The sequence below is a fragment of the Sphingomonas sediminicola genome (assembly GCF_014489515.1).
GTDB lineage: Bacteria > Pseudomonadota > Alphaproteobacteria > Sphingomonadales > Sphingomonadaceae > Sphingomicrobium > Sphingomicrobium sediminicola.
In genome coordinates this window covers 2,585,001-2,642,671 of record NZ_CP060782.1, presented here as the reverse complement: position 1 = coordinate 2,642,671, position 57,671 = coordinate 2,585,001, and the positions used below count along the sequence as shown (strand labels likewise).

Here is a 57,671-nt window from a genome sequence, read left to right as displayed (position 1 = left end):
TTTCGTTGCGTTTCTTTCTTGAGCACCATGTCATTCCGGAAATCATGGATGGTGAAGATTGGAAGGATGCCTGGCGCGCCTCCGTAACGGACCCGGAACTGGCGATCGATTATGCAATGATGGCATTCGCCCAGCACTATGGTCTGCCATCGCACGGCCTAGACGTGACGACGAGTCTGGACGTCGCGACATGGTTCGCGACTCAGAAGTACAGCAGTGCAGGCGGCATCGCGCAGTACAATGTACTGGAAGCATCGGGGTGGCCGAAGAGGAGGCGTGAGTGGCCCACAGTGTTTGTGTTTCAGAACGTCTCGTGGTCCCTGCAATGCTCTCTTCAGGACTGCCGGGAACTCGAGGCGTTTGGCCTACGCGCGCTTCGACCGGAGCGGCAAAGCGCGCGCTTTTTCCTCGGTGGGCACTCGGAGCATCGAAACCGCCTCGCTGAAACGGCGGTCTGTGTGCTTCGTTTGAAGCCTGCCAGCTACGAGACGACGTGCGACTTCGGGTACCTCTTTCCGTCTCCAGACGAGGATCCGGGATATCGCGCGATGCTGCGGTTTGCAGAGCAAGATTTCTCGGCCGGCGTTGGTCACTACGTGAACCGGTTCCATCCTGATTAGCGCATACGCAGCAATTCAGCGATCCATGCGCGGGACATCACGCCATAGCTCCTACCCTTGGGTTTGCATTTATTGCCTCACTATCAGATGAAACTGGCCCTGGTGTTGCGTAGAGGGGCACGTTCTTTGGACAACGAAGAGAAGTACAGGCAGCTCACGGAGGCTGCTGATTGGGCTGGCATTTGCGCGTTAAACGGCGTTGCGCTCGACGCATTCGGCACGAAGAAGGAGCTCGGTGTCCTAAGGGAACACCTTGAACCCGGCGAGATTGTCTTTGCCCTGACTTCGGGCATCGTGAAGCACAGCGAGACTTCCAATTCGTCGGACTGGGGTTCCAACACGTGGCTGATCGCACTTACCAACGAGCGTTTCCTGTTCTTGGATTGTGCGCTGCTGACGCGATCCGTCGACGTGCAAAGCATCCGGTTGGACCGGGTCCAGGCGGTGTCGAGCTCCCAGGGCTGGGTGCTCGGCAAGGTCATGATCGATCTCGGCAGCCGAATGGCCGTCATCGACAACTGCCAGAAGGCAACGGTCGCTGTCATCGGCGACTTGGCCAACAAGCTGCTGCGTGAGCGTGAGAACGCCAGGTCACCTGCCCCAACTCGGGGAGGAGGCCCAAGCGACGACGATCCAATCGAGAAACTCGAGAGGCTGGCAGCACTCCACGCATCCGGTGCGCTGACGGACGGGGAATTCGCCGCCGCTAAAGGCAAGCTACTCGGGCTCTGACGAGGGGGTTCGAACCCCGCTTGACGTAACGTCGATTGTCATGCGCCTAGCATCCCTTCCCGCGAGCCGAGATAGGGTCATAAGAGCACGGCGTATCGACAGTACGGTCGCAGGAGCCGGGTCACGCGGGGATGTTTTTCGGAGGCATCCCCCGCATCGCGTAGAACGCCAGCAACCGTTTCCGGGTGGCAGTTCCATCGGAGATCCCGAGGAAGCGGACGGCATTGCCGTAGAACACGCCGTCGATTTGTCCGGACGTTAGCCCTGCGTCCGCTAGGAGCGCCGCGACACGCCCAGGGTAGCTAGGTGGCTCCGGATACGCGCGTTCGATCCCGAGCATGACCCAGTCACTGCCGAACACGAGGTGACGCGCCTCAGGGTCATACGCCAAGTACTTCTTCAGTCCCTGGACGGCTCTCCGCCGATAGTCTTCATGGAACAAGTCCGAGAGATAGCTGAGGTCGGCGAACAGCAGGGCATCCGGGTTGGCTTGGACGAAGCGCCCGAATGCCGCTTCCCATGTTTTCTCGAACGGCATCTCGTCGTTCGGACAGGCGGCCGGGCCCTCGCCGCTACTTCGGTCGCGGAAGCGGCCGAAATGGCCGAGCAGGACGCGCAGCGCAGGGTGCCTGCGGATCACTGGGAACCAGTAGTCGGGGTCGGCGCGCCGGCCGTAGCCGCGCCGGCTCCCGTTTGACGCGGCCGCGTGCGCTAGGACGGGTGCATCGAGCTCGAGGCAGAGCGACCACAATTCGTCCAGCGAACGGTCGATCTCGGCCCCCGCTTTTTGCGCGCTGCCGAACACGGTGCGGACGTGTTCCGGGAAGTCCTCCCCCGAGGTGCCGTTCCCGGAAGCCCGGAAGCCCATCGGCGGATAGAGCTTGATTCCAACAAATCCCTGGCGGGTTAGCGCGTCTTTGGCTAAGTTCAGCGGGTCCCAGGAACCGTCAATGACCGGCAATCGGTTCCGGTAAAGTGCACGGCGCAGGGGATCGAAGGCGACGTAGCCGTGCACGGGAGGTAGCGACGGGTCGCTCGCGACTTGCCCCATGGCGTTCGCCTGGTCGACCAGCGACGAGCGAAGCGATTGTCCGAGCCAGTTCGAATAATCGACCAACGCCGGGCACAGCAACGCCGCGTCGTAGCCCCCCGCGGCGTGCGCCTTCGCGAGTGTGCGGGCCAAGGTAGCGCGGCGTGACCGGAAGCTCCTCAGCCATTCGACGATGCTGCCGATGCTGGGCTGTGGAGCCGGGCCCGTCGGGCACGTGGCAAGCGCGCCGCTTGCGCCAAGCTCGCGAAGCGCCTGTTCCGCCTGCAGTTGCTCCTTGCGCAGTTCGCTCTCATTCTGGCGACCGAGAGACGGGGAATCCTGGACGAATGCACCCGCGCCCTCTGCTTCTCCCTTGGCGCTGATGACGCCGCGCGAGACGAGAGCCTCGATCCTCTGGAGCGATTTCAAAAGGATTTTTTTCGGCAAGGAGGAGCCTGGCTCGACGCCGAGCATGCACTGCTGGATGAAGGTTGCCGCTGGGAGGTCGGTCACGTTGAAGACGTGGCAATGTGCGTCGACCATGCGACGTCGAGGGGCCACGAACGCCATGCCGGCGGGCCGGGTCTTGCAGGCCGCCAGCATTGCGCCGGCGAGGGCCGCTAGGGCGCCGATTGAGCCCCGACGAGTCCAGCGGCGCGGACTCGCCGCATCCTCTTCAGTCCCATCTCCTGCACGACCCGTTTGACCGGTGTAGTCATGGACGACCGGAGGAATTACGGAACCCACGAATGCTTCCCCTTCGAACTGGGCCTTGATCACCGTTTCCGCTGATCGACGACCACGGCGATCTCCCCGATCGTCAACTTGCCCGGCCGTTTTAGGCGCGGCACATTTCCTATCGGTCGCAGTAGATCGAACGGGATCACGCGCACGTCCACCCGGCTCGCGTCCGCGACGGCCGCGGTGATGTCGATGCGATGCGACACGCCCGCAGCCTGCTCGTGCGCGTGGCCCGCGGGGCATCGTGTGCCAGCCCGAACAGGGGATGGTCCCGACATAGTTCGGCAGGTCGCGGCTCGGCGTCGCCCCTGCGGGTAGATTGACATACACGTCGTATCCTACCGCCGTGACGCCGGTGAGCTTCAGTCCACGAAGCTCGAGGATCACGCGGTGCCCCTTGCGCTGTGCCCGCGTCGAGAAGAACTGGCTGGCAGTAGGCGCGGCGACCGGCAGCTCGACGTGAAGCGGGACCGTGTCTGAAAGCGCCCGTCCGACGCTGCCCGTGCCGGCTTCCATGGATTGCACTTCGAACTGCCTGCTCGGCGCGGCGAGCCCGGCGCCGATCGCCTGCAAGCTCAGCCGGTGGCATGCCGGGTCGTCCGAATCATACCGGAGATCGAGGTTCGCTCGATCGAGGTAGAAGCGTCTCTTTTCTTTCTTCTGTGATCCGTCGGCATCGAAGAAAATCCATGGCTTCTCCTCGAACCACGGAGCCGGCGGCAGCGTGCCCCACGTACGGTCTGGCAGGCACTCCCACGCCGTCCACATGCGATCGATATTCGTGTGATGCACCCAGAAGATGGGGTCGAAGGCGGCGGTTGGAACGGACGCCATCAGGCCGCTCGTGCTGCCCTGCGCCTCTTCCATTTCTGGATCACCAAAGCCGATTGCACCGCCTATAGCGAAGTGGATCAAGTCGTGCGGGGCCTGCTCGGCGAGACCCCGCGTGCGGGGGTCGCTGTCTGCCACGCCGCCGGCGAATCCCGCCCGTTCAATGGCGCCGAAGAACCGCTTCTCTGCGAGCGCCCGCGCGCCGTCGGCGACCTCGGGAGCAAGCTCGTAGAGGCCGGACATGAAGGCGATCTCGCGACGCAGGTCGTAGAGCGGGTTCTGCGGATTCCCATCGGCATCCGCGTCCTCATCACCAAAGAGAGCGGGAAACCGGCGTTGCGAAGCGTCCGCGTAGTTCCAGTAAGGCAGGGCGAAATCGGCCTCGCCGGATGCCTTCCGCAGGATGCGCTCGAAATAATAAAGATACGCGCGGTGCCAAAGGAGGAAATTCGCGGAGTTCTCCCCGTGATGCGGGCACTTGTTCCAGAACTGGCGTGCCTGTGCCACGTTCGGATCGCGCTGCTCGGCGGCATCCATGGCGTCCTCGCGCACGGCGTGAATGGCTGCCTGGAAGAACCAGCTTTCGGGATCAGATGGCGGCTTCGCCTTCATCGCGGCGACACCGCGCTTCAGGGCCGAGACCATTCGAGCGTCCTGCGAGAAGCTTTCCAGCTTCATCCTGGTCGGCGCGGCCTGTGCCCTGGCGCTGCCGCCGAACGAAGCGGCGACCAGGACTGAGCATCCTGCTGCAATCGCGGAACGGCGATCGAATAGCTGTGAACCCCGTGAGAATGAATTGCCTTGGTGGGCCACTGTCGTTTCCCCCTCTCGCGCCGCTCAACGGTCCGCGACACGTGCGCACCTGGATGGCCGCTTCGGCCGGACGCTATCCGGCCAGTTCCGCGTACAAAGCTGGTTTCTTCTGCTTCACGTCTTCGAGAATGCTATCCAAGCCGACGGCCTTGTTCAGCTTGTCGGACGTGCACTGGTTCGCGGCGTCGGCCTTTTGGAAGCCGAGGTGATGGAGCGCGATCATGTTCCCCTGCATGTCGAAGACCGGCGCTCCGGATGCGCCAGGCTCGGTATCGCACCGGTGAGTGATGTCAGGGCCGGTCGTCCGCGTGAGCGGGTCGGTCCACGCACGGTACGAACGGGACTCGATCATGCAGTTCGAGCTAAGGAGCTTGGCCCGGCATTCCGCGTGGTGGACGACGAAGACCTGGTTGTCTGCCGGCAGCTGGCGGTTGATTCGAACGGGTATCGCGCGCCCGGTTGCAGCGCCTGGCCCAACCGTCGGACGTACCCGGAGGAGCGCGTAATCTAGTCGCTGGTCCGCCTGGAGAACCTGGGTCACAGCGTACTGCCTGCGAGGCGCCGAGCCTTCTTGCCAGCCGAGGTCGATGATGCTGTTTTTCTGGACTTGGTCATTCCAATAGAGTGACTCGGGCAGCGTCGTCGGGCCGCCGCAGTGCCAGTTCGTGATGAAGATGTCGGACGTTAGCATCGCGCCCGAGCAGCACCAGGTCTCCTTTTGAATGACTCCTTGCGCATTAGGGAACTTCAGACCCGTCACCATCATGCCGACCGCTTCCGTGGCACGACGATAAACGGCCGCGGAGTTGTCGAACGGGTTCGTCCAGCTGGGTGAGCCTGCGACTTGGCTCGAGAAGACGTTGGTGCCGTGGCTGTCCTTCGGCAGCGCCATCCCCCAGCAAAGCGGATGGTGACGCCTGGGCCGCCGCCGACCAGCTCCGCTGAAACCTGTGACGCCTCGAGGCGGCCGGTCCATTGTATTGCTGTCCCACCGTTAGCGAGGCGGAAATCCTGTTCGCTCAAGATCGAAAGGACCCGAAGCCGCGGGTCGCGGAGCACCAGCGTCCATCGCTGGCCGGCCGGGCTTGTCGCCTCCAGCTGGAGTCGAACGGCGATCGCAGGGTTAAGCAGGTCTGGCACGATCTTGCTCGCGGTGCGACTTGGTTCACTGGAGCCACTGAGTTGGGCGTTGGGATCGAACCACTCCCCGAAGGAGGTCGTGAGAGCCTCACCACCACGGCAGACGCCAGCAGCGCGCGAGACGCCGTGTTCGCCCGGCAGAACCGCGAAAAGCGCTGCGGGGACCGCGAGCGCCAGGCTAAGTGCCGTCATCCGCATGGCGGGTCGGCCGCAGGCAGGTTAGCGATGATGACATCGACGAGATCGGAGAGGACAAACGACTGTCCATCGCAGGCCTGTAGGCTGATGGGCTGGGCTAGGGTGAGCGGACCCTCCCGACTGATCTCGCCAAGCCTATCGGGGTCGTGGTCGTCGGCGTACATGTCTTTGTACAAAACGAACTGCGGGGGACCCCGTCTCCCGTTATCCGCACGATGCGCGCGACACTCTCGGTAGAAATCGGCAGCGCCGCTCCGCTGCTTCTGCGGAAGCGGACCACGTCACTAGAAAAGGCACGTAGCACGATTGGCTTCCATTCCGTCGGGTCTTGATCCAGGTCTTCGACGGATCGAGTAACGCCAAGTTTGGATCGATGATGCCGGTCGCCACGCGCTTGTAGTCGCTCGTCCCGTTACCCTGGTAAATTGGCCAGGAAGTCGTCTGGATCCGCTTCTTGGCATATTCCACCGAGCCGTAACTATCGGGCCAGCGGCCCATCATCTCGGCGACGACACCGGCGGCGAAGGCGGCCGCTTGTGATGTCCCGTTGAAAGCCCCGACACCTTGCGCACTAACCCAGCCAAGCATCGGGACGCCCCCGGGAGCCGCGACGTGGACGTAATGCCCGTCCGGCGCGGAATAATTCGCCTTTGACCACAGGCGCGGCGACGACCGGCTGCATTTTTCGCAGGCGGTGACAACGAGCACGTTGCGCTGGTCGCCCAAGTTTTGCGGGGACATCGGAACACCGGGCGACAGGGGGATCGGTGCCTCTGATTGTCCCGCAGAAACCACGAGCATCGGCTGGGCCTGCGAAATACGGTGCTCGAGGTCCCGTTCGAACCGACGCGAGAGATCCAGTTGTCCTTCACTCACCATGCTGGGGGGAAGTCGGAAAACCGCGTCGCCACGAGGTATACATGTGGGGTAGAGTACGCGTTATCTGCCACCATTTGGTACGCCAGGTCGGCTTCTTTCCCCGGGATGATCCCGAGGCCAGTCGTGGTGTTGGAATTGACCCGGACGAACTCGAACGGCTTGATCGTTGAGGTTGGGGACACGCCTACGAAGCCGTAACCGTTGTCACGGCTGGCGATAATGCTGGCCAGATGGGTTGCGTGGTCGCGCTCGGTCGGATTGACCCATCTGCAGCGCCATCCGCCGGGGGGAGAGGGACTGCTTGTCCCTCGACCGCGCCAGCGAGATTGGGCGTGGGATCGATCGCGAAATCGATCACGTAAACGCGAGTAGCCTTGCTTCCCGGAGGGCGCTGCGCGACCAAGGCAGCCGCATCTGCGTCGCTGTCGAGATAGTCTAGGCGATAATTAACCGCGGTAGGCCTCTGCGGCTGCGTGCCGCACTCGGTCTGGTATTGGAGCGGATCCCTGTAGGAAAAGGCAGTTGCCGGTGATGCTTCGAAGGGATCGAGTTCACCCGGACGTTGAGCGTTTTCAGCGGATACAGGCGTTTCTCGAGCCTTGCCTGAATGTCCGGGTTCCCGGCGAACAGGACGAGTTCGTAAGCATCGTAAGATACCAGTTCTGTGTTTGGACCGACCTCGGCGGATCCGATCTTGAGCGAGGTCCAACCTTTCTTGATCGTGGCGCTCCTGGCCTGCTCTGCCGCGACCGACCTGGCGAACTTTTGAAAGGTTCTATACTTCCGCAGCCACACGTCAGGTACGACCATCGTATCGCCGATGCTGAGGTGACCGCGTGAAGGCAGGAGCTTAGGGTTGAGGACGTCCAAGGCTTTCATGAGCTCGCTAGTGCACGCCGGGTACCCGAGCTTGAGCACGATACGGCAAGGGTCTTCCTTCTCGGCGACGACATGGCGCGTGGTGGGGATCACGCCCGCGTCCTCGACAAGGCCGAGGACGACTTTTCCAATGTCCGTCGCGACGTCACCGCCCTCGAACGAGACGATGACATTACCCGGTGTGTTCCTGTCCGAGAGTGGCCGCTCGGTTGGCTCCTGGCCTAAAGGCGGAACTGTCGAAGCCGGCTGAGCATCTATCGCTTGGCTGCACAGGAAAACGGCAGTCGCGAAGAGGAATGGACGAGCGCGCATGGTCACGCTCCGTACGCGGTGCGGTGACCGGCGCGGTCGCTGGCTGTGAACACCATCTGCATGGTCCCGCCTGCGCCGCACAGGTAGTGCATGACGGACTTGGGATCGTAGGGCGTAAGTGCTCGCCACTGGTTGTCTTCGAAGTAGCATCCGGCCGGTGCACGGTTGTGCTCGTGCCTGTAGCCGAGCACGTGACCAAGCTCGTGGCGCAGGATCCCGTCCCGACTGATGTCCGTGGTAAAGAAGTCGGGTCCAACCCCGAGATAGCGCTTGAAGGCGGGATCGTTCGCAAAGAATGCAATTGCAAGGTAGTCGTATCCCTCGGGATCGTAACGGACCACGAACGTAGGTCCGCTGCCGTCCTTCGGTCGATAACCGGCAGTGGCCGGGGCCTTGCGGAAATGGACGCCGCACGTTGGACAGACGTTTTCCCAGTCCCGGGCAGCCTTCGTGAATGCCTGCTCGGCGATCCGGCAGTTGTCGGCCGATTCGAATGTCCGGCAGTCGATCGAGTACGTCAGCGTTCGCTTGGGCCGTGCCCAAACTCCCGGGCGACCGTCGGGCCGAACTTGCAGGAGTAGCTCACCCTGCCGTGCCGGCGCCTGCAGTGAGCGGTGTGCGAAGAGCATCGCCTGGACCTCGTCACGCCCCAGCAGCATGTCGCCTTCCCAGACGTAGTACCGTCGCTCAGTCCCTTCGTCGTCGAAGGTCACTTGTGGAAGACCCGCCAGCATCTTGTTTAGCGCCGCTGTGTCGATCGGGTTCTGGTCCGCGGCGGTGAGATCAGCCTTCGAAGCCTTCTGCGGTGGATTCTGCGCGGAACCGTTGCCGGCTGCCGCAAACAGCAGCGCGCCCACCACGGCCGCCGGTAATCCGTGCTTCAAAGCGACTTGAGATACTCGATTAGCGCCCATCTCTCAGGCTCCTTCAGGGATGCGTTGTCGTAATCGTGGCCCTCGTTGCCGTTGCCGGGAACGGCCTCGTCCGGCGTGGAATGGGTGACGAACTTGAAGGGATTGTCCGGCGCCTTGGCGGTCACGTATCCAACCTTTTCCGGGTCGAAGCGACGCGATCCCACGTAGAATTCGCTGGGACGTAGCTTCTCCGGCAGAAGCAGGTCGTACAAGGTCGGCACTGAGCCGTTGTGTAGGTACGGAGCCGTGGCCCAGATCCCCGTAAGTGGCCGTGCCTTGTACCCGAGGATGGGGCTATCCGCGGTCATGCAAATCTGGCGCCGTCGTGCGCGATCCCTTCCGGGCTCCACGAATGCACCGGTGGGCGGGACGGGTCTGGCGGCAGGAGCCGAGTTAAAGATCGCCTTCACGGCTGCCGCCACGAGCTCCCGCTTCTGTCCGGCAAGTTCACCCTTTACGACGGTCTCCAGCACGCGGGACGTGGGCTCGACCTCAGCCAGTGGCGCGCCCGAAATGACGTCGCGCTTGGTCCCCTGAAGGACACCTGTCCGGATCTGGTAGGTATAAGCGTTGCACGCCATCCAGATATCTGTCCCAGGCGGTGTGTTGCCTGCGATGCCCGGTCGGAACAGGCTCATCTTTGCCTCGAAGCGTGTCTTGAGATCGTCAGCGGCTAGCGGCGCGTGACAGCTCGCGCACCTTTGAGAGAAGAGCTTCTGCCCGGCGGCCCACAAACTGCCTGCTCCGGTGTCGATCGGCTTGAGCGGCCAGGGCGGCGGGCGAAGCCTGCCGAGCAGCCGTTCGAGCTCGCTGAGCCGCTGGACCTGCACGCTGGAGCGATAGCCGCCAGCACCGCCTCCCGAACGCAACGCGACATCGCCGAAGACCCCGTCACTTCGCCTGAATTGCGGCCGAGTGCGCCATAATCGAACGAGTGTCCTTCCGGCCCCAGCCTCTGGTTGCTGGCAATGCCGTTCCACTGGACGCGGTCGGACTGCGACGTGTTCCAGATGAAGGGGTAGCTAGTGGGCGCGGTTGACGGGTTCAGGATCTGGTTCTGTGCCCCGACGAAGAGCGCGACCTTGTTGTAGATGTGGCCGAAAGCATCGAGCCGTCCGTTGCCGAATTGGGGCTCTTGGCGCGTCGCCGCGCCACCATGGTTCGCGAGAGCCACGCGATCCTGCCACGCGATTAGCTTTGTGAGGGCCCTCCTCAGGCTGTCGCGGTCGGCCCGGGCAAGGGCAGGATCATCTCGGCGTGGGAGAACGCTCGCCGCGAAACGCTCGAACTTCGCCGCATCATCATTCGTCGAGTGGAGTGCCGCATCGAGCGCTTCGATCATTGACTGGAAGTCAGCGAGAGTAGGTCCGCCATCAACCCGGATACGCTTCCAGGCCGCGCTGCCGTCTCGTGTCTTCTCAGGTAATTGAAGCTCGGCCGTATGACAGGCCGAGCAGTTCATGCCGAGCCACGCCTCGTCGTTCCGCTGGCCCTCGAACCACTGGAGGTCCGAGTAGGTAAAGCCATCGCCCTTCTGGCGGTCAATCGCAAACCCGACGGGCAGTCTGCTGAGTGAGGTTGGCTCCGGTGGCAAGTAACCGAACCGGCCCATATTCGCAGGATCGAAGAACTTTTCCGTTCCGTTGGCTGTCTCTAGCGCCTTCGCCCACGTGTAGGGCAGCAACCGGGACCCCTGGCTTTGTTCGTACCAGAGGTCGCGGTCGGCCTGGGACCAACCCTGTCCGAGGTCTTCATCCGCGGAGGCACGCGACCAGACGCACGCCGTGCTCGTTAGCACGGCCGCAACGAGGGCAATCCGGGAAAACACTTGAAGATGTACGGAGCTTCTCACGGCGCCACCTGTATCCGCCGCGCCGCAAGAATTAGCTCGGGCCCGCCTCGCCAGACTTCAATGAAGCTCATGACGGCGACCTCCGGATCGACGGTCCAAAGCTCGCAATTGGCGTTTGTGCGCGACGACCGGTGCTGAGCAATCGCGTGCTCATGGCCAAACACCCCCGATGATCACCGCCCCATGGTGATCGTGGTTACTCGCGATTCGGCGGAAACATTTATCCCGCTCTTCGGGTAACTTAGCAATCCCTCGCCATTTTCTAACCCGGTTCCTCGTGCACCGTTGAATATAAGTCTTACAGTGAAACTGTTTAGTTGATTGCGAAGATTACTTCCTGCGGCGACTCTATCGTGTCTGCATTCGAGACCAGTTTCACTTGGTGGCATTGAAATGCGTGCCCGTTTGACGGATACGTTATTGATCAGCGTGCCGAACTGCTGACGCCCGGCTGCTCGTACAACCGGGGGAGAGTGTGCAGGGCCATCTAGCTAACTGCGGCAATATCGCGGGAGGGCATGCGCACGGTGCCACCGAGTATCTATGCATGCAGCGTTCTGCGTGTTCCTGTCCCTGGTCTGGACCGGAACTGTCTCCGCGCAAGCTCTTGTTGCCCGAGCGACCGCGTAAGCCGCAACGTCGTCATCCGGTCCGCACCGAGCAGGGCCTCGCCCGCGGTCGGAGCACTGACGCGCGGGGAATCGCTGAAGGTCATTCGCGAAACCGCGCGGTGGCGACAGGTCCGCATGTCGGATGGCAGCACCGGTTACGTTAGCAAGGCCTGGACCATCGTGGTCGGTGGCCCCGCTATCACCGCGCTCGGGAGCCCGACGAAATTACACATGATCGACGTGGGCACGGGCCTCGCGCTCTTCGTCGAGGGCCAGGCTGGACCATGATCTACGACGGCGGCTCGCAGGATGACGCGGCAAAAGGCCCGAATAATCGCCTGCTGGCCTACCTCCACGCCGTCCGGCCCGAACTCAGGACGATCGATCACCTGGTGCTCAGCCATCCGCACGAGGATCACGAAGTCCTGCTGCCGGATGTCTTCGACCAATTCGACGTTCGAAATGTCTGGGACAGCGGCCGGGTGCAGCAGACGGTCGGTTATTGCCGCTTCCTCAAGAAGGCATCGGCTGAACCAGGGCTGATCTACCACGGCGCCGTCGCCGACGCGCCGCATCGCGTCCGTTTCCAGGCGGGCTCGTGCACGGGCGATGTCGTGCTCGCTCGCACCCAGGCAATCACGTCCGGGGCCGTGTCACTCAGCGCAAATAGCCAGTTCGTCGTACTCAATGCCGATTCCTCACCGCATGCGGATCCGAACGGCAACAGCTTGGTAATTAGGCTCGACATCGGCTCGCGGCGCGTCCTGCTGATGGGCGATGCCGAGGGTGGTCAAAGAAGGCCTCTGGGGCGCTTCCGGGTGCGAACTCGATCGAGGGTCGCCTGCTGCGGGACGACCCCGGGCAGTACACGCCGACGTCCTGGTTGTCGGGCATCACGGCAGCCTCACGTCGTCGAGGCTGCTTTTCCTGGAGACGGTGGGGCATCCGTTTACCTGATCTCGTCCGGGCCGCACGAGTACGGCGGTGTCGTGCTGCCGGACCCGGAAATCCGGGACGAACTTGACCGTCGAGGCGACCTATACCTCACCACGGTCAACGACATTCAATGTCTTACTGCGACAGCGAAGATCGGGCGGGACAAGGACGGCAAGCCGGGCGGCTGCACCAACGTCGTTGTCACCATCGGCCGGGCAATTTGCTCGCCGCCCGCTACTCGATGGAGGGTGACTGACAAAGACGGGAGCGGGGAGACACAAATGTCAAAGAGCGTAATGATGCTTCTGGCCGCGTCGACAATGCTCGCTGGTTTGGCGGCGGTCGGTAGTGGCCAGCCGGCCGAGGCCCTTCAAACCGTCACCTGTGCCCGCTTCCCGGCGCAGGCCAGCTCGGCTTTCCGCGCAGGAGTGCCCCCTCTAAAGTGGCGTACCGACCTTCCCACCGCTCTCGTGCCCACCGTGCATCCTTGGGAGCAGGTCGATTTTCGTACCGACTGGCTCAACTACATGGCCGCCGTACTGTCAGAGGTGCAGGCGTCCGGCCTCAAGATACAGGACAATACCGTTACCATGGCGCCCGGCGCCGAGTGGTGGATCGCGCCGTGGATGGATTACGGACCGAACGGCCGCGAGGCTCAGCTGGGCCTGACGAAGGAACGCGGTCCCGACGCCGGCGACCTCTCGCCGCAGTCCCCGACGGGGCCGCAGGTGTGGGCGATTGGGTTCTACAACAGGGAAGGAGCGAAGGCCCTTCACGACATCTTCGCTGACCCGTGCAACCCATCGCGGCCGCAGCTGGGCTGGACGTTCCCAGCTAAGACTGTCTCATTCAAGCTACTCTTCACCGACGCGGCAGTCCCCTACTTGGCGGGTGCCCGAAGGTGCGGGCGTATATCGACGCGGCCGGTTCGTCATCTAGCTCGCACCCTCCTTCCACCCGGACGAAACGCCAATTGCAACTGCTGCAGATGGACATCGCGGTGCGTGACCCACGCGCGCCGTTCGGCTGGCTGTTTGGACCTTCGTGTGGCAGAATAACCAGAGTGGTCTGTATGGCGATCTCACGCCCGTCGGACTGATGTGGGGCAATGACCCCCAAGCCACGGCTCCTGCTCTTGGCGACTTCGCCCAGCTGCCGTCAACTCGCCTGAATTCCGAACTCGCCGGCATCGTGTGGAAAGGCGAGGACCCTTGGCCAGAAAGGCCGTGGCCAGGTTTCCAGGGCCGGCTTAACGGCCCCGCCGACAACCTGCGCTCGTCTTGCCTCTCGTGCCACTCGCTCGCGCAGTGGCCTCGGTCACCGACCCTAAGCATCGTTCCGACCCCGGCGAGCCGGTACACGATGGCGGGCCTAACCGATCCGGCACGCAGAGATGAGCTCCGCACCAAGTGGATGCGTGATGTCCCCGGCGGGCAGCTAATGAATCCGCAAGAGGCAACCCCGGGCCGAACTGGGGTGGAGCGACACCGTTCGACTACTCGCTGCAACTGGAGGCATCGTTTAGTCGCATGTGCTCGGCCTGTCGGGATGGACGGCTCACGGGTCCAACGCCTGCAATCTGCCGAGTGGCGGGGCTGCGGCAGCGGGTTGCTAGCGCCAATTGTCCTCCGATCTCCCCCAACGCTTTCGCCGCTCCCTCGTCGGCAGAGAGCGAGCCGCCTCGACAATGATTCCGCACTGCGAATCCACGAAAGGGGAAGGTTATGTCCTATAAGTTCGGCGTCTGGGCCTGGGGCTTCGTTCTCGTCGTTTGGCTGGTCTCGGTCGCAGCGGCGTTGATCATGCCGGACTCCGCGTGGTCGGAGAGTCTCCGGAAGCACGACAGCGTTGCCGCGGCAGTGACAGCCGTCTTGGGCGTCATTTGGTCGTGGTTTCTTCAACTAGAAAGTCGGCAAAGCTAAAGAAGGACGCGCGCGATCCCCACTGCTGTCGCGGCTCCCAAGCCGAGGGTTTCGGAGGAACTGAAATGCGGCGCTTTGTTAAGCATGGGCTTCTCATTGCGACACTTGCGATCGCAATTGTACTGCTTGGCTCCCTATACCTTCTTCGGTCTGTCCAAGAGGCAGTACCTACGGCGTCAACCCCCGCCTCCTCCAGTATTCCTCGTCCAAATGTGTTCACGGGCAACGATCCCCACGACGTGGTTTCCTGTAAGGTGCTCCGTGGAGAACGCGTGTCGCGGGCCGACTGCAGCCGCGCGAGCGAAATCAGCGCTAGTCTTGAAAGCGGTAGCGGCGCCGTTGATCATCCCGAAAGCATGCTGCGCGGTGAAACGGCAACCGTCAGTTTTGTGGTTTCGAGTGATCCCGAAATTGCGCCTGTTTCTGAGCTGCTTGGTTCGAAGCCGAAAAAAGAGGTGCAGCTTAAGATTGGGCGGAGAATGGCCGCGCGACTTACGGGTGATGGTTTCAAAATCGAACCCGAGGATCTTGTGGCTCGTGACTTGTACGTGGGGCCGGCGGCTCGGTGGGAGTGGCAAGTCACTGCCTTGAACGCTCCTAGTCATCGACTGATGTTGAGCGCCTACGTGATCATCGAGACACCGAACGGGAATAAGGACATGTTGCTCCGAACCCTGCAATTGCCCTTGGCCGTGAGAGTCACGTGGGGTCAACGATTTGACGATTTTATGGACTCTACGGAGCATCGCTTGAAAAGGGCGACGGCCTGGGTCCAGTTGGTCATCGGTCTCATCGCCATGCTCGGAACGCTGGCCACGGCGCTCGGACTCAGGAGACTCTGGCGGTTTCTCAGAACAAGACGGGCGCTCGCGCGGGGAAAGGAAAGCGAAGTCTCTTGAAGTGGTTGGACTTCGTTTCCTTATCAGACCGGGTCAGCGTGCCGTGAACAGGGACGGGTGCGGCTCGGCGCACCCGTTTGCTTCACTTCAAGAACGCGGCCTGTTGACGAACGTTTTGCTTCTCTTTGAAAACCGACCTTGGCGGGAGAGGCCTGTTTTTGTGAACGCGTTCAACTTAAAGTAAACGAGCCGAATCGCCCCGTGCAGCGGGAGCTTGTGCCAATGCGTCATCTTCCTGCTTTCCGATCCCACCTACGGGTGTCGACAAGTTATAGAGCGGGCCGGAGCGGCCTTCTTTTCCTTGGACTGGCCGGGTTGTTGGCCGCGCCAGCGGAAGCTGCGTCGAAGACTTACGAGCTTGGTTATTTCCTACCCAAGACAAGGGCTGGGGCGAAAGTCGCGCAGCGCCTGGTGCGCTGTCCCGGAAGTTCTCGCGAGCCGAAATTCGAGACCACGGTGGTGATAGCAAGCAAGACCGTGGCCGATCCCACGCTTATCCGTGTCGACGCCCGCAAGGGCATGCTTGCGAAGCGAACCACCGAGCTGAAACTTCGTGCCGACGGAACGCTCGAATCGTTCAACGCGACGAACGAGGGCCAGGGAGGTGTCGTCATCTCTGCCCTCGTAAAGGCGGGCGCTACGCTCGCGAGCGGCGGCGTTGTCGGAGCGATGGAATCCCACCCGAGCAGTTTACCGTTCGACTGCACGCAAGAAGCCAAGGAGGCGCTGAAGGAGCAGGAGCGCCTGAGAGAAAATATCCTCGAACTGGAAAGCGCAATTGCTACGCCAGACGCGCCTGTCGCGGCCATTTCGACGGAGCTAGCGGCGCGACGCGCGGAGTTCCAACGGATTTCGGACCTGCTTACGGTAACCTCGAGCGGCCCGCCAATCGATCCAGCAAAGGGCACGCTTGGCGGATTTGCTCACATTCCGAGGCCAGACATCGCGTCGTTCTTCGACCTTTCGACACCGGCCGCGAAGGCCGCCTTCGAAAGCTACCGTGTACGCCAGGTGGGACAGCAGGGTTTCGGCATTTCCTGGCAGGCCGACAAGCCAATGGCTACGGCGCTTCAAACCTCCATGACATTTCCGACCAAGGCGGTTCCCGGTCTCGTATATCGTCGCGCGGTGCCCGCGGCCATTTCAGTCTTTCCCTGCAGCGGTCCTCCAAGCGTCACCGCCGTCTGCGCGAAAGACGAGTCGAGTACGCTTGCGCGAACACTGAGTGCGAATGGAAGCGCGTCCTTTCCGCAACTCTCGGGTCTTTTCACGATTCCCATAGGCAGGGGCGGCCTCTTCGGTAGCGAGGAAGTGGCCGCTGAATTTGATGCCTCTGGTGCGCCGACCCGCCTCAAGTACGGCTCCGATCCGGGCGCAGCTGCGATTGCGGGCGTAGTCGACACAGCACGCACCACCTACGCTTCGCTCGAGAAGGCTTCGGCCGCGGAGCAGCAGGCTCAACTCGAGGAGCTCAAACGTCGCAAGGAAATCCGCGAGCTCGAGTATGAATTGTCGAAGCCTGTCGCCGAGTGAGTCCAAGGGATATGAAGTCGTTGCTGCTAGCAACTAATCGCCGATTGCTGAACATGGACCCGCGCCAGTCCTCCAGGTTTGCAACCGCGTCCAGTTCGCGCGACGATTAGGCCAGGTGAGGGAGTCGAACCGCGTTCACGTAACGCCGGTTCTCACGCTGAGTTGGCGAGCCGGGCACATCCGCGATCCTCATACGGGCCCCGGCGCCCGGGAGCCGCTACGGTTCGGGATCGTCAGGCACGGTTCTCTCGAGGTAATCGAACAACTTCTGAACAACCGCGTCACCCTCTCTTTGGTGCTGTTCATAGGTATCTTCTGGAGACGGCGCGCCGTGCTTGTTGAACATGCAAAGGAGTCGCTCCAGGTCGCGTACGTTGCCCTTGGCAAGAACCGTGTGGAGAGTCTTGCGGAGAGCGGCCTCCAAAGGGCTAACCAGGACTCTCCGGCCGTCGAGGACCATTGGGATCCGCTCATCGCGGATTTTCGCGATAATCTCTGCATCGGAAAGGCGCTTTCTCTTCCGGCCCTTGGGATTGCCGGACTGGCCCTTCTTGAAGCGGTGTTCAGGTGGAGGCCTGCAGTATCCGACCTTGTACTCGCGCTCGTCAGCCACGATCGCGACCCCCGTGCTCGCCGCCCGAGCGATCGTCGGCTAGGATGTCGTTGAAAGTGCGGCCAGAACTCTCGAGGACCGCGTCGCGTCCAGTCCAAGATTGCCACCTGCGCACGGCGAGGTCGACGTAACCCGGATCGAGGTCGATCCCGACGCACTTGCGTGACGTGATCTCCGCGGCGACCAGGGTCGAGCCAGATCCCAGGAAAGGGTCGAGCACGGTGTCGCCTCGACTGGTGCAGTCGAGAATCGCGTCCATGATCAGCTCCTTGGGCTTCGGTGTTGGATGGTCTTCCAGGAGATCGCCTTCGACACCCGTGCGCGCGAACGTAAGCGCGCTCGGGTATCTCCAGACGTTGCTGCGGTGACGACCGTTCTTTCCGAGCTCGACATTGTTACGGAACTTCCGACCCGGTGCCGCGAAGATCAACACCAGCTCGTGCTGTGATCTAAGAAAACTGCCCATGCCGGCGCGGTCCTTGACCCACACCGCCATGTTGATCATCGGGCCGAATACATCTTGCGCAACCGACATGAGGAGGCTCGCCGACCTCCAGTCGATACAAAGCTCGATGACGGCTCCAGGTTCGGCGCTTACTGCCATGACCTCGCACCAGGTCCGGAAAAAGCGCTCAAGTTGCTCGGGATCTAGATCGCCTGAGGCCTGGACGAACTCCCTGTGCGCCCGCGTTGTAACGAAGCCTTGGACCGGGCAACCATAGGGAGGATCGGTGAAGACCATGTTGGCCGATCGACCCTCCAGGAGACGGGCGTAGATCTCTGCATCGGCCGCATCTCCGCAGCCGACGCGGTGGTCGTCGAGCAGCCAGACGTCCCCCCGGTTCGACACGATGCTTGGGATCGGCGGCAGCGTTTGTTCGTCCCGGCTTGAGCCGCGCGTGTGTGCAGCCACGGCGCGGTCGATCTCGGCCGCCTCGAAACCGAGCTCGTCGAACTCGAGGCCAGGTAGCTCCACCTCGAGATCCATGACGAGTGCACCGAGCATCGCCTGGTCGAATTCGCCGAGTTCATAAAGACGGTTGAGGGCGAGTGACATCGCGTGGCGATCGGCAGGGGACAGGTCATCTGCATAGAGGACTGGCAGCTGCTCGATGCCGAGCTTGCGCGCAGCGATCACGACGACGAAGTGCCCAAGGACGCAACCGTCCGACGCGATGAGTAACGGGATCCGGACACCGAACCGCTCGATGATCCGTTGCGCTTTTGTGACCTCCCGGGCCGAATAGCGCCGTGGATCACGCTTGCACTGCCACAGTTTTCCTGTCGCCCACCAGTCGACTTGGGCTTGGTAATTTTGGCGCGCTCCAGCACCATCGCCAACGGCGTGTTGTTTGATAGGTGACATCGATCTTCCCCCGTGATCCCGGCGTGACGGGCGCAGTCTTTCCTGCGCGCTGTCTTCGTGACGGCGATCTCAAAGTCTTAAAAGGTGGCGCCTTGGCGCCTGCTTTCACCGCGCTCCCGTCTCCGGTGAGCTCCGTCCTGTGCACCGTCCCCGGCGCCGCTCTGGTGAAGATCAGTCTATCCCGTCCCCGGTGGAGAACCGATCCGCGTGGCAGTGTCGACTCGGGCGACACGCTTTGTCCAGTCCCCCACCTGCGGCTGATTGTAACTCGATACACATCCGGGTCGCTTTTCCACCGCGCCCTCGCGGAAACCCTGTCGTAACTGCTTTGATCTAGAGGGCACTGCATGACTGCTCACACTCCAATCGTGGTCAGCGGCGAGCCAGACGTCTGGCACGACACTGCTCGCGACGTGAACGCCTGGCGAGGCGAGGCCATCCAGCTGTTCGCCAGGGCTGAGCTCAGCGTCAGCGAAACCCTCCAAATGCTTCGCGCAGGGGGTGAAGGTCGCCTCCGGCGCCTCGTCGGACAGAGGTTCGATGATCTGGCTGCGGCGTTGGAGAAGCTCGGCAAGAAGGGCGCAAAAGCGTCCAACGCGCTCGCCCGCTTCCGAGAGCTAGAGGAGCTCCGACCTTTCCTTTGTCACGGCGTGGCCAAAACGGCGATTGATCGCAGCGGTCACTGGATAGCCGTCTTGAAGCTCGTGGATCTCCGCGGCGGTGTGGCTGATGTACTGACTAGGGTCATCGAGGAACGCGACGCTGAGACCCTGATCCAAGACCTCGGACAACGGACCCGAGAACTGACTTCCGCGCTTCAGTCTGTCCGGTCGAAGCTTGGATCGAGCGCGCCGGTACTTTGAACGAGGCGCCGGGCGGCATGCTTGTAACCCACAGCGCTGCTTTCGCTGTTCGACACAAGCCCATTCCCTGTTGAGCCTGAAAAATTTCCCTGCTTACCGTATCAGGGTATTGCCGTCGCGAGTGGCGAGAACGTCGCGAGAATTCTGCAAGAGTGGCGGGATTTCGAGCCGCTGATTCTTCGTTTTCCCTGCAACTTGTGAGGAATCAGGGAAATGGCCGGTAGAGACCAGTTCGCAGCAGACTGTCCGCTCCGCCACTTCCACCTTTGGCCGGCATCTGCTTGAAGGCCGCGTGGCCGGCGTATGGAATTTCGCGATCGATCGGGGCGGGACTTTCACCGATGTGATCGCGTGGGACGACGACGGACGATTCCGCACCGAGAAGTTGCTGTCCGAGAATCCCGATCAGTATGCCGATGCTGCTATCGAGGGCATCCGCCGCATTCTCGCCGCTGAGGATGGCGCGCTCGGCGAAGTCCGCATGGGCACTACTGTGGCCACCAATGCCCTACTCGAGCGCAAGGGTGACCGCGTCGCGCTGGCGATCACACGCGGGTTCGGGGATGCATTGCGCATCGGATACCAGGCTCGGCCAGAGATCTTCGCCCGGCACATCGTGCTGCCGGAGCAGCCCTACGAAACGGTCGTCGAGATCGTCGAGCGCGTGGGCGCGGACGGGGAAATCATTACTCCGCTCGACGAGGAGGCTGCTTGGGCAGCGCTGAAGCAGGTTCGCGAGAGCGGCATCGATGCGCTCGCGATCGTGCTGATGCACGGGTGGAAGTTCACGCAGCATGAGGGCCGGGTTTCAGAGATCGCGCGGGAGCTCGGCTTCACTCAAATCTCGGTCAGCCATGAAGTCGCGCCGCTGATCAAGCTGATCGGACGCGGGGACACGACCGTAGTCGATGCCTATCTTTCGCCAATCCTCCGGCGTTACGTCGACCGCGTCGCCAGCGGCCTTCCGGCAGACACGAAACTCCAGTTCATGCAGTCGAACGGCGGACTGACCGATGCAAGCGCCTTCCGCGGCAAGGACGCGATCCTGTCGGGGCCGGCGGGCGGAGTGGTCGGCATGGTCGCGGCGTCGGGCGAACAGCGGCTGATCGGCTTCGATATGGCGGTACGTCGACCGACGTTTCGCACTTTGCCGGGCATTACGAGCTGGCGGACGAGAGCGTGGTCGCGGGAGTCCGCATCCGCGCGCCGATGATGCAGATCCACACTGTCGCCGCAGGCGGCGGTTCGATTTGCCGGTTCGACGGCATGCGCTTTCGTGTTGGGCCGGAGTCCGCTGGCGCGAAGCCCGGACCGGCTTGTTATCGCGGCGGCGGGCCGCTGACCGTCACCGACTGCAACCTGTTCCTTGGCCGCATTGTGCCGGAGGAGTTCCCCGCGGTGTTCGGCGCCGCGGGCAATGAGCCGCTTGATCCGACCGCGTCGGAGGCGAGGCTTCGGGACGTCGGCGGCGACGTCGAGAGAGCGCTAGGCCGGTCCATGAGCCTGTCTGAAATCGCGGAAGGATTCCTCCGTATCGCGGTCGACAACATGGCGAATGCGATCCGGAAAATCTCGATCGCGCGCGGCCATGACGTCACCCGCTACACGCTGGTGAGCTTCGGGGGGCGGGCGGGCAGCATGCGTGCCGGGTCGCGGATACGCTCGGGATCGAACGCATCTTCGTGCATCCGCTCGCGAGCCTGCTCTCGGCCTACGGAATCGGCCTCGCCGACGTGAAGGCGATCCGGGAAGCAGGAATGGTCCAACCTCTGGCTGAGGATTTCGAGGAGGCGTTGCGGTCGCTGGAAGCAGAAGCGACTGAGGCTCTTGCCGGCCAAGGAATTCAGTGCAGCCGGATCGAATTGCATCGACGGTCGCGGTTGCGGCTCGCAGGCAGCGATACGACCCTCGAGATCGAGATCGCGCCGAAAGACGAGATGCAAGCCGACTTCACCGAGCTGCACCGCCGGCGCTTCGGCTACGTCGACGAAACGGGAGAAATCATTCTCGATGCGCTGATTGTCGAGGCCGTTGCTCATAACGGCACCGAGGCGATCTTCTCGCAGTCACCGGGAGCAGGCGCTCAGCCGCGTACGGTTGGAGACTGGCAGGTCTATGACCGCAACAGCCTGTCCGGCGACCAGCAGGTCTCAGGCCCTGCCCTCGTCACCGATCGATCGTCGGTCACGGTCATCGAGCCCGGCTGGAGCGCCACGCGCTCGAACGACGGGACGCTGGTGCTTACACGCATGGGTCCTGTCCGGCGCTCTCAAGCGATCGGCACCTCCGCCGACCCGGTGATGCTGGAGATCTTCAACAACCTATTCATGGCGATCGCCGAGGAAATGGGCGTTGCGCTTCAGTCCACGGCGACGTCGGTGAACATCAAGGAGCGGCTCGATTTCTCCTGTGCCATGTTCGACGCGGAAGGCGCGCTGATCGCCAACGCACCTCACATTCCGGTGCACCTCGGATCGATGGGCGAGAGCATTCGGACCATCATCGAGACGCGCGGCAATGCCAAGGATGGGCGCGGAATCCGGCGGGGCGATGCCTACGTACTGAACGACCCATATCGCGGCGGCACGCATTTGCCCGACATCACTGTGATCGTGCCAGTCTTCCACGGCGACGAAGCCGAGCCCTCTGCCTTCGTCGCGGCGCGCGGGCACCATGCCGACATCGGCGGGATCGCACCGGGATCGATGCCGCCGGACAGCCGCACGATCGACGAGGAAGGCGTGCTGATCGACAACGTCCTGCTTGTCGACGAGGGGCGTTTCCTTGGAACCGAAATCCGCGCGCTGCTCGGCTCCGGCAAATCGCCAGCCCGCAACATCGACCGCAACATCTCCGACCTGAAGGCTCAGCTTGCGGCCTGCATTCGCGGCGCGGAAGTGCTCGCGGCGACCGCTCGCGATTACGGTCCGGAAGTTATCGCGGCTTACATGCGGCACGTACTAGCCAATGCCGAGGAGTCGGTGCGGCGGCTGCTCGACCGGCTCGAAAACGGCGCGTTCGAGTATGAGATGGACAATGGCGCCCGCGTCGCGGTGAAGATCACCATCGACAAGCCGACGCGCTCCGCGACGTTCGATTTCACCGGCACGAGCAATCAGCTTCCCGACAATTTCAACGCGCCTTATTCGATCGTCCGCGCGGCATCGCTCTACGTCGTTCGTACCCTTGTCGACGATCCGATCCCAATGAACGACGGCTGCCTGCGTCCGATCAAGCTCGTCGTGCCGGAAGGATGTATGCTGGCACCGCGATACCCGGCCGCGGTCGTCGCGGGGAACGTCGAGACCAGCCAGGTGGTGACGGACACGCTCTTCGCCGCCACCGGCAAGCTCGCGCCGAGCCAGGGCACGATGAACAATTTCACCTTCGGCAACGCGCGCCACCAATATTATGAGACGATTGCCGGCGGGTCGGGCGCCGGCCCGGATCACGATGGGACGAGCGCGGTTCAGACCCATATGACCAACAGCCGGCTAACCGACCCGGAAGTGCTCGAGACCCGCCTTCCGGTGCGGCTGGAGCGGTTCGCGATCCGACATGGGTCAGGTGGAAGAGGCAAGCACACCGGCGGCGATGGCGTGATCCGCGATGTCCGCTTCCTCGAACCGATGCGCGCGAACATGCTCGCCAATCGAAGGCGCGTCGCACCGAAGGGACTTGCGGGCGGGAGCGATGCCCTTGCCGGACGCAACTGGGTCGAGCGCGTGAACGGAAGCATCGAAGAATTGACGGCTACGGATGCAGCCGAGATGCAGGCTGGCGACCGCTTCGTCATCGAGACACCGGGCGGCGGCGGTTATGGAGCGAGCGAATGAACTACTGGCCGTTGCTAGGAATCCTGCTGGTCGTCCTCGGCTTTGCGCTTCGGATGAACCCAATGCTGGTGGTGACCGGCTCGGCGATCATCACCGGCCTGCTTGGCGGAATGGACCTTGTGAAGGTCATCACGACTTTCGGGAAGGCGTTCAACGACAACCGGATTATCGCGATCGTGTGGATCGTGCTTCCGGTGATCGGCCTCCTCGAACGGTATGGACTGCAGCAGCAGGCGGCGCGGGTGATCCGGAGCATAAAGGCGGCGACGGTCGGAAGATTGCTGCTGCTCTACATGCTCGTCCGCCAGGCGACGGCCGCAATGGGACTGACGACGGTTGCCGGGCAAGCTCAAACGGTGCGCCCGCTCGTCGCGCCAATGGCGCTGGCCGCGGCCGAACAACAGCTCGGCGAAGTGGACGAGCCGACTGCCGAGAAAGTGAAAGCCTATTCCGCCGCGACGGACAATGTCGGCCTGTTCTTCGGCGAGGATATCTTCATCGCCATCGGCTCGATCGTCCTGATCCAGCAGACGCTGGCGACGTATGGTTACAATTTGTCGCCCCTACATCTGGCTCTGTGGGCGATCCCCAGCGCCGTCGCCGCCTTCCTGATCCACGGCACACGTCTCATGCTGCTCGATCGCAAGCTGAAGCTGGGCGGCAAGTGATCACGCTGCAATGGCTATATGCGCTCGCGGGAGCGATGTTCGCGGCCTTCGCGCTGCTGAGCGTGTTCGACCGTTCGAATCCGAAGCGGTTGGGCAATGCCGCCTTTTGGGGTCTTATGGCGCTGAGCCTGCTCACTGGCGACTTCATCGGCGACTTCGGAAATGGCCTGCTTGTGTTGGGCCTTGCCGGACTTGCCGGGTTCGGGTTCCTCGGTCGCAGCCATCCGGCCACCACCAGCGATGAAGAACGCGCCGCCTTTTCGGTGCAACTCGGCAACAAGCTGTTCCTGCCGGCGCTGATCATTCCAGCGGCCGCGCTGATCGGGACGTTGGTCTACAACTACACACCGGTCGGAAGCCTCGGCTGGATCGAGGCCAAACGCGAGACCTACGTCTTCCTCTGCCTTGGAGCCCTGCTGGCGCTCGGGACTATCTACCTCTGGCTGCGTCCACCGGCGGTCGCGCCACTTCAGGAAGGCCGCCGACTGATCGATGCGATCGGCTGGGCCGCCGTCCTGCCTCAAATGCTTGCGGCGCTCGGCGTGCTCTTCGCAGCCGCGGGAGTTGGAACGATCATCGGCGACATCACCGGCATGGTTATTCCGAAGGGCAACATCTTCGCCACGGTGCTCGTCTTCGCGTTCGGGATGGTCCTGTTCACGATGGTCATGGGCAATGCCTTCGCGGCCTTCCCGGTCATGGCCGCAGCGATCGGGGTCCCGCTGCTGATTCAGGCGTATGGAGGCGATCCCGCGGTGGTTGGAGCCGTGGGAATGCTCGCGGGCTTCTGCGGGACGTTGATGACCCCGATGGCAGCGAACTTCAATCTCGTCCCTGCGGCGCTTCTTGAACTGAAGGATCAGTACGGCGTCGTGAAGGCGCAGATCGCAACGGCATTGCCGCTGCTCGCAGTGAACATCCTGATCCTGTATTTCGCCGCCTTCCGATGAGTCGTTTCAGCCTCGATGCGGACACGGCGGCGCGCTTCGCCAGGATTGCGCTCGGCCACGTGCGGCAGGAATATCCGCACAAGCTCGACCATGTGCTTGGGGCAGACGAGGACGCCCTACCGCCCCACGTCCTGCATCCGATCTTCTTCGGAAGCTTCGATTGGCACAGCTGCGTCCACGGCTGGTGGACGCTCCTGACCCTTCGGCGCCTGTTCCCGGACACAGACGAAGCGCGGGCTATCGAGAGGCTCGCCGACCAGAGCTTCACTGCGGAAAAGGTCGAGACCGAGCGCGCATATCTCGACCGGCCGCTCAGCCGCGGGTTCGAGCGGCCTTATGGATGGGCCTGGCTTCTGCAGCTTCACCTTGAGGCGTCGCGGCATCGCGATGCAAACTGGGCTTACGAGCTGGAACCGCTAGCTCGCGCGTTCGCGGACAGGCTCCGGGATCATCTGGGCGTGCTCACCTACCCAATCCGGGTCGGCACACATTTCAACACGGCGTTTGCGTTGGTCCTCTCGCTCGATTGGGCGGAGCGGTTCGACGAGCCGCTGGCGGAGGCAATCCGTGAGCGGGCGAAGCATTGGTTCGGCAACGACTGCGACTGCCAGGCTTGGGAGCCGGGCGGGGACGAGTTCCTGTCGCCGGCGCTGATCGAGGCATTGTGCATGGCTCGCGCGCTGACGGAGCCGGAATTCCATGGCTGGTTTGGGGGTTTCCTGCCGAAGCTCGACACAGGCGAGCCGGCGACCTTGTTCATGCCCGCCGTGGTCAGCGATCGCAGCGACGGGAAGATCGCGCACTTGGACGGATTGAATCTCAGCCGGGCATGGTGCTGGCGGAGCCTGGCTCCGCTTCTGCCGGAAGATTCACAGCAGGCCTACGACACGGCCGAAGCGCATCTCGAAGCCGCGATGCCGCATGTCGCGGGCGATTATATGGGCGAGCATTGGCTGGCATCGTTCGCCTTGCTGGCCCTGCTGGCTAATGACACTTGAAGCGGTCGAACGGCTCGTGACAGGCGTTGCAGCGCCACTGCGCCTTGCAGGGAGTTGATCCGAAGCGGCTGACCTCGACCGTATCGCTCGATCCGCATTGCGGGCATTCTGCCGTCGTTGCCTCGCTAGGAGGTGCGATCCCATAATCGTGCAGCCGCTGGCGGCCTCGCTCGGTGATCCACTCCGTCGTCCACGGCGGGAAGAGCACGCGTTCCGTGTGAAGATGTTCGAAGCCGGCCGCATCCAGCGCCTCGCGGACGGCCCGCTCGATCGCGATCGTGGCCGGGCAGCCCGTGTAGGTCGGCGTGATCAGGACTCGGGAGGATTGTCGGCCAGGCCGCGAATGATGCCGAGATCGGTGACCGAGACGACCGGGATCTCCGGATCCATCACCTCATCGAGCACGGCCATGACCGCCGCCTCGTCCAGCATCGCCACATCGATCACGCCGATGAATCTACACCCGTTCGAGTGCGAGAGCGATTCCCTGTCCGACGCCAATGCACATGGTCGCGAGGCCCAGCTTTCCGCCGTTCCTTTGTAGTTCCTCGGTCGCGGTGAGCGCGAGGCGCGCGCCGGACATTCCGAGCGGATGGCCGAGGGCGATGGCGCCGCCATTCGGATTTACGCGTGAGTCGTCATCGGCAATGCCGAGCTTGCGAAGAACGGCCAGGCCTTGAGCCGCGAACGCTTCGTTGAGTTCGATCACGTCGAAATCGGCGAGCTTGAGGCCGAGCCGCTTGGTCAGCTTTTCGCTCGCAGGTGCAGGGCCGATACCCATGATCCGCGGCGGTACGCCCGCGACTGCGGCGCCCAGAACGCGGGCACGAGGCGACAGGCCGTTGCGTTTCGCCGCTTCTTCGGAGGCGATGATGAGCGCGGCAGCCCCGTCGTTCACGCCTGAAGCGTTGCCGGCGGTCACCGTGCCCCCGGGGCGAACGATGGGGTTCAGCTTGCCGAGAGCTTCGAGGGTCGTCGCACGCGGATGCTCGTCCCGATCAACGATTACCGGGTCGCCTTTGCGCTGCGGGATCGGCACGCCGACGATTTCGGCAGCGAGGCGGCCGTTCGCCTGGGCGGCGGCGGCCTTCTCCTGGCTTCGAAGCGCGAACGCGTCCTGGTCCTCGCGGCTGATCTGGAAGTCCTGCGCGACATTCTCGCCGGTGCTCGGCATTGTGTCGTCGCCATAGGCCGATTTCATCTTCGGATTGACGAAGCGCCAGCCGATGGTGGTGTCGTACATTTCGGCTTTGCGGTCGAAGGCGCTGGTCGCCTTGGCCATCACGAAAGGCGCCCGGCTCATGCTTTCCGAGCCGCCGGCGATGATCAGGTCGGACTCCCCGCTCCGGATCGCCCGCGCCGCCATGGCGACCGCGTCGAGGCCCGAGCCGCATAAGCGGTTGAGCGTGACGCCGCCCGAGCTGTCGGGGAGACCCGCCAGCAGACCGGCCATGCGCGCGAGGTTGCGATTGTCTTCGCCCGCCTGGTTGGCGCAACCGTAGATCACATCGTCAAGCTCACCCCAATCGACCCTGGGGTTGCGCTCGATCAGCGCCCTGATCGGGATTGCTGCGAGGTCGTCAGCTCGAACCGACGAGAGCGCACCCGCATAACGCCCGATCGGCGTGCGGATCGCGTCGCAAATGAAAGCGTCGATCATCCCGCTCAGATCACCCCGCGGCGCATCTGGTCGAGCTCGATGCTCTCGAACAGAGCCTTGAAGTTGCCCTCGCCGAAGCCCTCGTTGCCCTTGCGCTGGATGATCTCGAAGAAGATCGGGCCGATCACGTTCTGGGTGAAGATCTGCAGAAGCAGGCCCTGGCCCTCGGTTGGCGCACCGTCCATCAGGATTCGGCGCTTCTCGAGCTCCGGAATGCTCTCGTTGTGGCCTTTGATCCGCTCGGGAAGCATCTCGTAATAGGTGTCGGGCGTGTCCTGGAAGGGAATACCGCGGCCGCGGATGATATCGACCGCCTGGTAGATGTCGGTCGTTCCCAGCGCGATGTGCTGGATGCCCTCGCCCTTATACTCCCGGAGGAATTCCTCGATCTGGCTCTTGTCGTCCTGGCTCTCGTTGAGTGGAATGCGGATCTTGCCGCAAGGGCTGGTCATCGCCTTGGAGAACAGGCCGGTTACCTTCCCTTCGATGTCGAAGTAGCGGATCTCGCGGAAGTTGAAGAGCCGCTCATAGAAGTCGGCCCAGGTTGCCATGTTGCCGCGGTTCACGTTGTGCGTGAGGTGGTCGATGTACGTCAGCTTGGAGTCCGCGTCGGCCATCCGCTGCTGCCAGTCGGGATGGAAGTCGAAGTCGACCTCGTAGATCGATCTGCCGCCGTAGCGGTCGACGAAGAACAGGCGCGAGCCGCCGATGCCCTCGATCGCCGGAATGTCGAGTTCGCCGTCGCCCTTCTTCACCTCGACGTCGGTCGCGCCAAGCTTGAGCGCGCGCTCGTGCGCGGCCTTGGCGTCCTTGACCCGGAAGGCCATTGCGCAGGCGCTGGGACCGTGGGCCTTTGCATATTCCTCGGCGTAGCTGCCGGGCTCGGCGTTGATGACGAAGTTGCAGTCGCCCTGCTTGTGAAGCGTCACGTTCTTCGTCTTGTGACGAGCGACCTCAGGAAAGCCCATCTTCGCGAACAGCGAACGCAGAAGCTCGATGTCTGGCGCGGTATATTCGACGAACTCGAAGCCGTCGGTCCCCATCGGGTTTTCGAGGCCCAGCGGACCCTTCTCGGCGACCTGTGTTGCCATTGGAATCTCCTTCGCGGCCCAACTGCTCCCGCAGCCGTTCCATTGCAAGGTTGGAGCGTCGAGGCGTAGGTTCCGGCCCATGAGCGACGAAGCGCCGGATGGCTGGAGCATCGAGGAAGGCGGCAAGGCGCTGATCCGGACCCTGAAGTTCAAGGATTTCAGCGAGGCGTTCGCCTTCCTGACCCGGGTCGCGATGCATGCCGAGAAGGTCAATCACCACCCCGAATTCACCAACGTGTGGAACCGGGTCGACTTGCGCCTGACCAGCCATGACGCAGGCGGCGTCACGGAGCGGGACATCAGGCTGGCACGGGCAATTAACAGGTTGGGAGGGGAGAATGAGAATGCGCGCAGTGGCGCTTGGCTTGTTCGCGCTGTCAGCATCCTCTGCGATCGCCGGGTTCACCCGCCGGAGGTGGAGCAGCAGCTATCCTTCATCCTCGGCGACTGGACGATCAAGGGACTGGAAGCGAACTACCGCGACCATTGCACCTGGTTCGATTCGAACAGCTTCATCGTCTGCGACACCAGCGACAACCGCCGCGGCAACCATCACAGCATCGCGATACTCGGCTGGTCGGCGGAAGAAGGCCACTACACCTACCAGCAATATGACGATTCCGGCCGCGGCCGCACCGAGCCGTGCTACGCCAACGACCAGAAGGGCCTGACCTGCCTTGGGCAAAGGCAGACCAAAGACGGCCTTGTGCAAACCCGCAGCTACATCTGGCCGACAGTGACGGGCCTGGGGATCCGGCAAGAGAAATCGATCAACGCCGATTCTTGGACCGACGTCGGGCAAGTGGCTTACATCAAGCGCTAGGCGTGGTCGTCAGCAGGGAATCGCCGCCGAGCGAACGGTAAAGGTCGACGAGGTTTGTCGCAGCTTCCAGCCGGCTGAGGACGAGCGTCCGCTGGGCGGAATAATAGGATCGCTGGGCGTCCAAGCTTCCGAGAAAGCTGTCGATGCCATTCCGATAGCGAGCCTCGGTCAGGAGGTAGGTGTCGGCCGCAGCCTCGCGCTGAGCCTGGCGAGCGCGGAGTTGCTCGCCGATCGTGCCCCGGCGCGCCAGTGCGTCCGCAACCTCCCGGAAGGCCTGCTGGATCGTGCGCTGGTAAGTTACGACGGCGGCAGCCTTCTGCGCCTCAGTTAAACGGACGTTCGCTCGTCCGGCTCCGGCCTGGAAGATGGTGTAGGTCGCGTCCGCTCCCGCGCTCCATGCAAAAGAGCCGGTGCTGAATAGCCCGGTCAGCGCGCTGCTCGCGAAGCCAAGCAGACCGGTTAGCGAGATGCGCGGAAATAGTGCGGCGCGAGCAGCGCCGATCTGAGCGTTGGCGGCGCGCAGCTGGAATTCGGCCTCCACGACATCGGGACGGCGGAGAAGGATTTGCGAGTCCAGACCGGCCGGCAGTTCAGCGACGGTCGGCGCAGCCTGGTCGATTGAGGCAGGAAGCAGCGTCGGATCCACCTCTGCACCGACAAGAAGCCGCAAGAGGTTCACGTCCCGCGCGAGCGCCGTGCGCTGATCGGCAGCGTCCGCCTTTGCGTTTTCGAGGACCTGCTCGGCCTGGCGCAAATCTGTCCGTGGAGCGATGCCGCCTTCAAGCCGAGCCTTGGTCAGCTTGACGCTTTTTTCTGCGCTGGTGACCGTATCCCGGGCAATGCTGAGCAGGCTGCTGTCGGCGGCGTAGGTAAGCCACGCGTCGGCAATGTCCGACACGAGGGCGAGGCGCGTCGCGCGCGCGGCGGCTTCTGTTGCGAGATAACGATTGCGCTGGACGTCGGTCAGGGAACGAAGCCTGCCGAACAGATCGACTTCGAAGCTGGGGATGCTGAGTCCGGCCTGGTAGCGCGCAGACGTATCGGAGCCGCTGTCGGCCCCCGTCGCAATGATTCCGGCATCGACCTGCGGAAACTGTTGTGCCCGTTGGATCCGGACCTGCTCGCGGGCAGCGGCGATGTTCGCGGCGGCAACCGCGAGATCGCGATTGTTCACGAGCGCCTGCTCGATCAATGCCTGGAGACGCGGATCGCGGAAGATATCGCGATACGTGACCGCAGGCAGAGTCGCCTCCGACTGGTGCAGATAGGCGTCGCCGGTCGGCCAGGCTGCAGGGACGGCCGAGTCCGGCCGGACGTAGGCCGGCTGCATCGACGCGCAGCCGGTCGCCAGCAGGACAATGGAGGCAGCGCTTTTCCTCAAGCGGTCGCAGCCCGGCGCCGGCGAAAGCGCTCCCTGGCCGCTGCAAAGCCGTCGCGGACTCCGCGGCGGACGAGAACGAAGAATAAAGGAATGTAGAAAATGGCGAGGATCGTCGCCGTCAGCATCCCGCCGATGACCGACGTGCCGATGGCGATGCGGCTGTTGGCTCCGGCGCCGGTCGACAACGCCAGCGGAAGGACGCCGAAGATGAAGGAGAAGCTGGTCATCAGGATCGGGCGCAGGCGGATGCGGGCGGCTTCGAGCGCGGCGTCGATGACCCGCATGCCCTTCTTCTCACCCTGCTCGGCAAATTCGATCATCAGGATCGCATTCTTCGCCGCCAGCCCCATCGTGGTGAGCAGGCCGATCTGGAGATAGACGTCATTCTCCAGCCCGCGCAGCGTGACCGCGAAGATCGCTCCGACCAGCCCCAAGGGAATGACGAGCAGGACGGCGACCGGGATCGACCAGCTTTCGTACAGTGCGGCGAGGCAGAGGAACACGACCAGCAGCGAGATGGCGTAGAGCAGAGGCGCCTGTCCGGACGACAGACGCTCCTGGTAGGACTGGCCGGCCCAGGCGACGCTCGTTCCCGGAATCTGGGACGCGAGCCGCTCCATCTCGTCCATTGCCTCGCCGGAACTGACTCCGGGAGCCGGCTGGCCCTGGAACTCGGCGGCCGGGACGCCCTGGAAGCGCGTCAGGCTGCTTGGAGCCGTGTCCCAGCCCGCGTCCGCGAAGGATGAAAAAGGCGCCATCTCTCCACTAGACGAGCGGATGTACCATTGGCCCAGGCTGGACGGGTCGGCGCGATAGGGCGCGTCGCCCTGGACGTAGACGCGCTTCACCCGACCCTTGTCGATGAAGTCGTTGACGTAGCGCCCGCCCCAGGCGGTCGACAGCGTGTTGTTGATGTCGTTCTGGTTTAACCCGAGCGCCGTCAGCTTCTGCTGATTCACGTCGATCTTGTAGGTCGCGACGTCCGGCAAATCGCTGAGGCGAACTGACGCCAGCTTGGGATTGGCATTGGCTTCCTGGAGCAGCCGGTCGCGGGAGGCGAGGAACTGCTCGCGGGTCATGCCCGAGCGGTTCTGGAGTTCCATCGTAAAGCCGCTCGACTGGCCGAGGCCACGGATCGCTCCTGGAACCAGCGCGAAGACCTGTGCGTCGCGGAAATTGCGGAAGGCGCTCGATGCACGCTCGACTATCGCGTCGGCCGTTTTCTCCTTGCCGGGCCGGTCGTCCCATGGAACGAAGTTCAGGAAGCCCTGGCCAGTGTTCTGGCCAACGGCACCGCTGCCTCCGCCGCCGCCCACCACCGTGAAGAGGGTTTGGACGTTCTCTCCTTCATGGTCAGAAAAATATTGCTCGATCTGTCGCTGGACCTCGAGCGTTCGCCTCTGCGTCGCTCCGGGGGAAGGCGAACCTGGATGCTCGCCGCGCCCTGGTCCTCGGTCGGTAGGAAGCCCGTCGGCAGGCGATAGAACATGAGGATAAGCGCAGCGACAACCAGCGCATAAATGCCGAGGAACAACCACTTGCGGTCGATGACCTTTACGATCGTCTCGCGGTAGCGGACGACAAGCCGCTCGAAGCCGGTGTTGAACTTGCCGCGAGCGAAATGAATGAAGCTGCCAATTGCCGGCGCCTTGCGGTCGATCCAGCTTGGGCCCTCCGGGGCCTCCGAGCGCTGACGAAGCAGGGTCGACGTCAGTGCCGGGCTGAAGATCAAGGCGACCAGCACCGACAGGACCATCGCGGAGATGATCGTCACCGAAAATTGCTGGTAGATCACACCGGTCGAGCCGCCGAAGAAGGCCATCGGCAGGAACACCGCCGACAGCACCATCGCAATCGCCACTAGCGCGACCTGGATTTCCCTCATGGATTCGATGGTCGCCTCGCGCGGCGTCATCTCCGGATTTTCATGGAGAAGGCGCTCGACGTTCTCGACGACGACGATCGCGTCGTCCACCAGCAGACCCACCGCCAGCGTCAGGCCGAAGAGGGTCAAAGTGTTGATGGTAAAGCCGAACAAATAGAATACGGCGAACGTCCCGAGCAGGACGACCGGAATGGCGATCGCGGGGACCAGCAACGCGCGCCAGTTCTGCAGGAAGACGAAGATGACGAGGATAACGAGGATGATGGCCTCGATCAGAGTCTTCACGACTTCGTTGACGGACAGCTTGATGAAGTCGGTCGTGTCGTTCGCGTAGGCGAGTTTCAGCCCTTCGGGAAAATTGGATGAGAGCTGCTGGACGCGTGCCTTCACAAGCTCGGCGGTCTTCAGCGCATCGGCACCGGGCGCCAGTGAGATGGCAATGCCCGCGCCGGGGTGGCGATTGACCCGGACGATCGCCGCATAATTCTCCGCACCAAGCTCCACCCGCGCGACGTCACCGAGCCGGACGCTCGCCCCGGTCGGATCGGTCTTGAGGACGATTTCCTCGAACTGCTCGGGCGTCTGCAGCTTCGACTGGGCCGTGACAGTCGCGTTGAGCATCTGACCCTCCGGCGAGGGAAGGCCGCCGACCTCGCCCGCCGCGACTTCCGTGTTCTGCGCCTGGATGGCGGAGACGACATCGCTCGGCATGAGCGAGAATGCCGCGAGTCTTTGCGGGTTGAGCCAGATGCGCATCGCGTGCGGCGCGCCGAAGACGTTCACGTCGCCGACTCCGGGGACGCGCGACAGCGGGTCTTGGACGTTGGACGCGAGGTAATCCGAGACGTCCATGTTCGTGCGCTTGTCGGTCTCGTCATAGAGCGAGACGATCAGCAGGAAGTCTGGGTTCGACTTGGTGACCCGGACGCCCTGCTGCTGGACCTGCGCGGGCAAGCGCGAAATCGCCTGCTGCACCTGGTTCTGGGTCTGAACCTGGGCGGTGTCGGGATCCGTGCCCTTCTCGAACACGACCGAAATGTTGACCTGTCCGCGGGAGCTGGACGTCGAGGTGAAGTAGAGCAGCCCGTCGATACCGGTTAGCTGCTGCTCGATGATCTGGGTGACGCTATTCTCGATCGTTTCCGCAGACGCACCCGGATAGCTTGCGCGGATGTTGACCTGCGGCGGGGCGATGTCCGGATATTGCTCGAGCGGCAGGCCACGGATCGCCGCGATCCCGGCGAGCATCACGACAATTGCGAGAACCCAAGCGAAGATCGGCCTATCGATGAAGATTCGTGACAAGGGCTAACCGCCTCGCCGGCTTTGACCGCCACCTTGTCCCGGCTTGCTCGGTTCAATCTTCTGGGGGCGCTTGCCGGAACAGGCTTGATCGGAGCGCCGGATCGAAGGTTGTTCGTTCCCTGCGTGATGACCTTGTCACCGGACTCCAGGCCGGAGGTTACTACCCACGCATCGCCATACGTGCGATCCGCGAGGACCTTGCGCCTCTCCGCCTTGTTCCCTTCACCGACGACGAAGACGAAAGCTTCGCCGCCGATGTCGCGCTGGAGTGCCTGCTGCGGGACAAGGAACACCGCCGTGTCGACAGCCTGCGTGAAGAGCGCCTGCACGAACATGCCGGGCAGAAGCACCCCCTGAGGGTTGGGGAAGCGGGCGCGGAGCGTCACCGTCCCAGTGCTTTCGTTGACAAGATTCTCCGAGAACTGGGCCGTGCCCGTGTAGCCGTAGTCGCTGCCGTCCTCGAGCTTGAGCCTGACCTGTGTGGTGCCGGGCGCGACACCGCCGGCCGCTAGCGAGCGCCTCAATGTTGTCAGGTCGGCGCTCGACTGTTGGATATCGACATAGATCGGGTCGAGCCTCTGGATGACGGCCAGCGGTTCGGCCTGGTTTGCGGTCACGAGTGCGCCGACCGTCGAGAGAGAGCGGCCGATCCGGCCGCTGATGGGGGCGGGGATGCTGGTGTAGCGGAGATTGATCCGCGCCGTGTCCAGCTGCGCGCTATTCTGCGCGACAGCCGCGCGGGCCTGCCGGGCCTGAGCGGCGGCGTCGGTATAATCCTGCTTGGAGATGGCCTCCATCTCGGCAAGCGGCTTGTAACGGTTCGCCCTGACCTGCGCAGCGTCGAGCGTCGCCCGCGCAGCGGCGACGTTAGCCTGCGCCTGGTTGACCGCGGCACGGTAAAGGCTGGGATCAATCTGGTAGAGCGGCTGGCCCTGCCGGACGTACGAACCCTCGGTGAAGTACCGGCGACGAATGACGCCGTTAACCTGCGGTCTGACTTCCGAAGATTCGAAGGCGACCGTCCGTCCGCCGAGCAGGCTCTGCACCGGCACCGAAGTGCGCTGCATCACGACGAAACCTACCTGCGTCGGTCCGCGCTGGCCCTGGCGATCCTGCGCATCCGACTGGTTGCAGCCGGACAGAACCGAGAGGGCGACCGCCAGAGCGAGGAGGGGGCACTCTTGCGAATCACAATCACCCACAGCCGTCTAGGGTCGTATGTTATTGCCCTCAATCGCGTTCGTCGAAGCGGGAAGGTCGTTGGTGGAGGAAGGCTGGCCTTTGCGGAATGTCGTTTCGGCGCCGATCGAAGCGGGAACCGCACTCAGCAATTGCCCGTTCATCCTATAACTGAGATATGTGAAAACTATGAACCTCCGCACGATCAGCGTCGCCTATTATTATCCCGACGAGGTTGGGATCGGCTGACGCGCGCCTAGTTCAGACGACCAACCTCGACCCGCTCGGCATCCGCCCGGCGGGTTTTTTATTGCCCTTCGAGAGGAAACCGAATGCTTCAGGAGACGATCAGAAAGGACCGACCAGCGAGGAACTGGCAGGACTATGTCGTCCCGCAATGCTGGGAAGCGTTTACACAGGATGATCACGTTGTGTGGGACTTGCTGTTCGCCCGCCAGGTCGATCTGCTCGGATCGCGGGTCGTCTCGCAGTTTCTGGAGGGAATCGACCTGCTCCGGCTTTCGCACCCCGGCGTCCCAGATGTCGAAGGCCTCAACGCAATTCTCGAGCCGCGCACCGGTTGGCGCGTAGTGGCAGTGCCGGGACTGGTGCCGGACGATATCTTCTTCGCGATGCTGGCCGAACGGATATTCCCGGTCGGCAACTTCATTCGAACGCGCGAGCAGCTGGACTATCTCGAAGCGCCGGATTGCTTCCACGACATGTTCGGGCACATCCCGATGCTCGCGCATCACGATTTCGCGGAGATGGTGGAGCATGTCGGCCGGCTCGGGATGGCGGCTTGCGCCGCGGGCGAAGGAAAACGCGCTGCGCGCCTTTACTGGCACACGGTCGAGTTCGGATTGGCGCGTGAGCATGGAGAGCTGAAGATCCTCGGCGCGGGTCTCGCCTCGAGCTTCGGCGAGGCGCATTTCAGCTTGGAAAGCGATGGAGTCGAACGCGTCCCCTTCTCAATCGAGCGCGCCGTCAGAACCGCTTACAAGCACGATGCCTTCCAGCCGCGTTATCTCGTGTCCGGCTCGCTCGAACGGACCATATGCGATGTGCTTTCGCTGAATGCGCGGCGCCTTCTGTCGCTGCCGTTAGAGGGCTAGTCCAAGCGGCCCGCGCCTGGCCTGCTTGCCGTCGCCCCGGATTGGGATCTGCAGCAACGCGACCAGGCCCGGTGAATTGTCGAACAATGCCAGCTCTCCCTGGTGAAGGTGGGCGATTGCCTGCACCAGCGACAGTCCGAGACCGGCGCCCTCCTCGCTCCGGCTTGGATCCAGCCGGCCAAACCGGCGGCGAGCTTCGTCCCGGCGTTCGACGGGTATTCCCGGGCCGCGATCTGTCACCCCCAGCTTCAGGGTCGAATCCTCATCGTGGACGAGAACCGCGATCTCGCCGCCCGACGAAGCATATTTGATCGCATTCTCGATGAGGTTGCTGAGCGCCTGAGCGAGCAGCTGGCGATGGCCAAAGACCGGAACGACGACCGAGCTGCGGTCGAGCCGCATGGCGGCACCGGCCTCCTCGGCGACGGGCTCGTACATTTCGACCAGTTCGTCGGCGAGCTGCGCGGGGTCGAACCAGCTGAACTGGTTCTGGCTGGTGAATGCCTCGGATCGCGCGATCTCAAGTGCGGTCGTCAGGATCCGCATAAGCGAATCCGACTGGCGAATGATCGCGCCGAGCATCTGATCGCGTTCCTCAGGAGTGTCGGCAGCGAGAGCCGCATCCGCGGCCGCCCGCAGCCTTCCGACCGGCGATCTCAGGTCATGCGCGAGGCTGTCTGTGAGCATCCGCAGTTCGCTCATCAACGTCGAGATTCGATCGAGCATGTGATTGATCTGGCGCGAGAGCCGTTCAAAGGAATCGTTGCCGCCCGACAATGGCACCCTGCCCGACATGTCTCCGCCCCCGACCCTGTCGGCTACACGGACGATGTCATGGACGCGCTGATCAACATATTGGCCAAGGATCGCGCCGCAGAGCAGGCCAAGCAGGACCGAGACCGCGAGAGCGACCACCAACGATCGCTCGAGCGTCTCGCGAAGGCTAATTCCCGCGGAGACCGTACGGCCGGTAAGGAGCCATTGGCCGCCGGCGATGGGCCGAAGGTTCACGGATGCCTCCAGCATTGAAGACTCGCCCTTCATCCGGAGCACCGCTGAGCGCGTCTTCCCGAAGGAGGACGGGGCCGGCGACAGGATGGCGTCGACATTGCCTTCGAGCGGCTTTCCCGACCGATCGAGAACGGCCACCGCCACCTGCGGGTCGCCTGCTTCGGTCGCTTCCAATACCTCCCGTTTCAGCGCGGCCGTTCCGCCCGCCCTATAGACCTGCCCGAGCGCTGCCGCCTGCTCCGCGACCTGGTGCTGAAGCGTCAGCACGATCTCGTCCCGGGTCTGGAAGTGGATGAAGCCGATGATGAGCAGGTTCGACGCAAAGGCGAGCAACCCCGCGAGCAGGGCGATTCGGAGCTTCGTCGACATTTCCGCCGGAATCCTAGGCTTCGAGCATGTAGCCGGCGCCACGCACTGTGTGCAGCAACGGCCGATCGAAGCCCTCCTCAAGCTTTCGCCGAAGTCTGCTGACGTGAACGTCGATCACATTGGTCGCCGGATCGAAATGATAGTCCCAGACCTGCTCGAGCAGCATCGTGCGGGTGACGACCCGCCCTTCGTTCCGGGCGAAATATTCAAGAAGCAGATATTCGCGAGGCTTGAGGTCGAGCTTCTTGCCGCCGCGCTTCACGGTGCGAGAGAGGGGGTCAATGACGAGGTCGCCGACGGTGAAGCGAGGATCAGTCGCGACCCTCGCCTCGCTCCTGCGCAACAACGCATTGGCCCGGGCGAGCAGCTCGGCGAAAGAGAAAGGCTTTACGAGATAATCGTCGGAACCACACTCGAGGCCTTCGATACGGTCTCCGACCGATGCCAGCGCCGACAGGATGAGCACGGGAGTCTCGATTTTCGCGGCTCTAAGCGCCCGAAGCACTGAAAGCCCGTCGATTCCGGGCAACATGCGATCGAGGATGATCAAATCGAAGCTGCCGTCGATCGCGCGGTAGAGGCCGTCCTGGCCGTTCGTGACCTGCTCGACCGAATGGCCTTCCTGCGAGAGGCCGCGGCTCAAATAGCCCGCGGTTTCTGCATCGTCTTCAATGATGAGGATCTTGCGGCCCATTTGGCACTCCGCCAGCTGCATACGACGCCGCTTACCGGCCCGGCAAGGCGGGGTGCCGCCCGGCGCGAGGGGCATGGGGAAGCGCCGGGCGGCTCGGGAAAATTGCGGTGTCGGTTACTTGGCCTTGGTCTTGGACTGATCGTCCTTGACGTTCGTCTTCGATTTTACGTGGGATTTGTGGACCTTGGCTTTCTCGGTCGGAGCTTTAGTGGTCGTTGCGGCGGCAGCCGGCCCGCGAGAAGGCCGAGTGCCACGAACGATGCAATGAGATGCTTGGTCATAATGCGTGTCTCCTATGCCGGCCGGTGCTCCGGCGGAACCAGCAGATAAGAGAGCTCGCGTTTCGCCGCTGTGGCCCGATCATTAAATCTCGTTCATCCGTGGCGCGGCAGCTGCGCTGGAATGCGCGCGGATGACTGGTATAGCCTCGCAGGCATGGCCGACGACGACACCCTACCCGAGTATCGCACCGGGTCCGACTCCCGGACTTTGCGCGACGCGCTGGGGTGCTTCGCGACCGGCGTGACGGTCGTCACCTGCTTCGATTCCGATGGAAGCCCGATGGGCATTACGGCGAACAGCTTCACATCCGTTTCGCTCGACCCGCCGCTCCTCCTCGTCTGCATCCACAAGCATTCGGCATGCGCCTCGGCGCTTCTTGCGTCGGAGCATTTCGCTGTGAACGTACTGCAAACGTGGCAGCAGCCGGCCTCGATCCGCTTTTCGACGCGGCAGGAGGACCGATTCGGCGCCAACGACTGGTCACGCGGTGAGTTCGGAGCGCCAGTGCTGCAGGAATCGCTCAGTGTGTTCGAATGCGAGCGCAACGCGGTTCATGAGGGCGGCGACCATCACATATTGATAGGCCGGGTCGTGAAGGCGAGCTTCAATCCCGAGCTCGACCCTCTGCTCTATTTCCGCGGCAAGTACCGGCGGCTGCACTTCGACTAGTCGACGATCAGCTCTTCCGGGTGCTTCACGAACCGCCTGACGATCAGGACGATGATCCCGCCGACAATCAGCCCCGCGACAGCGGATCCCAGGGCATAGAGCAGCCATTCGACGACCGGGCCCATCAATCCGACGGCTTCCCCGGCATGGGCCGACCAATCGTGGAGTGCGTGCGGGATGAAATCGAGGATGTGGAGCTCCTCCAGGCCGTGGAGAAGGATTCCGCCTCCGACCCAGAGCATCGCCGCGGTGCCGATGCCCGATAGAGCGCTGAGCATCTTGGGGACGAAATGGACCAGAGCGTCGCCGATCTTCCGCGAAACGGGGCTGCTGCGTTCCGCCAAGTGAAGGCCGATATCGTCGAGCTTCACGATCAGCGCCACGACCCCATAAACGCCCGCAGTGATCGCCAGCGCGACTGCGACCAAAGCGAACGCAGTCGTTGCTAACGTCAGATGGTCGAGGCTGGCCAGCGCGATCGCCATGATTTCCGCCGAAAGGATGAAGTCGGTGCGGATCGCCCCTTGACCTGAAGCGCTTCGAGATCCGCTGGATCGGCCATGGCGTCGACCAGCTGTTCCTCATGATGGTGGTCATGAAGAAGGATCTCCGCGATTTTTTCGGTCGCCTCGAACGCGAGATAGGAGCCGCCGATCATCAGAAGCGGCACAATCAGGAAGGGCGCGAAGGCGGTCAGCAGCAGCGCGGCGGGAAGCAGGATCAACAGCTTGTTCTTCAAGGACCCGACGGCGATCTTGCCGATGATCGGCAATTCGCGTTCCGGCGACAGGCCGACCACATAGCGCGGCGTTACCGCCGTATCGTCGATGACGACACCCGCGGCCTTGGTGCTGGCCTTGCCGGCCGCGCCGGCGACATCGTCCAGCGACGAAGCGGCCAGTTTGGCGATGGTGGCGACATCGTCGAGAAGCGCGATCAGACCTGATGGCATATCCGGCGCTTAGGCGAACTTGCGGTTGGCGCGCAATTCGCGCAGTGCCGCGGCCATGCTGGGACTGGATTTCATCAGGGCCGAACGCGCGGCGGTCGAGAAGGCAATCGAAGCGAAAGCCGTCGACCTGAACGTTGACGAACTCCTTTCGCTCGACGCCGAGGTGCGGCGGCTTAAGACCGAGATCGAGGCGCTACGCGCCCAGCGCAACACGATCAGCGCCCGCTTCAAAGACGTTGCGCCCGACGAGCGCGCCGAGCTTGGCCGTCAGGCAAAAGAAGCCGGCGCCCGCGCGGGCGAACTGGAATCCGAGTTGGGAGAGAAGGACGGCGCGCTGAAGTCTCTTCTGATGCGCGTTCCGAATATCCCGTGGGACGGCGCTCCGATTGGGCCCGACGAGACATTCAACACTGTCGTCCGGCAGGAAGGCGTAGTTCCGAAGTTCGACTTCGAGCCGCTGGATCACGTGGCCCTAATCGAACAGAACGACTGGGCCGATTTGTCGCGTATCGTCCAGGTGTCGGGATCGCGACAATATTGCCTCAAAGGCCGGCTGGCTCTGCTCGAAACCAAGCTCATGGGTTGGGCGCTTGAGCGGATCACGGAAGGAGGCTTCACGCCGATTACCGTGCCGTCGATGGCGCGCGAGCAGGCCTTCCTCAATCAGGGCCAGTTCCCGGGTCACAAGGAAGAGACTTACGAGATGCCCGCCGATGAGCAGTGGTTGGCGGGAACTGCGGAAGTGGCTCTGACGTCGCTCCATTCGGGCGAGATCATCGAAGGCGACAAGCTGCCGATCCTCTACGCCGGCTATTCGCCCTGCTTCCGCCGCGAAGCGGGTAGCGCGGGCAAGGACGTTCGCGGACTGCTGCGCGTCCATCAATTCGTGAAGGTCGAGCAATATGTCGTCTGCGATGCCGACGACGCCGTCTCCGCGGGCTGGCACGCGCGCCTTCTGGAGCTCGCGGAAGGCATGCTTCAGGCGCTCGAAATTCCCTATCAGGTCATCGAAACCTCGACCGGCGACATGGGCCTCGGCAAGTTCCGGATGAACGACATCGAGAGCTGGGTGCCGAGTCTCGGCAAGTATCGCGAGACGCACAGCTGCTCCACGCTTCACGACTGGCAGGCCCGCCGCGCGAACATCCGTTACCGCGGAAGCGACGGAAAGGTCCGGTTCGCGCACACGCTGAACAATACCGCGCTCGCGTCGCCCCGGATCCTCGTTCCACTGCTGGAAAATCACCAGACAGCGGACGGCCGGGTTAAGCTCCCGAAGGCCATGCAGGAACTGATCGGGGCGAGTACCTCTGAGGTGAGATGGACCGGCGACGATCGGCCGCCGAGAGGCTCCAAGCGGCTCGTCGAGCTGGGATGGAACGTTGCGCAGCTGTGGCAGGGCTTCGGCCCGCGCGGCCCGATTGGTCCGGTCGAAGGTCCTCACGTCCTGGTAATCCCCGGGTTCCTCGCAACGGACCGGACAACCTTGCCGCTGCGAAAGGCCTTCGCCCGCGCCGGATGGCGCGTTCATCCGTGGGCGCTCGGGCTAAACACCGGAGTCAAGGAAGACACGCTTCACAAGCTGGAAGCGTGCGTCGATTCCATCGGGAGAAAGAAACCGATCCTTCTCGTCGGTTGGAGCCTCGGCGGCCTGTTCGCGCGAGAGCTCGCCCGTCACGCGCCGCACAAGGTCCGCGCGGTGGTGACTTTGGGATCGCCATTCTCGGGCGACCTTCATCAGAATAACGTCTGGAAGCTCTACGAGTGGGTCTCGGGACACAAGGTGGAGGATTCACCGATTCCGCGAAACACCGCGAAACCGCCCGTCCCCCACCTCGCGCTCTGGTCACGCAGAGACGGGATCGTTGCACCCCGTTCTGCCTATGGCCTGGAGGGCGAGCGCGACGAGGCGGTGGAGCTGGATTGCAGCCACATGGCCTTCGCCGTGTCGCGCCGCGCGGGTGACAAGGTGGTGCGCGAAATCGACAGGTTTCTGAAAAGTCACGAATAATTCGCACGGAATTATTGTTCCGGTAACGCAAAGACCCCATCTTGGCGTCATGAGGTGGGAACGAACTCCCGCGCCGCTCGGCCCCTCAACGGGGAACGGGCTCACTCATCCCGACGATTTGGCCCCCCTGCATGGCATCGCGTGCGCGAAGTCGCGTGGCATCTTCCGCGCATGCTCGCAGGCCTTGGACCCCTCGGTCCGCGTGGCCCCGAAGACGGTCCACCCGCCTTGGTCATCCCCGGCTTCCTAGCCACTGACCGGACGACGATGGACCTTCGCCGCGCCCTCGCACGCGTCGGCTGGCGGTCGCACCCTTGGCTGCTCGGTCTCAACCTGGGCGCCAAAGCGGATACGCTCGACCTTCTCGGGAACCGGCTTTCCGAATTGGAGGACGATCGTAGGGTTCTGCTGGTCGGCTGGAGCCTCGGCGGGATGTTCGCCCGCCAGCTGGCCCATCGCTTTCCAGGCAAGGTCCGCGCGGTGGTGACGCTCGGCTCGCCCTTTTCCGGCGATCTCAAGACCAACACGAACGTCTGCGAATATTATGAACGGATTGCCGGGCACGACGTCTATGAACCACCCTTCCCGCACATCATGGACAAGCCACCGGTGCCGACATTGGCCCTGTGGTCGCGGCGGGACGGAATCGTCGCTCCGAGCGCAGCCCGAGGGCGCGATCACGAACGCGACAAGGCAGTCGAGATCGACACCTACCACACGGGCTTTGCGGTCCATCGGCCGGTGCTGAGTCAGGTGGTCAACGAGATCCGCATCTTCCTGTCGGAAGCCGAAGGCCGTCCGCCTGCCCTCCAGCCGATCATGGTTGCTGGCTCGCTCTCCAGGCGCTGAAAGTCCCTTCGTGAGTCGCAGGATTGACTCCTCACCCTGACTCGCGAGAAAAGAACAAAAGCAGAACATAAACGTTGCGAGTCGTGTGGTTGGAGGCCTTTCCCTGGTCGCCGGCGGCGGAAGCCGTGCGGCCGAAATTCACCAGCTCCCCAGCGGGCTGGGTGAGCGCTGGCACGTGCCCGCGCCGCTCAGCCCCACCTTGTCGGAGCTGTTCGCGGCGAGCCCGCGCGATGCCGGCTGGGCAGGGTTCCTGCTGGCGCAGGCCGATCGAGCCAAGCCGCTGCTGTGGGTGCAGGACCGCATGGCGATCATCGAAAGCGGCCGTATCTACCCGCCGGGTTTGGGTAGCGTCGAGCTCATCCACGTCGAGGCGCGGGACGCGAAGCTCGCGCTCTGGGCGATGGAGGAGGGCTAAGATGCTCCGGCCTGTCCGGAGTGATCGGCGAGCTGTGGGGCGATCCCGCGGCGCTCGACTTCACCGCGACGCGGCGGCTCGCGGTGGCGGCGGAACGTTCTCGCGTGCCGTGCTGGCTGGTGCGGCTGGCGGGAACCGCGAACCTCAGCGGCGCGCGAATGCGTTGGAGGATCGCAAGCATGCCCAGCATCGCCAATTCCTTCGATCCGCGCGCGCCCGGTTCGCCCGCCTGGGAGACGGAGTTGTTTCGCGCGCGCGGCTATCCGCCCGGCCGCTGGGGCGTCGCGCATGAGACGGGTACTTTCCATCTGGCTGCCGCATCTGGCCGTGGAACGCTGGGCGAGGTCGAGCGACTTCGGGCCTGACGATCCGGTCGTGCTGACGGTCGAGGGCACGCACGGGCCGATCATTCATGCCGTAACCCAGGCCGCTGCCGAGCGCGGTGTGCGGGCGGGTTCCCGCCTGACCGATGCACGGGCGATCGATCCCGCACTGATCGCGGTTCCGGCCGATCCGGCTGGCGACGAGGCGTTGGTTGAGCGGCTGGCGCGCTGGGCGGGGCGATGGTCGCCTCTGGTCGAAGTCGATGGCGCGAACGCGCTGCGGCTGGATGTCACCGGCGTCGCCCATCTGTTCGGCGGCGAACGCAAGCTGGTGGCGGAAGTGCAGACGCGGTTCGCCGTAGCCGGGCTTACGACCCGCGTCGCGATGGCGCCGACTGCCGCTGCCGCCTGGGCGCTAGCACATTACGGCGATGCGGGAGCGGTGATCTGCGGGAAGGACACGGGCGCGAAGCTCGCCGATCTGCCGGTCGCGGCATTGCGATTGCCCCCGGAAGCGACGCGGACTCTGGAGCGGCTGGGGCTGAAGACCGTCAGCATGTTGGCTGGAATTGAGCGCCGCTCGCTTGCCCGCCGTTTCCGCGATGCGGACAATCCGGTCGACGCGCTCGACCGCGCGCTTGGCCGCAAGCCGGAGCCGCTGACCGCCATACCCACTGCCCGCCCTCCGCGCGCCTTGCTCAAGCTGGAAGAGCCGGCGACGCACCCGGAAGCTCCGATGCAAGCTCTCGAGCGGCTGATCCCCGATCTCGTCCAGCAGCTTGAGCGACGGCATCTCGGCGCGCGTCGGCTGGCGCTGATCGGCTTTCGGGTCGACGGCAGCACTGCAGTGGCTTCGGCCGCGACGAGCATTCCGAACCGAGAGCCGACGCATCTGAAGCGACTGATCGCCGACAAGGCGGCGGCGCTCGATCCCGGATTCGGCTTTGACGCCTTCGTGCTCGAAACGAGCTGGGCGGAGAATTTATCATCGTCGCAGGATAGCCTGATCGAGGAACCGTCAGGGACGCGAGAAGTGGCACGGCTTGTCGACCGGCTCAGCGTGAAGCTTGGACCTGAAAAGGTTCGGCGTCCCCAGCCCCATGAAAGCCATTTGCCCGAACGCGCAAGCGGATGGCGGCCGGCGCTTGAGAAAACTGAGCCGGTCGGCACAGCACCGACGCCGCCAAGGCCGCAACGAATGCTCGACCGGCCGGAAGCGATCGCGGTGGTCTATGCGACGCCCGAAGGCGTGCCGCGCCGCTTCGTCTGGCGCCGCGCGGTCCACGACATCGCCCGCGTCGAAGGGCCGGAGCGGATCGCGCCCGAATGGTGGCGAGAACGGTCGACGGCGCGTCTGCGCGATTACTACCGCGTCGAGGACCAGGCCGGCCGCCGTTACTGGATTTATCGCGAAGGACTGATCGGCGACGGCCGCGGCAGTCTGCCCGAGTGGTACATGCACGGACTGTTTGGCTGATGCCCGAGTATACCGGCTTTTCGCGGTTGAAGCTGGTGCGGACCGGCGACATGCCTCCGCCTCCAATCGCGCCGTCCGCCTACGTCGAACTAGGCGTTAGCTCCCCTTTCTCCTTCCTGCGCGGCGCATCGGATGCGATCGAGCTGGTCGGAGCCGCCTTGTCGCTGGGCTTCGACGCCATCGGCATTGCCGACCGCAACACGCTGGCGGGTGTCGTACGGATGCACAGCGCGTGTGACGCGGTCGGCCTTACGCCGCTGATCGGCTGCCGGCTCGACCTGTCCGACGCACCGAGCCTGCTCGCCTATCCGATCGACCGCGATGGGTACGGACGGCTGTCGTCCTTGCTTTCACTGGGCAAGATGCGGGCTGACAAGGGTGAATGCGACATCAGCCTTGTCGATGTCGCGGAGCATGCTGAGGGCATCGCCTTCATTGCCTGGCCGCAGGACGATCTCGCTGATTTCGAACAAGAATTGCCGCGCCTCCGTGAAGCTTTGACGTCACTGCGTCACGTTGCGGCGACCTGGCTCTATCGCGGCGACGACAGTGCGCGGATCGAGCGGCTCGACCGCATCGCGCGGCGTCACGGCTGTTCCATCCTCGCCACCAACGACGTTCTTTATCATGCGCCGGACAAGCGCCCGCTGCAGGACGTGATGAGCTGCATTCGCGAGAAAGTGACGCTGACCACCGCGGGTTACCTGCTCAATCCGAATGCCGAGCGGCACCTGAAATCCCAGGCGGAAATGGCGCGGCTGTTCGCCCGTTGGCCGCACGCGATCTCAGCAACGCGTGAGTTCGCGGATGCCCTCCACTTCAGCCTGAACGAGCTTCGCTACGAATATCCGCGCGAGACGGTGCCTGACGGGCGAACACCGCAGCAGCATCTCGAGCATTTGACCTGGGAAGGCGCGCGCCGGTTCTGGGGCGACAAGGTCCCCTACAAGGTGCTGACCCAGCTCAATTACGAGCTGAAGCTGATCGAGAAGCTCGACTTCGCGCGCTACTTCCTGACCGTCCACGACATCGTCGCTTTCGCACGCAACCTCGATCCCCCGATCCTGTGCCAGGGGCGCGGATCGGCCGCGAACAGCGCTGTCTGCTACTGCCTGGGAATCACCGCGGTCGACCCGGCGACCAGCGACCTCTTGTTCGAACGCTTCATTTCCGAGGAGCGCCGCGAGCCCCCCGACATCGACGTCGATTTCGAGCATGAGCGGCGCGAGGAAGTGATCCAGCACATCTACGAAAAGTACGGCCGCGACCGTGCCGGGATCGCCGCGACCGTCATCCATTACCGCCCTCGCTCGGCGATCCGCGAGGTCGGCAAGGTGATGGGGCTGAGCGAAGACGTCTGCGCCGCCATCGCCTCCAACTATTGGGGCAGCATGGAGGCCGAGGTCGCCGAGGAACGCGCGAAGGACGCCGGACTCGACATGAACGATCCGCATCTCAAGCGCGTGATGAAGCTGGCCGAGCAACTCATCGGCATGCCGCGCCACCTGTCGCAGCATGTCGGCGGTTTCATCCTGACCGAGCGGCCGCTGACCGAGACGGTGCCGATCGGCAATGGTGCGATGGAGGACCGCACCTTCATCGAATGGGACAAGGACGACATCGAGGAGCTCGGCATCCTCAAGATCGACGTGCTCGCATTGGGCATGCTGACCTGCATCCGCAAATGCTTCGACCTGATCGACCTGCACGGTGGCGAGCGCTGGGAGCTGGCGACCGTCCCGCAGGAGGTGCCCGAGGTTTACGACATGCTGTGCAAGGGGGACTCGCTCGGCGTGTTCCAGGTTGAGAGCCGGGCGCAGATGAACATGCTGCCGCGCCTCAAGCCGCGGAAATTCTACGACCTGGTGATCGAGGTCGCGATCGTCCGGCCGGGACCGATCCAGGGCGACATGGTCCACCCGTATCTGAAGCGGCGGGCTGGCAAGGAGCCGGTGACTTTCCCCTGCCCCGATCCCACGCATGGCGAGCCGGACGAACTGGAGAAGATCCTAGGGCGGACGCTCGGCGTGCCGATTTTCCAGGAGCAGGCGATGAAGATCGCGCTCGATGCGGCGAAATTCAGTTCGGAGGAGGCGAACCAGCTGCGCAAGGCCATGGCGACCTTCCGCTCACGCGGGAACATCGAAGTGCTTCAGGACAAGATGGTCGGGCGGATGGTCGAGCGTGGCTACGACCCCGATTTCGCCCAACGCTGCTTCGACCAGATCAAGGGCTTCGGCGAATATGGCTTCCCCGAAAGCCACGCGGCGAGCTTCGCGCACCTCGTCTACGTGTCGAGCTGGCTGAAATGGAAATATCCGGCGGCGTTCGCCTGCGGCCTGCTCAACTCACAGCCGATGGGTTTCTACGCGCCGGCACAGATCGTACGGGATGCGAAGGAGCATGGCGTCGAGGTGCGCGCGGTCGACGTGAACTACAGCGATTGGGATTGCACGCTTGAGGATGGCGCCTTGCGGCTGGGTTTCCGCCAGGTCGAAGGATTGCACCGCGACACGGTCGAGCGGTTGGAAAGCGCGCGCGGGAAGCGGCCCTACGAGAGCGTCGAGGACTTGCGGACCCGTGGCAGAATGCCGGTCCATGCGATCCAACGGCTGGCCTCGGCCGATGCATTCCGTTCCATCGCCCTCGATCGCCGTGCGGCTCTATGGGATGCGCGGGCGCTCAAGCAGGCGCCGGACCTGCCCTTGTTCATCGCGGCGGAAGCGCGTGACGAAGGAGCGGAACTGACACGGGCGAAACTGCCGACCATGCCGCTCAGCGAGCATGTCGTGAACGACTATCAGACCATCCGCCTCAGCCTGAAGGCGCATCCGATGGGCCTCCTTCGCGAACATTATGCAGCACAGAAGTTCATCACCGCCGACAAACTTCCCGGCGTCCGAGACGGCAAGCACGTGTCGGTGGCGGGGCTGGTGCTGATCCGCCAGCGGCCAGGCAGCGCGAAGGGCGTTTGCTTCATCACGCTGGAAGACGAGACGGGCATCGCCAATCTCGTCGTCTGGCCCGACGTGTTCGACAAGCAGCGCAAGATCGTCATGGGCGCGCGGCTGATGTGCGTTCACGGCATCATCCAAAAGGATCTCGACGACGGGGTAATCCATCTGGTCGCTCGAAAGCTGGAAGACCACACGCACATGCTGCGCCATTTGAGCGACGAGCTGATTCCTTCGACCCTCAATCAGGGTGATGGCGGCGGAAGCTGGAGACCTCCAGCAGCCGCGCATCCGCGCGATGTGGATGTCATCCCAAAGAGCCGCGATTTCCACTGACGGGGCGTTCAAACTCGCTGTCGGACGGGGTTAAGCCGTTCATCCGGCAGCAATTCCAGCGCACCATTCTTGCCGCAAACAATGCGTAATTGGACGCCATGAAACGGATCTTGCTCAGTATTGCAGCGGTTGCCGTGACGCTCGGAGCGTCCGGTCCCGCGAACGCGCAGGCCCTCGAAGGGAAATGGGCGAACGCGAAACGAAGCGTGATCGTCCACGTCGCGAGGTGCGGCGATGCCTATTGCGGAACCGTTAGTTGGGCATCGGCGAAGAATCGCCAGAAGGGCGCCGAACCTGGCACGCGCGTGCTCAGCGAACTCCGCCCCACAGGCGGCGGCATCTACAAGGGAAAGGCGTTCGAGCCGAAGCGCAACATCCACGGCTCCGCGACCGTGCGGCAAGTCGGGCCCGACACGATGGTCGTGAAGGGCTGCGCGGTGATCGGCCTGTTCTGCTCCGAGCAGCGCTGGACACGCGTCAGCTAAGGAACAGGCCGTCCTCGCCGGTGACCCCGCCGCCGAGCACCGCTACTTGAAGCTCCGCCATTTCGTCGGCCCAATATCGGTCTGACGTAAAGCGCGGCGTGATTTCACGCACCTTCGCGTGAATCTTCTGCAGCCTTGGGCTGGTCTTGAGCGGCAAATGGAAATCCACGGCCTGCGCAGATGTCATCAGTTCGATAGCAATCACGCCCGCGGCGTTGCGCGCGATCTGCGCCGCCTTGCGTCCGGCAATCGGAGCCATGGACACATGATCTTCCTGGCCAGCCGAAGTCGGGATGGTGTCGATGCTTGCCGGATGAGCCAGCGATTTGTTCTCGCTGACGAGAGCAGCGGCGGTCACCTGCGTGATCATCATGCCCGAATTCACGCCGCTGTCCTCGGTGAGGAAGGGCGGGAGGCCGCTCATCTTGGGATCGATCAAAACCGCGCTGCGGCGTTCGGAGATCGAGCCAATCTCGCACAATGCCAGCGAGATGATGTCGGCCGCGAAGGCGACCGGCTGCGCATGGAAATTGCCGCCTGAGATGGCGATGTTTTCGTCCGGGAACAGGATCGGATTGTCGGTTACCGCGCCGGCTTCGATCGTCAGCGTCCGCGCGGCATTTTCAAACAAATCGAGCGCGGCGCCCATCACCTGTGGCTGACAGCGGAAGCTGTACGGATCCTGCACCTTGCCGCAGCGCGTATGGCTCGCTCCGATCTCGCTACCGTCGAGCAGGTCGCGGATGGCGGCGGCGACCCGAATCTGTCCGGGCTGGCCGCGCAACTCGGAAATGCGCGAATCGAACGGCTTCACGCTGCCCTTCAGGGCATCGACCGAAAGCGCACCGGCTGCGATTGCCGAGGCGAACACGCGCTCGCCTGTGAACAGCGCATCGAGCGCGATCGCCGTCGACGCCTGCGTGCCGTTGATGAGCGCTAGACCTTCCTTCGGTCCGAGCTGAAGGGCTGCATGCCGAGCTTCTTGAGCGCCGCTTCCGACGCAAGGACTTCTCCGCGGACATCGATCTTGCCCTTGCCCATCAGCGCGGAGATCAGGTGTGCGAGCGGCGCAAGATCGCCCGATGCGCCGACGCTTCCCTGCGACGGAATGACCGGCATCGCATCATGCTCGAGAAGCGCCTCGAGCGCCTCGATCACCAGAGGACGAACGCCGGAATGACCGCGACCTAGCCCGAGCAACTTCAACACGATCATCAACCGGGTGACATGTCGCGGCAGCGGATCCCCGAGACCGACGCTGTGCGACAGGATGAGGTTGGTCTGGAGCTCCGCAAGCCGATCGTCAGGAATGCGCGTGCTGGCGAGCAGGCCGAAGCCCGTGTTGACGCCGTAGACCGTCTCGCCCCGGCAACGATGCGATCCACCGAAGCGGCTGCTTCAGAGACACGCTGCATCGATGAGTCGTCGAGGCGCGCGCTTGCCCCTGCCCAGATGCGACGGAGCGTCGCGAGGTCGATCCTCGTCGGGTCGAGCTTCATGCGCCCACCATGGGCAGGTCGAGGCCCTGCTCATGCGCGCAGTCGATCGCGATGCGATAGCCCGCGTCGGCATGACGCATCACGCCTGTACCCGGATCGTTCCACAGCACGCGCTCCAGCCGCCGCGCGGCATCGTCCGTGCCGTCGGCGACGATCACCATGCCGCTGTGCTGCGAATAGCCCATGCCCACGCCGCCGCCGTGATGCAGCGAGACCCAGGTCGCGCCGCCTGCGGTGTTGAGCAAGGCGTTCAGCAGCGGCCAGTCTGAGACGACGTCGCTACCATCCATCATGCTTTCCGTCTCGCGGTTGGGCGAGGCGACCGAGCCGCTGTCGAGATGGTCGCGGCCGATGACGATGGGCGCGCTGACTTCACCATTCCTGACCATCTCATTGAAGGCGAGACCGAGCTTGTGGCGCTGGCCGAGGCCGACCCAGCAGATGCGCGCCGGAAGACCCTGAAACGCGATCCGATCGCGCGCCATATCGAGCCAACGATGGAGGTGCGGATCGTCCGGGATCAGCTCCTTCACGCGCTGATCGGTGCGGTAAATGTCCTCCGGATCGCCGGATAAAGCGACCCAGCGGAACGGGCCAATGCCCTTGCAAAAGAGCGGTCGGACATAGGCCGGAACGAAGCCGGGGAAATCGAATGCATGGGTGACGCCCATGTTCTTCGCTTCCTGGCGAATGTTATTCCCGTAATCGAACGTCGGAACGCCCATTTCCTTGTAAGCGAGCATCGCTTCGACATGTACGGCAATGGACGCCCGCGCGGCGTCGGCGACCGCGATAGGGTCGCGCTCGCGCATTTCCTGCCACTTGGCGACCGACCAGCCCGCTGGGCAGTAACCGTTGGCCGGGTCATGCGCGCTCGTTTGGTCAGTGAGCGCGTCCGGGCGGATATCACGCTTCAGCATTTCCGGAATAATCTCAGCAGCATTGCCGAGCAAGCCGACGCTGGTTGGCTCGGTCGCCTTGGCGATGATGTCGAGTGCTTCGTCGATGGTCGTTGCGCGACGGTCGAGATAGCGCGTCTCAAGCCGTTTCTCGATGCGGCTTTCCTGGCATTCGATGGCGATGCAGTGCGCGCCCGCCATGACTGCCGCGAGTGGCTGCGCACCGCCCATTCCACCAAGGCCGGCGGTGAGGATCCACTTGCCCTTGAGGTCGCCGCCGTAATGCTGACGGCCCATTTCCGCGAAGGTCTCGTAGGTACCTTGGACGATGCCCTGCGTGCCGATGTAGATCCACGAGCCCGCGGTCATCTGGCCGTACATCATGAGCCCGGCGCGATCGAGCTCGTTGAAGCATTCCCAAGTCGCCCACTTGGGCACGATGTTGGAATTGGCGATGAGGACGCGCGGCGCATCCTTGTGCGTCGGGAAGACGCCGACCGGCTTGCCCGACTGCACGAGCAGGGTCTGATTCTCCTCCAGCCGCTCGAGCGTCTCGACGATCTTGTCGAAGCATTGCCAGTTGCGTGCAGCGCGACCGATCCCGCCGTAGACGACCAGGCTCTGCGGATCCTCGGCGACCTCGTCGTCGAGGTTGTTCATCAGCATCCGGATGGCGGCTTCGGTGGTCCAGCTCTTCGCCACGATCTCGCTTCCGCGGCGCGCGCGGATGTGACGGCTGTTGTCGCGTCGATCGGTCAGTTCTCGACTCCCCCGTAAACTCGTCTTTCAGGCCCCGGCAGGCCGACCCAGTAGCCCAGCTCGGCGAGGCTTTCGAGCCGCCAAACGCAAAGGTCCGCAGCCTTTCCGGCAGCGATGCTTCCGACTTCATGTGCAAGACCCAACGCTCTCGCCGCATTGATCGTCATTCCGGCCAGCGCCTCTTCGGGCGTCAGGCCGAAGAGAGTGCAGGCCATGTTCATCGCCAGCGTCGGCGAGAGCATCGGGGACGTTCCCGGGTTGCAATCGGTGGCGATCGCGACGGGCACCTTGTGCTTGCGCAGAAGCTCCACCGGCGGCTTCTTCTTTTCCTGGAGCGAATAGAATGCACCGGGGAGGAGCACCGCGACCGTGCCCGCTTTCGCCATTGCCTTCGCTCCGGCGTCGTCGAGATGCTCGAGATGGTCGGCAGACAATGCTTTATGCTTCGCTGCCAAGGCGGCGCCGTTCTGGTTCGACAATTGCTCCGCATGAAGCCGGACCGGGAGGCCATTCGCCTGTGCGGCGGTGAAAATGCGCTCCACCTCCTGCGTGGTGAAGGCGATCTTCTCGCAGAAAGCATCGACGCTGGTCGCCAGCTTCTCGCGGGCCGCGCGCGGAATCAGTTCGTCGGCAATCATCGTCACATAGTCTTCGCGGCGATCACTGTACTCCGGCGGAAGGGCATGAAGCGCGAGCAAAGTCGGGACGATCCGTACGGCCTCACTCGCGGCTAGAGCCGCCGCGCACCGCAGCATCCGAAGCTCACCTTCGACGTCGAGCGCATAGCCCGACTTGATCTCGACGGTGGTCACGCCGCCCTTCAACAAAGCGTCGAGACGTAGCGCGGCGGAGGCCAGCAACTGATCGTCGGAAGCGGCGCGTGTCGCCTTTACCGTCGAGGCAATTCCGCCGCCGGCCTTGGCGATTTCTTCATAGGTCGCGCCCGCACGGCGCATCGCATGCTCGTCCGCGCGAGTGCCGCCGAAGATCAGATGCGTGTGACAATCGACGAGCCCAGGAGTGACCCATGCGCCTCCGAGCGCGACGACCTCTTTCGCGCGAAAGCCGGCGAGCTCGGTCCGCTTCCCGACGCGCAGGATTCGCCCGTCCTGGATCGCGACCGCCGCATTCTCAATCAATCCGAGCGGGTTACCGGGCATGGGCTCCATGGTGGCGATACGGCAGTCGACGAGGAGGCGGTCCCACATGGGGCTGCCCTTAGGCGACTGCTCTTGCTACGGCAAAGGAATGAGTGGCTGGCCGAACCTTTCCGAGCTTCTGGTCGCGAACAATGCCCACGCGCCGGTCGGCCTAGTCGGGGCGCCCTTGGGCGTCGGATCGGTAACACCCGGGCGCTGCGACCTTGCGCCTGAAACTCTCCGAAGAACGCTTCGGCGCATCGGACGATACGACATTGAGAGCGGGCGCGAGATCGCCACGCATATTGCCGATTACGGCAATGCTGAGATTGCGGGACTCTCGATCGAGCAGGCAACGGGCCCAATTCGCAATGCAATCGGCTCCAGCGCGTCAGTGCATGCGCTCACATTGCTCGTAGGAGGCAACAATGCGGTGACGCGGCCCGGAGTTTTGGGGCTTGGACTTCCGCTGGAAAAGATCGGCCTGATCACGCTCGATGCGCATTTCGATATGCGCGAAACTGCCGAGGGTCTCAGCAATGGCAACCCCGTTCGCGCGCTGATCGAGGACGGGCTGCCAGGAGCGAACATCGCCCAGGTCGGTCTCGCGAGTTTCGCCAACAGCAAGAAGATGCACGACGATGCGGTCGCTGCAGGCAATCTCGTCATCACGATGGGCGAGGTCGCACTCAACGGAATCGAGCGAGCAATTGAACGGGCCTTGAACCATGTCGAAAATTGCGAGGCGATAGTCGTTGACTGCGACATCGACGTGATCGAGCGCGCGCAATTCCCCGGAGCGCCCGGCGGCCGACCCGGCGGGATGGCGGCGACAGACTTCTTCAAGGCTGTTCGCCATTTGGCGTCCGTGCCGCGCGTGCGAGTCATCGATCTTACGGAGTGGGATCCGCCGCTCGATGCGACCGACCTCAGCGCACTGACCGCGGCTCGCTGGGTCGCAGAGTGCCTCGCGGGCTACGAGCTGCGCTGAAGCTCCGCCGCTTTCCGGCGGCCGAGGTCAGACAGTGTCCGGAAGGTAACCGAGAAGCGAAGCCTATCGCCGGGCACGATCCGATGCTCCCAGTCGTAACGAGCCTCGCCGGATAGGAGATAAGCAGAGCGGGGCTCGACCGGCAGGTTGAATCGCCGGAAGCCCGTCTCAGCTCGCTGCCGAAAGCGAAGAACGGCGGGCGTGTTCAGGGAGATTCCGACTACCCGATCGAACACGCTTCGATCCTTATGCCAGCCGATGCCGGCACCTGCGTCATATCGCGCGACAAGTGCATGGGCGATCTCACTTCCCGCCAATAATGCCGCCTTGTCGCGGAGCGGCTCTAGCCAGGTGGGAATGGGTTCCGCGGGCTGGAAGCTTGCGTCGTCGAAGTCGTAGCGCCACCCGTAGCTTTGCGTCTTGCGGTTCCCGGTCCAGCCCTGAAACCGGAACGGAGCGAGATCCATAGCTTCAAGCTGGACGAGCAACTCCCGCTCCTCGTCGCGGCTGATGAATTCCTCGCGATAATCCATGCCGGCGATCAGCGGTTCTGCAAACAAATCGGTCTGCATCACAGCCCAAACAACTCTGCAATTTCCGATGGCTTCAGTTCCGGCGCGAGTTGCTCGAATGTGCACTGTTTCGGCGCCTTGTCCGGACGCCGGCGAAGCAGCGCGGTACCGTGCCGGAAGCGCCGGCCGGTGACCTGGTCGTAGCGGACCTCAACGACTAGCTTCGGCTTGAGCGGCTTCCACTGGCCCGTGCGCTCGGTGTTCCAGCGGCTCGGCCCGCCGGGAGCGTTGCCTGTGAATCCGGGCGGCTCGATTAGAGCTTCGAGTTCCTTCGTCAGAGCGGCCCGCTCTTTTGCTGCAATGGCGGAGGTGAAGCCCACATGGTGAAGCAGGCCTCTCTTATCATAAAGGCCAAGGAGCAGCGAGCCGACCTCGCGCTTCTTCTCCCCGTAACGGAATCCGCCAACCACGCAGTCTGCCGTTCGCAATTGCTTCACCTTGACCATCGCGCGCTCACCAAAGCGATACGGCTGGTCGAGGTGCTTAGCGATCACGCCATCCAGTGCACCGCCGCTGCGCTTGAGCCAGCCAAGCGCAACATTGCGATCGGCTGTCGCAGGTGAGAGCAGAAGGCCATCGACGGCATTTTGCTTGAAGAACTTCTCGAGAGCCTCTCGCCGGGTGGAAAGCGGCTGCTCATCGAAGCTTTTCACACCGACCTGCAGCACGTCGAACAGCATGAAGAGCGCCGGCGTCTCCTTCGCCAATTTGCGAACGCGGCTCTCAGCGGGATGCAGGCGCATCTGAAGCACCTCGAAGTCCAGGCGGTCCTCTGACGGGATGACAAGCTCGCCATCGAGAACGAATTTCTTTTCCTTCACCTGCGCGAGGATCTCGATCACCTCGGGGAAATATCGGCCTAGCGGCTTGCCAGAACGCGAAATCATTTCGACCCTGTCGCCGTCGCGCCGGGCGATGCAGCGGAAACCGTCCCACTTGGGCTCGTATTGCCAGCCAGCTCCTTCCGGCAGTTCGGCGGCGAGCAAGGCTTCCATCGGAGTTGGCACGGAATCTCGGAGCATGACGTGTGAACGATTCACATAGCCCGCCGCTCCAAGGCCGTTAGCTTGTGCAGTGCAGCAAATACGCGGGGTGGCATGGCCGGCGAGCTCACGATCGACAGCGGGGATACGGCGTGGATGCTGATCTCGACCGCGCTGGTGATGATGATGCTGCTGCCTGGGCTGGCACTCTTCTACGGCGGGCTGGTTCGCGCGAAGAACCTGTTGTCGGTAATGAGCCAGGCGCTCGGCATCGCCGCCGTCGCAATCCTCATGTGGATCGGGTGGGGCTATTCGCTGGCGTTCGCCGGAGGAAACGCACTGATCGGGGACCTGTCGAAGGCGGGCCTCTCCGGCATTGACGGCGCGAGCGCCTGGGCGGTCCCGACGGCTGGGAAGGGCATTCCAGAGCTGGTGTTCGTTGCGTTCCAGATGACCTTCGCTGCGATCACAGCCGCGCTTATCATCGGTGCTTTGGCCGAACGCGTGCGCTTCTCGGCGATTATGCTCTTCACGCTTCTGTGGCTCACGATCGTCTACGCGCCGCTTGCGCATATGATCTGGGCGCCCGATGGATTCCTGTTCGCGTTCGGGGCGATCGACTTCGCCGGAGGTACGGTCGTTCATGTGAACTCGGGGGTGGCTGGGCTCGTCGGCGTCTACTTTGCAGGATCGCGGATCGGGCATTTGAAAGAGGCAATGCCGCCCCACTCTCTCGCGTTGACGATGGTGGGCGTCGGGTTGCTCTGGGTCGGATGGTTCGGATTCAATGCGGGGTCGGCACTTGAGGCGAATGGATTGGCGGCGGTCGCAATGGTGAACACCTTTGTGGCCCCGGCCGCGGGAGCGCTGGCATGGATGGGCGCGGAGCGCGTCGTGTCGGGAAAACCAAGCATGCTCGGCGGGGCTTCCGGCGCTGTCGCCGGATTGGTCGCGGTCACGCCTGCAGCGGGGATCAGTGGGCCGATTGGCGCGATCCTGATTGGCGCGATCACCAGCGTCGCCTGTTATGGCTTCGTCGGATCACTCAAGAACCGGCTTCGGTTAGATGATAGCCTGGATGTTTTCGGCATCCACGGCATTGGCGGAATCGTCGGCTCGATCGGCACGGCATTCGTGGCGCTTCCTGCCCTGGGTGGCCATGGTGCGCAGGAATACTCCCTCGCCTGGCAGCTGCTGCGGCAGGTCGCCGCCGTCGGAACCGCAATTGTCTGGTCTGCCGTAGGATCGGCCTTGTGTTTCGCGGTTGTGCGAAGGCTATCGAAGCTCCGCCACGATCGCGACAGCGAGCGCGAGGGCCTCGACATCAGCGATCACGGCGAGCGCGCCTACAATTATTGAGGCGCGTTAGATCCCCTGGCCGCCCGACACTTCGATCCGTTGGCCGGTGACCCAGCCGGTCTCTCCGA

The 57,671-nt window shown here is 63.3% G+C and carries 41 protein-coding genes and 6 pseudogenes (2 of these 47 cut by a window edge); 23 read left to right on the top strand and 24 right to left on the bottom strand.

The window, feature by feature from the left end; all coding sequences use genetic code 11:
- Positions 1-620, top strand: the 3' portion of a protein-coding gene (locus H9L14_RS14145; protein ID WP_187708602.1) for an FRG domain-containing protein. Its footprint begins 1,255 nt before the window's first position; the window shows 620 of its 1,875 coding nt (coding positions 1,256-1,875); the start codon falls outside the window, past its left edge; it ends in the stop codon at positions 618-620.
- Between the two features lie 126 nt (positions 621-746).
- Complete coding sequence (locus H9L14_RS14140) at positions 747-1,352, top strand: PH domain-containing protein (protein WP_187708601.1); 606 nt, start codon at positions 747-749, stop codon at positions 1,350-1,352.
- Positions 1,353-1,473: 121 nt separating this feature from the next.
- On the opposite strand, the gene H9L14_RS14135 is transcribed toward H9L14_RS14140, so the two are convergent.
- The 6 genes and pseudogenes from H9L14_RS14135 to H9L14_RS16295 form a co-directional block, all read right to left on the bottom strand.
- Positions 1,474-4,767, bottom strand: coding sequence for a tyrosinase family protein (locus tag H9L14_RS14135; RefSeq protein ID WP_187708600.1), 3,294 nt, complete (start codon positions 4,765-4,767; stop codon positions 1,474-1,476).
- A 73-nt stretch (positions 4,768-4,840) separates the two neighbouring features.
- On the bottom strand, positions 4,841-5,659 hold the full coding sequence (locus H9L14_RS14130) for a trypsin-like serine peptidase (protein ID WP_187708599.1): 819 nt from the start codon (positions 5,657-5,659) through the stop codon (positions 4,841-4,843).
- Between the two features lie 650 nt (positions 5,660-6,309).
- Positions 6,310-6,906 carry a S8 family serine peptidase gene (locus H9L14_RS14125; protein ID WP_246444654.1) on the bottom strand — a complete coding sequence of 199 codons (597 nt, stop codon included), beginning with the start codon at positions 6,904-6,906 and terminating at the stop codon, positions 6,310-6,312.
- Between the two features lie 513 nt (positions 6,907-7,419).
- A complete protein-coding gene (locus H9L14_RS14120) occupies positions 7,420-8,175 on the bottom strand; it encodes a hypothetical protein (RefSeq protein WP_187708597.1) in 756 nt (251 codons plus the stop codon).
- Between the two features lie 2 nt (positions 8,176-8,177).
- Entirely contained in the window at positions 8,178-9,089 is a 912-nt protein-coding gene (locus H9L14_RS14115; protein ID WP_187708596.1) for a zinc metalloprotease, read from the bottom strand.
- Positions 9,056-10,887: pseudogene (locus H9L14_RS16295) on the bottom strand (di-heme-cytochrome C peroxidase). The gene H9L14_RS14115 and the pseudogene H9L14_RS16295 overlap by 34 nt, the downstream one beginning before the upstream one ends.
- Before the next feature lie 572 nt (positions 10,888-11,459).
- On the opposite strand from H9L14_RS16295, the gene H9L14_RS16815 reads away from it, so the two are divergent.
- From H9L14_RS16815 to H9L14_RS14085, 4 genes are all read left to right on the top strand, one after another.
- The gene (locus H9L14_RS16815; protein WP_281389389.1) at positions 11,460-11,840 is read left to right on the top strand and encodes an SH3 domain-containing protein; all 381 of its coding nucleotides are present in this window, start codon (positions 11,460-11,462) and stop codon (positions 11,838-11,840) included.
- Positions 11,837-13,546, top strand: coding sequence for an MBL fold metallo-hydrolase (locus H9L14_RS14095; RefSeq protein WP_187708592.1), 1,710 nt, complete (start codon positions 11,837-11,839; stop codon positions 13,544-13,546). Before H9L14_RS16815 ends, H9L14_RS14095 begins: the two co-directional genes overlap by 4 nt.
- Before the next feature lie 1,136 nt (positions 13,547-14,682).
- Positions 14,683-15,309, top strand: a complete 627-nt coding sequence (locus H9L14_RS14090) for a hypothetical protein (RefSeq protein ID WP_187708591.1) — start codon at positions 14,683-14,685, stop codon at positions 15,307-15,309.
- Between the two features lie 318 nt (positions 15,310-15,627).
- The gene (locus H9L14_RS14085) at positions 15,628-16,842 is read left to right on the top strand and encodes a hypothetical protein (RefSeq protein ID WP_222949852.1); all 1,215 of its coding nucleotides are present in this window, start codon (positions 15,628-15,630) and stop codon (positions 16,840-16,842) included.
- A gap of 217 nt (positions 16,843-17,059) precedes the next feature.
- Here H9L14_RS14085 and H9L14_RS14080 read toward each other — a convergent pair whose 3' ends face one another.
- Together H9L14_RS14080 and H9L14_RS14075 are read right to left on the bottom strand one after the other, a co-directional pair.
- Positions 17,060-17,455, bottom strand: coding sequence for a DUF5681 domain-containing protein (locus tag H9L14_RS14080; RefSeq protein ID WP_187708589.1), 396 nt, complete (start codon positions 17,453-17,455; stop codon positions 17,060-17,062).
- Positions 17,448-18,593, bottom strand: a complete 1,146-nt coding sequence (locus tag H9L14_RS14075) for a DNA modification methylase (RefSeq protein WP_187708588.1) — start codon at positions 18,591-18,593, stop codon at positions 17,448-17,450. The genes H9L14_RS14080 and H9L14_RS14075 overlap by 8 nt, the downstream gene beginning before the upstream one ends.
- Before the next feature lie 575 nt (positions 18,594-19,168).
- Between H9L14_RS14075 and H9L14_RS14070 the strand changes: the two genes are divergently transcribed.
- From H9L14_RS14070 to H9L14_RS14050, 5 genes and pseudogenes are all read left to right on the top strand, one after another.
- Positions 19,169-19,684: a hypothetical protein gene (locus tag H9L14_RS14070; protein ID WP_187708587.1), complete on the top strand. Its 516-nt coding sequence runs from the start codon at positions 19,169-19,171 to the stop codon at positions 19,682-19,684.
- Positions 19,685-19,961: 277 nt separating this feature from the next.
- Positions 19,962-23,520 (top strand): annotated as a pseudogene (locus H9L14_RS14065) (hydantoinase B/oxoprolinase family protein).
- The gene (locus H9L14_RS14060; protein ID WP_187708586.1) at positions 23,517-24,188 is read left to right on the top strand and encodes a DUF969 domain-containing protein; all 672 of its coding nucleotides are present in this window, start codon (positions 23,517-23,519) and stop codon (positions 24,186-24,188) included. Before H9L14_RS14065 ends, H9L14_RS14060 begins: the two are co-directional and overlap by 4 nt.
- Positions 24,185-25,138: a DUF979 domain-containing protein gene (locus H9L14_RS14055; protein WP_187708585.1), complete on the top strand. Its 954-nt coding sequence runs from the start codon at positions 24,185-24,187 to the stop codon at positions 25,136-25,138. The genes H9L14_RS14060 and H9L14_RS14055 overlap by 4 nt, the downstream gene beginning before the upstream one ends.
- Positions 25,135-26,136: a DUF2891 domain-containing protein gene (locus tag H9L14_RS14050; protein ID WP_187708584.1), complete on the top strand. Its 1,002-nt coding sequence runs from the start codon at positions 25,135-25,137 to the stop codon at positions 26,134-26,136. Before H9L14_RS14055 ends, H9L14_RS14050 begins: the two co-directional genes overlap by 4 nt.
- Here H9L14_RS14050 and H9L14_RS16285 read toward each other — a convergent pair.
- Genes H9L14_RS16285 through hppD form a run of 4 tightly spaced genes read right to left on the bottom strand, consistent with a single transcriptional unit; the run spans position 26,123 to position 28,887 of the window.
- Positions 26,123-26,407 (bottom strand): PaaD-like zinc ribbon domain-containing protein, encoded by a 285-nt coding sequence (locus tag H9L14_RS16285; protein ID WP_246444652.1) that lies wholly within the window; start codon positions 26,405-26,407, stop codon positions 26,123-26,125. The two genes, H9L14_RS14050 and H9L14_RS16285, sit on opposite strands and share 14 nt — an antisense overlap.
- A 38-nt stretch (positions 26,408-26,445) precedes the next feature.
- The gene (locus H9L14_RS16280; protein ID WP_246444228.1) at positions 26,446-26,583 is read right to left on the bottom strand and encodes an iron-sulfur cluster assembly protein; all 138 of its coding nucleotides are present in this window, start codon (positions 26,581-26,583) and stop codon (positions 26,446-26,448) included.
- 10 nt (positions 26,584-26,593) lie between these two features.
- Positions 26,594-27,796 (bottom strand): 3-oxoadipyl-CoA thiolase, encoded by a 1,203-nt coding sequence (pcaF, locus tag H9L14_RS14040; RefSeq protein WP_187708583.1) that lies wholly within the window; start codon positions 27,794-27,796, stop codon positions 26,594-26,596.
- Positions 27,797-27,801: 5 nt separating this feature from the next.
- Entirely contained in the window at positions 27,802-28,887 is a 1,086-nt protein-coding gene (gene hppD, locus H9L14_RS14035; protein WP_187708582.1) for a 4-hydroxyphenylpyruvate dioxygenase, read from the bottom strand.
- Between the two features lie 79 nt (positions 28,888-28,966).
- Here hppD and H9L14_RS16275 point away from each other — a divergent pair.
- A pseudogene (locus H9L14_RS16275) lies at positions 28,967-29,215 on the top strand (4a-hydroxytetrahydrobiopterin dehydratase); the annotation flags it as partial.
- Positions 29,216-29,699: 484 nt separating this feature from the next.
- Here the strand turns inward: H9L14_RS16275 and H9L14_RS14025 are convergent.
- The 3 genes and pseudogenes from H9L14_RS14025 to H9L14_RS14015 form a co-directional block, all read right to left on the bottom strand.
- Positions 29,700-31,040 carry an efflux transporter outer membrane subunit gene (locus tag H9L14_RS14025; protein ID WP_246444227.1) on the bottom strand — a complete coding sequence of 447 codons (1,341 nt, stop codon included), beginning with the start codon at positions 31,038-31,040 and terminating at the stop codon, positions 29,700-29,702.
- Between the two features lie 47 nt (positions 31,041-31,087).
- Positions 31,088-34,224, bottom strand: a pseudogene (locus tag H9L14_RS14020) (efflux RND transporter permease subunit).
- A complete protein-coding gene (locus tag H9L14_RS14015) occupies positions 34,224-35,483 on the bottom strand; it encodes an efflux RND transporter periplasmic adaptor subunit (protein ID WP_187708579.1) in 1,260 nt (419 codons plus the stop codon). The pseudogene H9L14_RS14020 and the gene H9L14_RS14015 overlap by 1 nt, the downstream one beginning before the upstream one ends.
- Positions 35,484-35,792: 309 nt before the next feature.
- Here H9L14_RS14015 and H9L14_RS14010 point away from each other — a divergent pair, with 309 nt between their 5' ends.
- Positions 35,793-36,575 (top strand): phenylalanine 4-monooxygenase, encoded by a 783-nt coding sequence (locus H9L14_RS14010; RefSeq protein ID WP_187708578.1) that lies wholly within the window; start codon positions 35,793-35,795, stop codon positions 36,573-36,575.
- Here the strand turns inward: H9L14_RS14010 and H9L14_RS14005 are convergent.
- Together H9L14_RS14005 and H9L14_RS14000 are read right to left on the bottom strand one after the other, a co-directional pair.
- The gene (locus H9L14_RS14005) at positions 36,564-37,955 is read right to left on the bottom strand and encodes a HAMP domain-containing sensor histidine kinase (protein WP_187708577.1); all 1,392 of its coding nucleotides are present in this window, start codon (positions 37,953-37,955) and stop codon (positions 36,564-36,566) included. The genes H9L14_RS14010 and H9L14_RS14005 overlap by 12 nt on opposite strands.
- A 13-nt stretch (positions 37,956-37,968) precedes the next feature.
- Positions 37,969-38,649 carry a winged helix-turn-helix domain-containing protein gene (locus tag H9L14_RS14000; protein WP_187708576.1) on the bottom strand — a complete coding sequence of 227 codons (681 nt, stop codon included), beginning with the start codon at positions 38,647-38,649 and terminating at the stop codon, positions 37,969-37,971.
- A gap of 402 nt (positions 38,650-39,051) precedes the next feature.
- On the opposite strand from H9L14_RS14000, the gene H9L14_RS13995 reads away from it, so the two are divergent.
- Positions 39,052-39,600 (top strand): flavin reductase family protein, encoded by a 549-nt coding sequence (locus tag H9L14_RS13995; protein WP_246444225.1) that lies wholly within the window; start codon positions 39,052-39,054, stop codon positions 39,598-39,600.
- Here H9L14_RS13995 and H9L14_RS13990 read toward each other — a convergent pair.
- A pseudogene (locus H9L14_RS13990) lies at positions 39,597-40,552 on the bottom strand (DUF808 domain-containing protein). The gene H9L14_RS13995 and the pseudogene H9L14_RS13990 sit on opposite strands and share 4 nt — an antisense overlap.
- Positions 40,553-40,607: 55 nt before the next feature.
- Between H9L14_RS13990 and serS the strand changes: the two are divergent.
- From serS to H9L14_RS13955, 7 genes are all read left to right on the top strand, one after another.
- Positions 40,608-42,563, top strand: a complete 1,956-nt coding sequence (gene serS / locus H9L14_RS13985) for a serine--tRNA ligase (RefSeq protein WP_187708575.1) — start codon at positions 40,608-40,610, stop codon at positions 42,561-42,563.
- 171 nt (positions 42,564-42,734) lie between these two features.
- A complete protein-coding gene (locus H9L14_RS13980) occupies positions 42,735-43,412 on the top strand; it encodes an alpha/beta fold hydrolase (RefSeq protein ID WP_222949851.1) in 678 nt (225 codons plus the stop codon).
- A gap of 85 nt (positions 43,413-43,497) precedes the next feature.
- Positions 43,498-43,827, top strand: coding sequence for a hypothetical protein (locus tag H9L14_RS13975; RefSeq protein ID WP_187708573.1), 330 nt, complete (start codon positions 43,498-43,500; stop codon positions 43,825-43,827).
- A 20-nt stretch (positions 43,828-43,847) separates the two neighbouring features.
- Positions 43,848-44,192 carry a hypothetical protein gene (locus H9L14_RS13970; RefSeq protein WP_187708572.1) on the top strand — a complete coding sequence of 115 codons (345 nt, stop codon included), beginning with the start codon at positions 43,848-43,850 and terminating at the stop codon, positions 44,190-44,192.
- Positions 44,116-45,627 carry a DUF6504 family protein gene (locus tag H9L14_RS13965; protein ID WP_187708571.1) on the top strand — a complete coding sequence of 504 codons (1,512 nt, stop codon included), beginning with the start codon at positions 44,116-44,118 and terminating at the stop codon, positions 45,625-45,627. The genes H9L14_RS13970 and H9L14_RS13965 overlap by 77 nt, the downstream gene beginning before the upstream one ends.
- Positions 45,627-48,917 carry an error-prone DNA polymerase gene (locus H9L14_RS13960; protein ID WP_187708570.1) on the top strand — a complete coding sequence of 1,097 codons (3,291 nt, stop codon included), beginning with the start codon at positions 45,627-45,629 and terminating at the stop codon, positions 48,915-48,917. The genes H9L14_RS13965 and H9L14_RS13960 overlap by 1 nt, the downstream gene beginning before the upstream one ends.
- 98 nt (positions 48,918-49,015) lie before the next feature.
- The gene (locus tag H9L14_RS13955; RefSeq protein ID WP_187708569.1) at positions 49,016-49,402 is read left to right on the top strand and encodes a DUF2147 domain-containing protein; all 387 of its coding nucleotides are present in this window, start codon (positions 49,016-49,018) and stop codon (positions 49,400-49,402) included.
- On the opposite strand, the pseudogene hutH reads toward H9L14_RS13955, so the two are convergent.
- The 3 genes and pseudogenes from hutH to hutI form a co-directional block, all read right to left on the bottom strand.
- Positions 49,395-50,713 (bottom strand): annotated as a pseudogene (hutH, locus tag H9L14_RS13950) (histidine ammonia-lyase). The gene H9L14_RS13955 and the pseudogene hutH sit on opposite strands and share 8 nt — an antisense overlap.
- A 184-nt stretch (positions 50,714-50,897) precedes the next feature.
- Positions 50,898-52,559 (bottom strand): urocanate hydratase, encoded by a 1,662-nt coding sequence (gene hutU / locus H9L14_RS13945; protein ID WP_187709997.1) that lies wholly within the window; start codon positions 52,557-52,559, stop codon positions 50,898-50,900.
- Positions 52,556-53,767 (bottom strand): imidazolonepropionase, encoded by a 1,212-nt coding sequence (hutI, locus tag H9L14_RS13940; protein ID WP_187708568.1) that lies wholly within the window; start codon positions 53,765-53,767, stop codon positions 52,556-52,558. Before hutI ends, hutU begins: the two co-directional genes overlap by 4 nt.
- A 40-nt stretch (positions 53,768-53,807) precedes the next feature.
- Between hutI and H9L14_RS13935 the strand changes: the two genes are divergently transcribed.
- Entirely contained in the window at positions 53,808-54,689 is an 882-nt protein-coding gene (locus H9L14_RS13935) for an arginase family protein (protein WP_187708567.1), read from the top strand.
- Here the strand turns inward: H9L14_RS13935 and H9L14_RS13930 are convergent.
- Positions 54,674-55,261 (bottom strand): alpha-ketoglutarate-dependent dioxygenase AlkB, encoded by a 588-nt coding sequence (locus H9L14_RS13930; RefSeq protein ID WP_187708566.1) that lies wholly within the window; start codon positions 55,259-55,261, stop codon positions 54,674-54,676. The two genes, H9L14_RS13935 and H9L14_RS13930, sit on opposite strands and share 16 nt — an antisense overlap.
- Positions 55,261-56,283 carry an ATP-dependent DNA ligase gene (locus tag H9L14_RS13925; protein ID WP_187708565.1) on the bottom strand — a complete coding sequence of 341 codons (1,023 nt, stop codon included), beginning with the start codon at positions 56,281-56,283 and terminating at the stop codon, positions 55,261-55,263. The genes H9L14_RS13930 and H9L14_RS13925 overlap by 1 nt, the downstream gene beginning before the upstream one ends.
- Positions 56,284-56,358: 75 nt before the next feature.
- Between H9L14_RS13925 and H9L14_RS13920 the strand changes: the two genes are divergently transcribed.
- Entirely contained in the window at positions 56,359-57,603 is a 1,245-nt protein-coding gene (locus tag H9L14_RS13920; RefSeq protein ID WP_187708564.1) for an ammonium transporter, read from the top strand.
- Between the two features lie 6 nt (positions 57,604-57,609).
- Here H9L14_RS13920 and H9L14_RS16810 read toward each other — a convergent pair whose 3' ends face one another.
- Positions 57,610-57,671: the 3' portion of an SDR family oxidoreductase gene (locus tag H9L14_RS16810; RefSeq protein WP_281389465.1), read on the bottom strand. 130 nt of this gene lie beyond the right edge of the window; the window shows 62 of its 192 coding nt (coding positions 131-192); its start codon lies off the right edge, out of view — the gene reads right to left on this strand; the stop codon is at positions 57,610-57,612.

Coding starts and splice junctions, on each gene's coding strand:
- H9L14_RS13960 (WP_187708570.1), top strand. CDS start 45,627: ATGCCCGAGTATACCGGCTTTTCGCGGTTGAAGCTGGTGCGGACCGGC.
- H9L14_RS16815 (WP_281389389.1), top strand. CDS start 11,460: ATGCGCACGGTGCCACCGAGTATCTATGCATGCAGCGTTCTGCGTGTT.
- H9L14_RS13920 (WP_187708564.1), top strand. CDS start 56,359: ATGGCCGGCGAGCTCACGATCGACAGCGGGGATACGGCGTGGATGCTG.
- H9L14_RS14070 (WP_187708587.1), top strand. CDS start 19,169: ATGACTGCTCACACTCCAATCGTGGTCAGCGGCGAGCCAGACGTCTGG.
- H9L14_RS14130 (WP_187708599.1), bottom strand. CDS start 5,659: ATGGCGCTGCCGAAGGACAGCCACGGCACCAACGTCTTCTCGAGCCAA.
- H9L14_RS13925 (WP_187708565.1), bottom strand. CDS start 56,283: ATGCTCCGAGATTCCGTGCCAACTCCGATGGAAGCCTTGCTCGCCGCC.
- H9L14_RS14050 (WP_187708584.1), top strand. CDS start 25,135: ATGAGTCGTTTCAGCCTCGATGCGGACACGGCGGCGCGCTTCGCCAGG.
- hppD (WP_187708582.1), bottom strand. CDS start 28,887: ATGGCAACACAGGTCGCCGAGAAGGGTCCGCTGGGCCTCGAAAACCCG.
- H9L14_RS14120 (WP_187708597.1), bottom strand. CDS start 8,175: ATGCGCGCTCGTCCATTCCTCTTCGCGACTGCCGTTTTCCTGTGCAGC.
- H9L14_RS13955 (WP_187708569.1), top strand. CDS start 49,016: ATGAAACGGATCTTGCTCAGTATTGCAGCGGTTGCCGTGACGCTCGGA.
- H9L14_RS13980 (WP_222949851.1), top strand. CDS start 42,735: ATGCTCGCAGGCCTTGGACCCCTCGGTCCGCGTGGCCCCGAAGACGGT.
- H9L14_RS13935 (WP_187708567.1), top strand. CDS start 53,808: ATGAGTGGCTGGCCGAACCTTTCCGAGCTTCTGGTCGCGAACAATGCC.
- H9L14_RS14115 (WP_187708596.1), bottom strand. CDS start 9,089: ATGGGCGCTAATCGAGTATCTCAAGTCGCTTTGAAGCACGGATTACCG.
- H9L14_RS14005 (WP_187708577.1), bottom strand. CDS start 37,955: ATGTCGACGAAGCTCCGAATCGCCCTGCTCGCGGGGTTGCTCGCCTTT.
- H9L14_RS13995 (WP_246444225.1), top strand. CDS start 39,052: ATGCGCGCGGATGACTGGTATAGCCTCGCAGGCATGGCCGACGACGAC.
- H9L14_RS14010 (WP_187708578.1), top strand. CDS start 35,793: ATGCTTCAGGAGACGATCAGAAAGGACCGACCAGCGAGGAACTGGCAG.
- H9L14_RS14060 (WP_187708586.1), top strand. CDS start 23,517: ATGAACTACTGGCCGTTGCTAGGAATCCTGCTGGTCGTCCTCGGCTTT.
- hutI (WP_187708568.1), bottom strand. CDS start 53,767: ATGTGGGACCGCCTCCTCGTCGACTGCCGTATCGCCACCATGGAGCCC.
- H9L14_RS13965 (WP_187708571.1), top strand. CDS start 44,116: ATGAGACGGGTACTTTCCATCTGGCTGCCGCATCTGGCCGTGGAACGC.
- serS (WP_187708575.1), top strand. CDS start 40,608: ATGCTGGGACTGGATTTCATCAGGGCCGAACGCGCGGCGGTCGAGAAG.
- H9L14_RS14125 (WP_246444654.1), bottom strand. CDS start 6,906: ATGCTCGTGGTTTCTGCGGGACAATCAGAGGCACCGATCCCCCTGTCG.
- H9L14_RS14095 (WP_187708592.1), top strand. CDS start 11,837: ATGATCTACGACGGCGGCTCGCAGGATGACGCGGCAAAAGGCCCGAAT.
- H9L14_RS13930 (WP_187708566.1), bottom strand. CDS start 55,261: ATGCAGACCGATTTGTTTGCAGAACCGCTGATCGCCGGCATGGATTAT.
- H9L14_RS14025 (WP_246444227.1), bottom strand. CDS start 31,040: ATGCAGCCGGCCTACGTCCGGCCGGACTCGGCCGTCCCTGCAGCCTGG.
- pcaF (WP_187708583.1), bottom strand. CDS start 27,796: ATGATCGACGCTTTCATTTGCGACGCGATCCGCACGCCGATCGGGCGT.
- H9L14_RS14000 (WP_187708576.1), bottom strand. CDS start 38,649: ATGGGCCGCAAGATCCTCATCATTGAAGACGATGCAGAAACCGCGGGC.